The 56,689-nt window shown below is 71.0% G+C and carries 52 protein-coding genes, 2 tRNA genes and 1 other RNA gene (2 of these 55 running past the window's edge); 22 read left to right on the top strand and 33 right to left on the bottom strand.

Annotated features, from left to right (window positions below):
• The 4 genes from P0L94_01305 to P0L94_01290 all read left to right on the top strand — a co-directional run.
• A protein-coding gene (locus P0L94_01305; protein ID WES64720.1) for a transglycosylase domain-containing protein crosses the window boundary here: on the top strand, positions 1 to 2,415 show its 3' portion. Its footprint begins 237 nt before the window's first position; the window shows 2,415 of its 2,652 coding nt (coding positions 238-2,652); its start codon lies beyond the left edge, outside the window; it ends in the stop codon at positions 2,413 to 2,415.
• A complete protein-coding gene (locus P0L94_01300) occupies positions 2,415 to 3,347 on the top strand; it encodes a metallophosphoesterase (protein ID WES64719.1) in 933 nt (310 codons plus the stop codon). The genes P0L94_01305 and P0L94_01300 overlap by 1 nt, the downstream gene beginning before the upstream one ends.
• Before the next feature lie 106 nt (positions 3,348 to 3,453).
• A tRNA-Pro gene (locus tag P0L94_01295) sits at positions 3,454 to 3,530 on the top strand.
• A 70-nt stretch (positions 3,531 to 3,600) separates the two neighbouring features.
• The gene (locus P0L94_01290) at positions 3,601 to 4,365 is read left to right on the top strand and encodes an HAD-IIB family hydrolase (protein ID WES64718.1); all 765 of its coding nucleotides are present in this window, start codon (positions 3,601 to 3,603) and stop codon (positions 4,363 to 4,365) included.
• 177 nt (positions 4,366 to 4,542) lie between these two features.
• Here the strand turns inward: P0L94_01290 and P0L94_01285 are convergent, their stop codons facing one another.
• Together P0L94_01285 and P0L94_01280 are read right to left on the bottom strand one after the other, a co-directional pair.
• Entirely contained in the window at positions 4,543 to 5,823 is a 1,281-nt protein-coding gene (locus P0L94_01285) for an alpha-hydroxy acid oxidase (GenBank protein WES64717.1), read from the bottom strand.
• Between the two features lie 53 nt (positions 5,824 to 5,876).
• The gene (locus P0L94_01280) at positions 5,877 to 6,599 is read right to left on the bottom strand and encodes an FCD domain-containing protein (protein ID WES64716.1); all 723 of its coding nucleotides are present in this window, start codon (positions 6,597 to 6,599) and stop codon (positions 5,877 to 5,879) included.
• Between the two features lie 99 nt (positions 6,600 to 6,698).
• On the opposite strand from P0L94_01280, the gene P0L94_01275 reads away from it, so the two are divergent.
• Entirely contained in the window at positions 6,699 to 7,535 is an 837-nt protein-coding gene (locus tag P0L94_01275; GenBank protein ID WES64715.1) for a DUF1295 domain-containing protein, read from the top strand.
• A 6-nt stretch (positions 7,536 to 7,541) separates the two neighbouring features.
• On the opposite strand, the gene P0L94_01270 is transcribed toward P0L94_01275, so the two are convergent.
• From P0L94_01270 to P0L94_01255, 4 genes are all read right to left on the bottom strand, one after another.
• A complete protein-coding gene (locus P0L94_01270; protein WES64714.1) occupies positions 7,542 to 8,195 on the bottom strand; it encodes a thymidine kinase in 654 nt (217 codons plus the stop codon).
• 32 nt (positions 8,196 to 8,227) lie between these two features.
• Positions 8,228 to 9,703: a malate dehydrogenase (quinone) gene (mqo, locus tag P0L94_01265; GenBank protein WES64713.1), complete on the bottom strand. Its 1,476-nt coding sequence runs from the start codon at positions 9,701 to 9,703 to the stop codon at positions 8,228 to 8,230.
• An 80-nt stretch (positions 9,704 to 9,783) separates the two neighbouring features.
• On the bottom strand, positions 9,784 to 10,860 hold the full coding sequence (locus tag P0L94_01260; GenBank protein ID WES64712.1) for an aspartate-semialdehyde dehydrogenase: 1,077 nt from the start codon (positions 10,858 to 10,860) through the stop codon (positions 9,784 to 9,786).
• An 11-nt stretch (positions 10,861 to 10,871) separates the two neighbouring features.
• Positions 10,872 to 12,158 carry an aspartate kinase gene (locus P0L94_01255; protein WES64711.1) on the bottom strand — a complete coding sequence of 429 codons (1,287 nt, stop codon included), beginning with the start codon at positions 12,156 to 12,158 and terminating at the stop codon, positions 10,872 to 10,874.
• Positions 12,159 to 12,352: 194 nt separating this feature from the next.
• Between P0L94_01255 and P0L94_01250 the strand changes: the two genes are divergently transcribed.
• The gene (locus P0L94_01250; GenBank protein ID WES64710.1) at positions 12,353 to 13,798 is read left to right on the top strand and encodes a threonine/serine exporter family protein; all 1,446 of its coding nucleotides are present in this window, start codon (positions 12,353 to 12,355) and stop codon (positions 13,796 to 13,798) included.
• A 9-nt stretch (positions 13,799 to 13,807) separates the two neighbouring features.
• Here the strand turns inward: P0L94_01250 and recR are convergent, their stop codons facing one another.
• From recR to P0L94_01200, 10 genes are all read right to left on the bottom strand, one after another.
• On the bottom strand, positions 13,808 to 14,401 hold the full coding sequence (gene recR, locus P0L94_01245; protein WES64709.1) for a recombination mediator RecR: 594 nt from the start codon (positions 14,399 to 14,401) through the stop codon (positions 13,808 to 13,810).
• Positions 14,402 to 14,403: 2 nt separating this feature from the next.
• A complete protein-coding gene (locus P0L94_01240) occupies positions 14,404 to 16,548 on the bottom strand; it encodes a DNA polymerase III subunit gamma and tau (protein WES64708.1) in 2,145 nt (714 codons plus the stop codon).
• A 40-nt stretch (positions 16,549 to 16,588) separates the two neighbouring features.
• Positions 16,589 to 19,108, bottom strand: a complete 2,520-nt coding sequence (locus P0L94_01235) for a glycosyl hydrolase family 65 protein (protein ID WES64707.1) — start codon at positions 19,106 to 19,108, stop codon at positions 16,589 to 16,591.
• Positions 19,105 to 19,896 (bottom strand): HAD-IA family hydrolase, encoded by a 792-nt coding sequence (locus P0L94_01230; protein ID WES64706.1) that lies wholly within the window; start codon positions 19,894 to 19,896, stop codon positions 19,105 to 19,107. Before P0L94_01230 ends, P0L94_01235 begins: the two co-directional genes overlap by 4 nt.
• A 106-nt stretch (positions 19,897 to 20,002) precedes the next feature.
• Positions 20,003 to 21,043, bottom strand: coding sequence for a hypothetical protein (locus P0L94_01225; GenBank protein ID WES64705.1), 1,041 nt, complete (start codon positions 21,041 to 21,043; stop codon positions 20,003 to 20,005).
• A gap of 210 nt (positions 21,044 to 21,253) precedes the next feature.
• A complete protein-coding gene (locus P0L94_01220) occupies positions 21,254 to 22,486 on the bottom strand; it encodes an acetate kinase (GenBank protein WES64704.1) in 1,233 nt (410 codons plus the stop codon).
• A 73-nt stretch (positions 22,487 to 22,559) separates the two neighbouring features.
• Positions 22,560 to 24,695, bottom strand: a complete 2,136-nt coding sequence (gene pta, locus P0L94_01215) for a phosphate acetyltransferase (protein WES64703.1) — start codon at positions 24,693 to 24,695, stop codon at positions 22,560 to 22,562.
• A gap of 103 nt (positions 24,696 to 24,798) precedes the next feature.
• Positions 24,799 to 24,895: signal recognition particle sRNA small type (gene ffs, locus P0L94_01210), an RNA gene on the bottom strand.
• A 58-nt stretch (positions 24,896 to 24,953) separates the two neighbouring features.
• Positions 24,954 to 26,570 (bottom strand): DUF5671 domain-containing protein, encoded by a 1,617-nt coding sequence (locus P0L94_01205; GenBank protein ID WES64702.1) that lies wholly within the window; start codon positions 26,568 to 26,570, stop codon positions 24,954 to 24,956.
• On the bottom strand, positions 26,570 to 27,025 hold the full coding sequence (locus P0L94_01200; GenBank protein ID WES64701.1) for a hypothetical protein: 456 nt from the start codon (positions 27,023 to 27,025) through the stop codon (positions 26,570 to 26,572). Before P0L94_01200 ends, P0L94_01205 begins: the two co-directional genes overlap by 1 nt.
• 192 nt (positions 27,026 to 27,217) lie before the next feature.
• On the opposite strand from P0L94_01200, the gene P0L94_01195 reads away from it, so the two are divergent.
• Genes P0L94_01195 through P0L94_01185 form a run of 3 tightly spaced genes read left to right on the top strand, consistent with a single transcriptional unit; the run spans position 27,218 to position 31,728 of the window.
• Entirely contained in the window at positions 27,218 to 28,213 is a 996-nt protein-coding gene (locus P0L94_01195) for a MoxR family ATPase (protein ID WES64700.1), read from the top strand.
• Between the two features lies 1 nt (position 28,214).
• On the top strand, positions 28,215 to 29,459 hold the full coding sequence (locus P0L94_01190; GenBank protein ID WES64699.1) for a DUF58 domain-containing protein: 1,245 nt from the start codon (positions 28,215 to 28,217) through the stop codon (positions 29,457 to 29,459).
• The gene (locus P0L94_01185) at positions 29,446 to 31,728 is read left to right on the top strand and encodes a DUF3488 and transglutaminase-like domain-containing protein (protein WES64698.1); all 2,283 of its coding nucleotides are present in this window, start codon (positions 29,446 to 29,448) and stop codon (positions 31,726 to 31,728) included. The genes P0L94_01190 and P0L94_01185 overlap by 14 nt, the downstream gene beginning before the upstream one ends.
• A gap of 28 nt (positions 31,729 to 31,756) precedes the next feature.
• Here P0L94_01185 and P0L94_01180 read toward each other — a convergent pair whose 3' ends face one another.
• A complete protein-coding gene (locus tag P0L94_01180; protein WES64697.1) occupies positions 31,757 to 32,494 on the bottom strand; it encodes a hypothetical protein in 738 nt (245 codons plus the stop codon).
• 196 nt (positions 32,495 to 32,690) lie between these two features.
• On the opposite strand from P0L94_01180, the gene P0L94_01175 reads away from it, so the two are divergent.
• A tRNA-Ser gene (locus P0L94_01175) sits at positions 32,691 to 32,778 on the top strand.
• Positions 32,779 to 32,827: 49 nt separating this feature from the next.
• Here P0L94_01175 and P0L94_01170 read toward each other — a convergent pair.
• A complete protein-coding gene (locus P0L94_01170) occupies positions 32,828 to 34,009 on the bottom strand; it encodes an IS481 family transposase (protein ID WES64696.1) in 1,182 nt (393 codons plus the stop codon).
• A 116-nt stretch (positions 34,010 to 34,125) separates the two neighbouring features.
• The gene (locus P0L94_01165; protein WES64695.1) at positions 34,126 to 34,734 is read right to left on the bottom strand and encodes a MerR family transcriptional regulator; all 609 of its coding nucleotides are present in this window, start codon (positions 34,732 to 34,734) and stop codon (positions 34,126 to 34,128) included.
• An 83-nt stretch (positions 34,735 to 34,817) separates the two neighbouring features.
• On the opposite strand from P0L94_01165, the gene P0L94_01160 reads away from it, so the two are divergent.
• Positions 34,818 to 35,309 carry a DUF4188 domain-containing protein gene (locus P0L94_01160; protein ID WES64694.1) on the top strand — a complete coding sequence of 164 codons (492 nt, stop codon included), beginning with the start codon at positions 34,818 to 34,820 and terminating at the stop codon, positions 35,307 to 35,309.
• Between the two features lie 13 nt (positions 35,310 to 35,322).
• On the opposite strand, the gene P0L94_01155 is transcribed toward P0L94_01160, so the two are convergent.
• Entirely contained in the window at positions 35,323 to 36,021 is a 699-nt protein-coding gene (locus P0L94_01155; GenBank protein ID WES64693.1) for a TetR/AcrR family transcriptional regulator, read from the bottom strand.
• Positions 36,022 to 36,116: 95 nt separating this feature from the next.
• On the opposite strand from P0L94_01155, the gene P0L94_01150 reads away from it, so the two are divergent.
• Positions 36,117 to 36,800, top strand: coding sequence for a DUF4386 domain-containing protein (locus P0L94_01150; protein ID WES64692.1), 684 nt, complete (start codon positions 36,117 to 36,119; stop codon positions 36,798 to 36,800).
• A 136-nt stretch (positions 36,801 to 36,936) separates the two neighbouring features.
• Entirely contained in the window at positions 36,937 to 38,385 is a 1,449-nt protein-coding gene (locus P0L94_01145; protein WES64691.1) for an FAD-dependent oxidoreductase, read from the top strand.
• 25 nt (positions 38,386 to 38,410) lie between these two features.
• Here P0L94_01145 and P0L94_01140 read toward each other — a convergent pair whose 3' ends face one another.
• Positions 38,411 to 39,364, bottom strand: a complete 954-nt coding sequence (locus tag P0L94_01140; GenBank protein WES64690.1) for an aldo/keto reductase — start codon at positions 39,362 to 39,364, stop codon at positions 38,411 to 38,413.
• 113 nt (positions 39,365 to 39,477) lie between these two features.
• On the opposite strand from P0L94_01140, the gene P0L94_01135 reads away from it, so the two are divergent.
• On the top strand, positions 39,478 to 40,533 hold the full coding sequence (locus P0L94_01135) for an LLM class flavin-dependent oxidoreductase (GenBank protein ID WES64689.1): 1,056 nt from the start codon (positions 39,478 to 39,480) through the stop codon (positions 40,531 to 40,533).
• A gap of 1 nt (position 40,534) precedes the next feature.
• Here the strand turns inward: P0L94_01135 and P0L94_01130 are convergent, their stop codons facing one another.
• Positions 40,535 to 40,795, bottom strand: a complete 261-nt coding sequence (locus P0L94_01130) for a glutaredoxin domain-containing protein (protein WES64688.1) — start codon at positions 40,793 to 40,795, stop codon at positions 40,535 to 40,537.
• 49 nt (positions 40,796 to 40,844) lie between these two features.
• Positions 40,845 to 41,471: a hypothetical protein gene (locus tag P0L94_01125; protein WES64687.1), complete on the bottom strand. Its 627-nt coding sequence runs from the start codon at positions 41,469 to 41,471 to the stop codon at positions 40,845 to 40,847.
• Between the two features lie 152 nt (positions 41,472 to 41,623).
• Here P0L94_01125 and P0L94_01120 point away from each other — a divergent pair, with 152 nt between their 5' ends.
• Positions 41,624 to 42,208 carry a TetR family transcriptional regulator gene (locus P0L94_01120; protein ID WES64686.1) on the top strand — a complete coding sequence of 195 codons (585 nt, stop codon included), beginning with the start codon at positions 41,624 to 41,626 and terminating at the stop codon, positions 42,206 to 42,208.
• 17 nt (positions 42,209 to 42,225) lie between these two features.
• Here the strand turns inward: P0L94_01120 and P0L94_01115 are convergent, their stop codons facing one another.
• Positions 42,226 to 43,620: an FAD-binding oxidoreductase gene (locus P0L94_01115; GenBank protein WES64685.1), complete on the bottom strand. Its 1,395-nt coding sequence runs from the start codon at positions 43,618 to 43,620 to the stop codon at positions 42,226 to 42,228.
• Positions 43,621 to 43,793: 173 nt separating this feature from the next.
• Between P0L94_01115 and P0L94_01110 the strand changes: the two genes are divergently transcribed.
• Complete coding sequence (locus tag P0L94_01110; protein ID WES64684.1) at positions 43,794 to 44,921, top strand: helix-turn-helix transcriptional regulator; 1,128 nt, start codon at positions 43,794 to 43,796, stop codon at positions 44,919 to 44,921.
• 48 nt (positions 44,922 to 44,969) lie between these two features.
• On the opposite strand, the gene P0L94_01105 is transcribed toward P0L94_01110, so the two are convergent.
• Positions 44,970 to 45,419, bottom strand: coding sequence for a hypothetical protein (locus P0L94_01105; protein ID WES64683.1), 450 nt, complete (start codon positions 45,417 to 45,419; stop codon positions 44,970 to 44,972).
• A gap of 109 nt (positions 45,420 to 45,528) precedes the next feature.
• Between P0L94_01105 and P0L94_01100 the strand changes: the two genes are divergently transcribed.
• A complete protein-coding gene (locus P0L94_01100; GenBank protein ID WES64682.1) occupies positions 45,529 to 46,107 on the top strand; it encodes a DUF2510 domain-containing protein in 579 nt (192 codons plus the stop codon).
• Between the two features lie 229 nt (positions 46,108 to 46,336).
• The gene (locus P0L94_01095) at positions 46,337 to 47,329 is read left to right on the top strand and encodes a hypothetical protein (protein ID WES64681.1); all 993 of its coding nucleotides are present in this window, start codon (positions 46,337 to 46,339) and stop codon (positions 47,327 to 47,329) included.
• Positions 47,330 to 48,105: 776 nt separating this feature from the next.
• Here P0L94_01095 and P0L94_01090 read toward each other — a convergent pair.
• The 4 genes from P0L94_01090 to P0L94_01075 form a co-directional block, all read right to left on the bottom strand.
• Positions 48,106 to 48,252, bottom strand: coding sequence for a hypothetical protein (locus P0L94_01090; protein WES64680.1), 147 nt, complete (start codon positions 48,250 to 48,252; stop codon positions 48,106 to 48,108).
• Positions 48,253 to 48,402: 150 nt separating this feature from the next.
• On the bottom strand, positions 48,403 to 48,957 hold the full coding sequence (locus P0L94_01085) for an NYN domain-containing protein (protein WES64679.1): 555 nt from the start codon (positions 48,955 to 48,957) through the stop codon (positions 48,403 to 48,405).
• Positions 48,958 to 49,016: 59 nt separating this feature from the next.
• Positions 49,017 to 49,622 carry a GyrI-like domain-containing protein gene (locus tag P0L94_01080; protein ID WES64678.1) on the bottom strand — a complete coding sequence of 202 codons (606 nt, stop codon included), beginning with the start codon at positions 49,620 to 49,622 and terminating at the stop codon, positions 49,017 to 49,019.
• A gap of 42 nt (positions 49,623 to 49,664) precedes the next feature.
• Positions 49,665 to 50,951, bottom strand: coding sequence for a M18 family aminopeptidase (locus tag P0L94_01075; GenBank protein WES64677.1), 1,287 nt, complete (start codon positions 50,949 to 50,951; stop codon positions 49,665 to 49,667).
• An 88-nt stretch (positions 50,952 to 51,039) separates the two neighbouring features.
• Here P0L94_01075 and P0L94_01070 point away from each other — a divergent pair, with 88 nt between their 5' ends.
• Positions 51,040 to 51,465 carry a gamma-glutamylcyclotransferase gene (locus P0L94_01070; GenBank protein ID WES64676.1) on the top strand — a complete coding sequence of 142 codons (426 nt, stop codon included), beginning with the start codon at positions 51,040 to 51,042 and terminating at the stop codon, positions 51,463 to 51,465.
• A 6-nt stretch (positions 51,466 to 51,471) separates the two neighbouring features.
• Here the strand turns inward: P0L94_01070 and P0L94_01065 are convergent, their stop codons facing one another.
• Complete coding sequence (locus tag P0L94_01065) at positions 51,472 to 51,834, bottom strand: helix-turn-helix domain-containing protein (protein WES64675.1); 363 nt, start codon at positions 51,832 to 51,834, stop codon at positions 51,472 to 51,474.
• Between the two features lie 113 nt (positions 51,835 to 51,947).
• Between P0L94_01065 and P0L94_01060 the strand changes: the two genes are divergently transcribed.
• Positions 51,948 to 52,823 carry an SDR family oxidoreductase gene (locus tag P0L94_01060; protein WES64674.1) on the top strand — a complete coding sequence of 292 codons (876 nt, stop codon included), beginning with the start codon at positions 51,948 to 51,950 and terminating at the stop codon, positions 52,821 to 52,823.
• A gap of 90 nt (positions 52,824 to 52,913) precedes the next feature.
• Here P0L94_01060 and P0L94_01055 read toward each other — a convergent pair whose 3' ends face one another.
• Positions 52,914 to 53,363 carry a hypothetical protein gene (locus P0L94_01055; protein WES64673.1) on the bottom strand — a complete coding sequence of 150 codons (450 nt, stop codon included), beginning with the start codon at positions 53,361 to 53,363 and terminating at the stop codon, positions 52,914 to 52,916.
• Positions 53,364 to 53,767: 404 nt separating this feature from the next.
• The gene (locus P0L94_01050; GenBank protein WES64672.1) at positions 53,768 to 55,192 is read right to left on the bottom strand and encodes a DUF222 domain-containing protein; all 1,425 of its coding nucleotides are present in this window, start codon (positions 55,190 to 55,192) and stop codon (positions 53,768 to 53,770) included.
• A gap of 2 nt (positions 55,193 to 55,194) precedes the next feature.
• Here P0L94_01050 and P0L94_01045 point away from each other — a divergent pair, with 2 nt between their 5' ends.
• Positions 55,195 to 55,491, top strand: a complete 297-nt coding sequence (locus P0L94_01045) for a DUF503 family protein (GenBank protein ID WES64671.1) — start codon at positions 55,195 to 55,197, stop codon at positions 55,489 to 55,491.
• A 21-nt stretch (positions 55,492 to 55,512) separates the two neighbouring features.
• Here the strand turns inward: P0L94_01045 and P0L94_01040 are convergent, their stop codons facing one another.
• Positions 55,513 to 56,271, bottom strand: coding sequence for a nitroreductase family deazaflavin-dependent oxidoreductase (locus tag P0L94_01040; GenBank protein ID WES64670.1), 759 nt, complete (start codon positions 56,269 to 56,271; stop codon positions 55,513 to 55,515).
• Between the two features lie 90 nt (positions 56,272 to 56,361).
• Between P0L94_01040 and P0L94_01035 the strand changes: the two genes are divergently transcribed.
• Positions 56,362 to 56,689, top strand: the start of a protein-coding gene (locus P0L94_01035; protein ID WES64669.1) for a uracil-DNA glycosylase. Its footprint extends 431 nt past the window's final position; only the first 328 of its 759 coding nucleotides appear in the window; it begins with the start codon at positions 56,362 to 56,364; the stop codon falls past the right edge of the window.

The following is a 56,689-nucleotide window of genomic DNA, read 5'->3' as shown; positions in this document are numbered from 1 at the left end:
GAGCTCACCCAGTTCTACGACCAGAACCGCTCGCCGGTGGAGTTCGACGAGATCACGCCGGTGATGTACGACGCGATCCTCTCCAGTGAGGACCCGCGCTACTACGAGCACGGCGGCGTCGACCTCATCGGCACGACCCGCGCGGTGCTGAGCAACCTGCGCGGCGGCGGCGAGACCCAGGGTGGATCCTCGATCAGCCAGCAGTACGTCAAGAACATCCTCGTCCAGCGCTGCGAGGCCACGGCGGAGTCCGACGAGGAGCGCTACAACTGCTGGTTCGAGGCGACGCGCTCGGACGGCAGCGACGGCATCCAGCGCAAGCTCCAGGAGATGCGCTACGCGATCGCCCTCGAGCAGAAGTACTCCAAGGACGAGATCCTGCTCGGGTACCTCAACATCGCCAACTTCGGCGGCACGACCTACGGCATCGACGCGGCCGCGCAGTATTACTTCGGCGTCTCGGCCGCCGATCTGAACGTCGCCCAGGCGGCCACGCTGGCCGGCATCGTCCAGAACCCGAACACATACCGCATCGACCGTACCGGCGGCTCGATCACGGATTCCGAGGGCAACCCCGTCAACGGCGCCGAGGACGGCTACGCCCTCACCAAGCAGCGTCAGCAGTACGTGCTGGGTCGCATGCTCGACGACGGCAAGATCACCCAGGAGCAGTTCGACGAGGTCTACGAGGCCCCGATCGAGCCGAAGATCACGCAGCCCAAGACCGGCTGCGCCGAGGCCGGCGGCGCCGAGTACTTCTGCCAGTACGTGCGCTACGTCATCGAGCGCGACGACGCCTTCGGCGCGACGCCCGACGAGCGCACCGAGGCGCTGCGCCGCGGCGGCCTCAACGTCTACACGACGCTGAACTGGGAGCTGCAGAAGTCCGCGCAGGCGACGGTGTCCAACTACGCCCCCGCTTCGATCGGCGACACCCCGTTCGGCGCCGCGAGCGTCAGCGTCGAGGCCGAGACCGGCCGGATCGTGTCGATCACGCAGAACACGAAGTTCGACGAGACCGCGTCCGGCGATGCGGGCGCCTCGTCGATCGTGTACGCCGGCGACGCGGACTTCGGACAGTCCATCGGCTTCGAGGCCGGGTCGACGTTCAAGCTGTTCACCCTCATCGACTGGCTCGAGAAGGGGCACTCGGTCAACGAGGTGCTCAACGGACGACTGCACGTCTTCGAGCGGATCCCCAACTCGTGCGACGGTGACTGGGTCAACTTCGGCGGCGACCTCATCAACAACTTCGCCCGCGCGCCCGGCTACGTCGGCACGCCCATGCAGTTCACGCGCGACTCGCTGAACACCGGCTACTTCGCGATGGCGGAGCAGCTCGACCTGTGCGACATCAAGAAGGTCGCCACGAAGATGGGCGTCACGCAGGGCAACGGCGACGAGGTCGACATGAGGACCCTCTCGTCGATCATCGGAACCAACAGCGTCTCGCCCGTGTCGATGGCCGCGGCCTACGCCACCGTCGCCAACAACGGCATCTACTGCGAGCCGCGCGCGATCGAGCGGGTCACCGACTCGGAGGGCAACGAGTGGACGCTTCCCGAGCGCGACTGCACGCAGGTGCTCGACCCCGCCGTCGCGGCGACCGCCGCGTACGCGCTGCAGGGCGTCATGAACGGCGGCACCGGCGCGGCGGGCAACCCCTATGACGGCGTGCCCGTGATCGGCAAGACGGGAACGCACGAGTCGAAGCAGACGTGGCTCATGGAGGCCAGCACCAAGATCGCCACGGCGACGTGGGTCGGCAACCCCAGCGAGAACATCGACCTGTTCCAGACGTGGACGGACGCGGGACTGCGCCTGTCGGATCTGCGCTACTCCATCGGTCGCGAGGTCCAGGGCAAGGCCAACCAGATCTGGGGCGGTGACGCGTTCCCGAGCCCCGACAGCCAGCTGACGCGCCAGGTCCTCACCGACCTGCCGAACGTCGTCGGCCGCAGCATCGAGGATGCCACCGACATCCTGCAGCGCGCGGGCTTCTCGGTGACGGTCGGCGATCCGGTCGACTCGTCGGAGCGTGAGGGCGTCGTCGCCTCGCAGAATCCCGGGCCGGGCCGTGTCGCGGGCGGAACCGTCGTGACGATCCGTCCCTCCAACGGCCAGGGCGTCGAGGTGCCCGACGTCGTGGGCGAGCGCCTCGACCGCGCCATGAACCAGCTGCGCAGAGCCGGCTTCGGCAACGTGCAGCAGGGATCCTGCGTCGAGGACCCGAACGCCAACAACCAGGGCAGTGTGACCAGCACGAGTCCGGGGGCCGGCAGCGTGGTCAACCAGAACACGCAGATCACCGTCGACTACGCGCTCGTCAGCTGCGGCGGCGGCGACGGCGGCACCGGTGACGGCGGCAGCGTCGGCGGCCCCGGCAACAGCGGCGGCGGCGGCGGCAACGGCTGATGCCCACGCGCGCAGCGCGCAGCGCCCTCACCGTGCTCGGCACGGTGGGGGCGCTCGGCGCGGGAGCGGCGATCTGGGGCGTCGCGATCGAGCGCTATCTGTTCACGGTCCGCCATCACGCACTGCGGGTGCTGCCGGCCGGCAGCGAGCCGGTGAGGGTGCTGCACATCTCGGACGCACACATGGCGCCGTGGCAGCACCGCAAGCAGCGGTGGATCGCGGGCCTGGCCGGGCTGCAGCCGGACCTCGTGATCAACACCGGCGACAACCTCGGGCACGAGCGCGGGCTGGAGAGCCTGCGTGAAGCGCTCGCGCCGCTGCGCGGCATTCCGGGCGCGTTCGTGCACGGATCGAACGACCACGCTTCGCCGTCACCGCGGAACCCGTTCATGTACTTCGCGGGACCGTCGAAGCCCGTCCATTCGTCCGAACCCCTCGACACCGGCGCCCTCGACTCCTACCTCGGGGACGAGCTCGGCTGGCTGCCGCTGAACAACACGGTAGGGTCGCTGGCGGCCGGCGGTCAGCGGTTCGACCTGTTCGGCATCAGCGACGCTCATCGAGGCTGGGACCGCCTGGAGGACCTCCCCGGTCCCGTGGCGGCGATGCGGTCGGCGAGCACGGCGGCACTGACGTTCGGGGTCACACACGCTCCGTACCGGTTCGTGCTCGACGAGTTCACCGATCTCGGCGCGGACGTGATCTTCGCCGGTCACACCCACGGCGGTCAGGTGCGCATCCCGGGGTCGCGCTCGGCGCTCGTGGCCAACTGCGACATCCCGCTCGACCAGGCCCGGGGGCTGAGCGCGTGGACCCACGACGGGCGCACGGCGGTGCTCAACGTCAGCGCCGGTCTCGGCCACTCGATCTACGCGCCCGTGCGGTTCGCGTGCCGCCCCGAGGCGTCCTTGATCACGCTGCTGCCGGCATGACCCCGCAGCCCGGCTCCGGCACCCGAGGCGGCGCTCGATCCGGCGCTCGATTCGGCGCTCGATTCGGTGCACCGCCGGCGATCAGGTAGACTTTTCTGGTTGCCACCGGGGTGTGGCGCAGCTTGGTAGCGCGCTTCGTTCGGGACGAAGAGGCCGCAGGTTCAAATCCTGTCACCCCGACCACAGAGAGGCTCCGCCGGAAGGCGGAGCCTCTCGCAGATCGCCGCCGAACGCGCCGACCAGCGAGGACACCGTGACCGAAAGCACCGCGATCCGCCTGGTGGCGTTCGATCTCGACGACACCCTGGCCCCTTCCAAGAGCGCCATCCACGAGCGCATCGGCGATCTGCTGATCGCGCTCGCCGAGCGCGTCGAGGTCGCGATCATCTCGGGCGGCCAGCTCGCGCAGTTCACCGCCCAGGTCGTCGACCGCCTGCCCGAGACCTCGCCCGAGACGCTCGCGCGCATGCACCTGCTGCCGACGTGCGGGACGCAGTACTACCGGATCGCGCCCGAAGGCGTCGACACCGTCTACGCGCACTCCCTCACCGCCGAACAGCGCGATCGCGCCCTCGCCGCCGTCGAGGAGGAGGCCCGGCGCCTGGGCTACTGGGAGAGCCGGACGTGGGGCGACATCCTCGAGGACCGGGGCTCGCAGATCACGTTCTCGGCTCTCGGCCAGCGCGCACCGCTGGACGCCAAGAAGGCGTGGGACCCGACGGGTGCCAAGAAGAACGACCTGCGTGCGGCGGTGGCCGAGCGCCTGCCCGACCTCGAGGTGCGCTCCGGCGGCTCGACGTCGGTCGACATCACCCACCGGGGCATCGACAAGGCCTACGGGATGCGCCAGCTCGCCGAGCAGACCGGCATCCCCCTCGACGACATGCTCTTCGTCGGCGACCGGCTCGACCCGGACGGCAACGACTACCCCGTCCTCGCGATGGGCGTGCGCTGCCAGGCCGTGGACGGCTGGGAGGACACCGCGGTGTTCCTCGAGGGCCTGATCCCGACGCTCTGAGCCCGCGCGCCCGCGGTTGCTCGGCGACAGCCGCGCCGAGGTGGCAGCATCCGCTGCTTCCCGCGCACCGATCAGACCGGAACCGACACCTGCGCGACGGCGGCGCACACCGATGTGGCAGGAACGGTCGTCACAGAGGGTGCGACGGGACCGAACCTGCCACCTCGGCTCGGGCGCTCAGGCCTTCGCGGGGGCCTTCGTGCGCGCCGCAGGGCGGCGGGCGGGCTGGGCGACCGGCGCCAGACGCTGAAGCTGCGTCACGTGCTTCGGCTGGAGCTCCTCGATGCTCGCCACGCCCAGCAGCTTCATGGTGCGCTCGATCTCGCTGCTGAGGATCGCGATCATGCGGTCCACGCCTTCGCGTCCGCCCGCCATCAGACCGTACAGGTACGCGCGGCCGACGAGGGTGAACTTGGCCCCCAGCGCCATCGACGCGACGATGTCTGCGCCGTTCATGATGCCGGTGTCGACCATGACGGTCGCGTCCTTGCCGACTTCGCGCACGACCTTCGGCAGCAGGTGGAACGGGATCGGGGCGCGGTCGAGCTGGCGTCCGCCGTGGTTGGACAGGATGATGCCGTCGACGCCGAGGTCGACGAGCTTCTTGGAGTCCTCGACGTTCTGCACGCCCTTGACCACGATCTTGCCCGGCCAGATGTCGCGGATGACCGCGAGGTCCTCGTACGAGATCGTCGGGTCCATGGCGGCGTCCAGCAGCTCGCCCACGGTGCCGCCGGTGGTCGACAGCGACGCGAACTCGAGCTTGGGCGTGGTGAGGAAGTCGAACCACCACCACGGGCGCGGGATGGCGTTGATGATGGTGCCGAGCGTCAGCTGCGGCGGGATCGAGAACCCGTTTCGCTTGTCGCGGAGGCGCGCGCCCGCGACCGGCGTGTCGACGGTGAACATGAGGGTGTCGAAGCCGGCCTCGGCGGCGCGGCGAGCCAGGCCGTACGAGATCTCGCGATCCTTCATGACGTACAGCTGGAACCAGTTGCGCCCGTGCGGGTTCGCCGCCTTCACGTCCTCGATCGAGGTGGTGCCGAGGGTCGACAGCGTGAACGGGATGCCGGCGGCGCCGGCCGCCGAGGCGCCGGCGATCTCGCCCTCGGTCTGCATCAGCCGCGTGAAGCCGGTGGGCGCGATGCCGAACGGCAGCGCAGACGTTCCGCCGAGGATCTCGACCGACGTGTCGACCGACGGCGCGGGCTTGAGGATGCCGGGGTGGAACTCGATGTCCTCGAACGCGCGGCGCGCGCGGTCCAGCGACAGCTCGCCTTCGGCGGCGCCGTCGGTGTAGTCGAACGCCGCCTTGGGCGTCCGGCGCTTCGCGATCGTGCGGAGGTCGTAGACGGTGAGAGCGGAGTCGAGGCGGCGCTTCTTGCCGTTGAGCTCGGGCTTCTTGAACTGCATGAGCTCGAGGAGCTCGGCGGGGTTGGGGAGCTGGCGGGTGACCATGCGGTGCCTTTCGGATGGCTGTCGGTGGGTTGTCGGTGGGGTCTCGGTGCGTGTCAGTCGTGCGAGCGGGCCAGGCCCGCTTCGGCGTAGTAGCCGATGATGTGCTCGCGGATGAGCGTGGCCGCGCGGGAGGGGTCGCCGGACTCCACCGCGTCGATGATCGCGGCGTGCTCGGTCCGCAGGCGGGATGCCTCGGCGTCCCAGTCCGCGAAGCGCTCGGCGCCGGAGCGCACGTAGCCTTCGATGGCGTCGCGCAGCCCCGCCATCATGGCGGTGATGACGACGTTTCCGGAGGCCTCGGCGAGCGCGAGGTGCATCTGGGCGTCGAGGGCGAGGAACTCGTCGGGCGCCAGGTCATCGGCGTCCATGGCGTGGAGCATCGCGTGGACGTCCTCGATGGAGCGGCCGGGGTCGGCGGCGAGCGCCTCGACGACGGCCGATTCGAGCACGAGGCGCGTGCGCACCACATCCTCGAGCGGGAAGCCCTGGGCGGCGACCTGCAGGCGCAGCAGCGCGGACATCCCTCCCCCCGGCGTGGCGATGATGATGGCGCCGGCGTTCGGCCCTGAGCCGGTGGCGGTGCGGATCAGGCCCATCACCTCGAGCACACGCAGCGCTTCTCGGACGCTGGAGCGTCCGACACCGAGGGATGCGGACAGGTCGCGTTCTCCGGGCAGGCGGTCGCCCGGTGCGAGACGGCCCTCGAGCAGATCGCCCTCGATCTTCTCCAGAACCGTCTGCCAGGCGCGCGGTGCGCGGGCAGGGGATGCGGTCATTGCTCTCCTCTTTGGTCAGACCACGATTATCACATGTGGTCTGACCAGATCAACCGCGTGTGTCGCCGCGGGGCGCGAACCACCGCCTACGCTGGCGATGTGGACCCCCTTCCGATCGTGATCGGCATCGCCGTCGTCGCGAGCGGGTTCTGCTGGATCGCGTCGCTCGTGACGAAGGACACCTCGTGGGTCGATCGGCTGTGGTCGATCGTGCCGGTCGTGTACGTGTGGGTGTTCGCGATCGCGGGCATGCACGGCGGGACCGATGCCGGCCGCCTCGTGCTGATGGCGCTGCTCGTGACGGCATGGGGCGCGCGCCTGACGTTCAACTTCGCCCGCAAGGGCGGCTACTCCGGCGTCGAGGACTACCGCTGGGCGGTGCTGCGCAGCCGCATGTCGCCCGCGGCGTTCGGCGTGTTCAACCTCATCTTCATCGTCGGGTTCCAGATGACGCTGCTGGTGCTCATCACCCTCCCCGCGTGGGTCGCGTGGCGCCATCCCGCCCCGCTCACCGGATGGGATGCCGCGTTCGCCGCGCTGTTCGCGGGGTTCCTGGTCGGCGAGTCGGTCGCCGACCAGCAGCAGTGGGCCTTCCAGCAGGCCAAGAAGGCCGCGGGCGGGACCCTCGAGCCCGGGTTCGCCACGAGGGGCCTGTTCGCGTGTAGCCGGCATCCGAACTTCTTCTTCGAGCAGGCGCAGTGGTGGGCGCTCTACGCGATCGGCGCGACGGCGGCGGCCGCCTCGGGACTGGGACCGTGGGGCGGGGCGCTGAACCCCTCGATCGCCGGTGCCGTTCTGCTGTCGGCGCTCTTCGTCGGCTCGACGCGGTTCACCGAGTCGATCTCGGCGGCGAAGTACCCCGCGTACGCGCAGTACCGGCGCACGACGTCGATGCTGGTGCCGTGGCCTCCCCGGCGCGTCACCGCCCCCGCGTGACGCCGGTCAGCCGAGCCGCCCCCCGGACTCGCGCAGGTAGCACTCCGCGCACATGGACTCGTACGTGACGCGGTCCGAGCTCAGCTCGTCGATGGCGACCTGATCGCCCTCGAAGACGAACCGTCCGCCGACGAGCCGCGCGTTGAACAGCGCCTTGCTGCCACAGCGGCAGATCGTCTTGAGCTCCTCGAGGCTGTGGGCCAGTTCCAGCAGGCGACGCGAGCCCGGGAAGGCCTGCGTCTGGAAGTCGGTGCGGATGCCGTACGCGAGCACCGGAACGCCGTCGAGCACGACGATCCGCATCAGGTCGTCGACCTGCGCGCGGGTCAGGAACTGCGCCTCGTCGATCAGCAGGCACGCGACGTCGGGGGCCTCGCCCGTCGCGACCGATTCGGGGATCAGGGCGTCCTCGCCGCGCACGCGCAGACGCGCGCGGTGGTGGGCGAACAGCGCGCGCAGATCGTCCTCGGGCGCGATGAGGAAGTCCACGCGGCGCTTGACGCCCAGCCTGCTGTCGATCTGATCGGCGCCCTTGGTGTCGATCTCGGGCTTGGCCAGCAGCACGTGCTGACCGCGCTCCTCGTAGTTGTAGGCGGCCTGCAGGAGCGATGTGGACTTGCCGGAGTTCATCGCTCCGTAGCGGAAGTACAGTTTGGCCACCCGAGGAGTCTACGGAATGGCCCGGCTTCCGATCACACGCTCAGCGCCAGGGTCCCCGCCGTCTCGGTCAGCGACGCGCTCGCGACGTCGGGGCGCGAGTTGAGCGTCTCGCCGTAGCTCGGGATGAGTTCGCGCAGGCGCGGCTCCCACAGCGCGATCTGGTCGGGGAAGCACGTCTTGAGCAGGCCCAGCATGATCGACACGGCGGTCGACGCGCCCGGCGATGCGCCGAGCAGGCCCGCGATGGACCCGTCCGCGCTCGTGACGACCTCGGTGCCGAACTGGAGGACGCCGCCCTTGTCGGGGTCCTTCTTCATGACCTGAGCCCGCTGGCCGGCGTTGAGCAGCTCCCAGTCGGAGTCCTTCGCCGCTGGCATGAAGGTGCGGAGGCTGTCGACCTTCTTCTTGTGGTTCTTCAGCAGCTCGCCGACGAGGTACGAGATGAGACTCGGGTTGTCGATGGCGACCTTCATCATCGGCCAGAGGTTGCCGAAGCGCACCTGGGCGACGATGTCGGTCCACTTGCCGTTCTTGAGGAACTTCGGGCTGAATGTCGCGAAGGGGCCGAACAGCAGCGAGGCCTCGCCGTCCACGACGCGCGTGTCCAGGTGCGGCACCGACATCGGCGGGGCGCCCACGGACGCCTGCGAGTACACCTTCGCCTTGTGCTGGGCCACGATGGCGGGGTTCGAGGTCTTCAGCCACTGGCCGCCGATCGGGAACACGCCGTAGCCGTCGATCTCGGGGATGCCCGAGGCCTGCAGCAGCTTGATCGCCCAGCCGCCCGCGCCGACGAAAACGAAGCGCGCGCGGGTCGAACCGGGCGTGCGGCCGATGGTGTTTCGCCACTTCACGGTCCACGTGCCGTCGGCCTGCTTCTTCAGCCCGCGCACCTCGCGGTTGGTGACGACCTCGGCGCCCTTGGCCTGCAGGTTCGCGAACAGCTGGCGCGTGAGCGCGCCGAAGTCGACGTCGGTGCCGGCCGGGACGCGCGTCGCGGCGAACGGCTCGTCGGCCTTGCGGCGCTTGTGCATGAGAAGCGGCGCCCACTGGTTGATGACGCGGGAGTCCTCGCTGTACTCGATGCCGGCGAAGAGCGGCTCGGCCTTGAGCACCTCGTAGCGCTTCTTGAGGTAGGCCACGTCCTTCTCGCCCTTGACGAACGTCATGTGGGGCGTGGCGTTGATGAAGGTCGACGGCGCATCCAGCACACCCTCGTCGACGAGGGTCGACCACAGCTGACGGGACTGCTGGAACTGCTCGTTGATGGCGATCGCCTTGGCCGGGTCGAGCTCGCCGTCGGGGCCCGCGGGCATGTAGTTGAGCTCGCACAGGGCGGCGTGGCCGGTGCCTGCGTTGTTCCACGCGTTCGAGGACTCCATCGCCACGTCGCTCAGGCGCTCGTAGACGTGGATCTTCCAGTCGGGCTGAAGTTCGCTGATGAGGGTGCCCAGGGTGGCACTCATGATGCCACCACCGATGAGCACGACGTCGACGGGTTCGGTCACCATGTCAGTCTAGTTACCCTTCCTCGGGTGTCTTGACGTCGAGATACTTCGGATGCCGCGGGCGAGGGCATCCGATTCGATCACGCGGTCGCGGGCTGACCGAGCGACGCCGCGACGAGCTCGGCGATCTGCACGGCGTTCAGGGCCGCGCCCTTGCGGAGATTGTCGTTCGCGATGAAGAGCACGAGGCCCTTGCCCTCGGGAGCCGACTGATCGGCGCGGATGCGGCCGACGAAGCTCGGGTCCTTGCCTGCGGCCTGCAGCGGCGTCGGCACCTCGTCGAGGGTGACGCCGGGGGCCGTGGAGAGCAGTTCGCGGGCGCGCTCGGGGGTGAGCTCGCGCGCGAACTCGGCGTTGATCGACAGCGAGTGGCCGGTGAACACCGGCACGCGCACGCACGTGCCGGCCACCCGAAGGTCGGGGAGCTCGAGGATCTTGCGGCTCTCGTTGCGCAGCTTCTTCTCTTCGTCGGTCTCGTTCAGGCCGTCGTCGACGAGGTTGCCGGCGAACGGGATGACGTCGAACGCGATCGGCGCGACGTACTTCTCGGGCTCGGGGAAGTCCACCGCAGAGCCGTCGTGTACGAGGCGCAGCGTGTCGCCCTGCGCGAGGACGCCCTCGACCTGGCCGAGGAGCTCCTGGGCGCCGGCCAGACCCGAGCCCGACACCGCCTGGTACGTGCTGACGATGAGGCGCTCGAGGCCCGCCGCGGCGTCGAGCACCTTCAGCACCGGCATCGCGGCCATCGTCGTGCAGTTGGGGTTGGCGATGATGCCCTTGGGCAGGTCCTCGATCGCGTGCGGGTTGACCTCGGCGACGACCAGCGGCACGTCGGGGTCCATGCGCCAGGCGCTGGAGTTGTCGATGACGACGGCGCCGGCTTCGGCGAAGCGCGGCGCGTGCGCGCGCGACCCGGTGGCGCCGGCCGAGAACAGCGCGATGTCGATTCCGGCAGGGTCGGCGGTGGCGACGTCCTCGATGATGATCGTGGCGCCGCCGAAGTCGACGGCGCTGCCTGCCGAGCGTGCGGTGGCGAACAGGCGGAGCTCGCGGATCGGGAACGACCGCTCCGCGAGGATCTCGCGCATGACGGTGCCCACCTGGCCGGTGGCGCCGACGACGGCGACGGAGAGTCCGGAGTCGGAGATGCGGGTCATGGGTGTGAATCCTACCTTCCGGTGCCGGCGTAGACGGTCGCGTCCACGTCGCCGTCCAGGCCGTACGCGGTGTGGACGACGCGGGCGGCCTCGGCGAGGTCGTCGCCGCGCACCACGACCGAGATGCGGATCTCGGAGGTCGAGATCATCTCGATGTTGATTCCCGAGACGCTGAGCGCCTCGAACAGCGTCGCCGAGACGCCCGAGTGCGTGCGCATGCCGGCGCCGACGACCGACAGCTTGCCGATCTGGTCGTCGTGCACGAGGTTCTCGAAGCCGACGTCCGCCTGCTCCGCGGCCAGAGCCTTCAGGGCGGTCGCCGCGTCGGTCTTGGGCAGCGTGAACGAGATGTCGGTGCGGCCGGTCGCGGCGGCCGAGACGTTCTGGACGATCATGTCGACGTTGGCGCCGGACTTCGCCACGATCTTGAAGATCTCGGCCGCCTTGCCCGGCACGTCGGGCACGCCGATGATCGTGATCTTGGCCTGGCTGAGGTCGGTCGCGACGCCCGCGACGATCGGCTCTTCCATGTGCTCTCCCTCTTCGCCCTCGGGAAGGGTCATGCCGGCGCCCAGCACCCACGTGCCGACGCCGGAGCTGAATGTGGAACGCGCGTGGATCAGCACGCCGTGACGGCGCGCGTACTCCACGGCACGGATGTAGAGGACCTTCGCGCCGTTGGCGGCGAGCTCGAGCATCTCCTCGCTGGAGATGCGGTCGAGCTTGCGCGCCTTGGGGACGACGCGGGGGTCGGCGGTGAAGATGCCGTCGACGTCGCTGTAGATCTCGCACACGTCGGCGTTCAGCGCCGCGGCCAGCGCCACGGCGGTCGTGTCGGAGCCGCCGCGGCCGAGCGTGGTGATGTCGCGGGTGTCGCGGTTGAAGCCCTGGAAGCCCGCGACGATGACGATGGCCCCCTCGTCGAGGGCCTCGCGCAGCCGTATCGGGGTGACGTCGACGATGCGGGCCGAGCCGTGGTCGGCCGTCGTGATCATGCCGGCCTGGCTGCCGGTGAACGAGCGGGCCTCGAAGCCCATCGAGTGGATCGCCATCGCCAGCAGCGCCATCGCGATGCGCTCGCCGCTCGAGAGCAGCATGTCGAGCTCGCGCGGGGCGGGGATCGGCGCGACCTGCCCCGCAAGGTCGAGCAGCTCGTCGGTGGTGTCGCCCATGGCGCTGACGGCGACGACCACGTCGTGGCCCGCGCGGCGCGTGTCGACGATGCGCTTGGCGACGCGCTTGATGCTCTCGGCATCGGCGACCGAGGATCCGCCGTACTTCTGGACGATGAGCGCCACGATGAAACTCCTGAGGTGCCGCCAGGCGGCACGGTGTGCTGAGGCTCGGGCGACGATTCCGCGCCCACCGGACCATCTTACGGACCCGCCCGGAGCGGCCCGGGACATGTGACACCCGGTATCGGGTGCCCGTCGCTACCATCGAGGTGACGCGCGGCGCGCGCGGCGGCAGAGGGCGAAAGCGAGCAGGACGGATGCGGCAACGGCGTCGAGGCCTCCGAGAGGCGCTGCGCAGCCTCTTCAACTCCGAGATCGTCGTTTCGGATGCGACCGAAGCGCTCCCCGTCATCAACGACGCGCTGGCGGTTCGCGTGCTGGATCTCGCGGTCCGCATCGGCGAGACGATGCTCGTCACGGGCGCGCCCGCGAGCGAGGTGACGCTCGTGATCGTGCGCGTGGGGCGCGCCTACGGCCTGGATCCGGTGCACGTGGACGTGACCTACAACTCCATCACCGCGGCGTACCACCGCAGCGGCGCTCCGCGCCCCATCACGATCATGCGCGTCGTGCGGGCCGCGGTGCCCGATCACGAGAAGCTGCAGCGGCTGCAGGCCCTGGTCGCCGCGATCCGCCAGGGCGAGGGACTGGACGCCGCGGTCGACCGCTATCGGCAGATCCGCCGCACGCCCTTCCTGTACCGGCCCGCGGCCGTCATCGGCGCGCAGGCACTGCTGGCGGTCGGCGTCGCGGTCATGTTCGGCGTGAACTGGCTCGTGCTCGCGCTGGCCTTCGTGGCGGCGGCCCTCGCGGCGCTGACGCAGTTCGGCTTCGCACGGCTGCGCGTGCCGTTCTTCTTCAGCCAGATCGCGGGCGCGTTCGTCCTCACGCTCGTCGCGGCCCTGGCTCCCCTGCTGGCCTTCACGGGCTGGGAGGCCGTGGGATCGGCGCGTCCGTCGGTGATCGTCGCGTCGGGTGTCGTGCTGATGCTCGCCGGCCTCACCGTCGTCGGGGCCGCTCAGGACGCGATCGACGGCTTCGCGCTGACCGCCATGGGGCGCATCCTCGAGCTCGTGACCCAGACCCTGGGTGTCGTGCTCGGCATCCTGGTCGGGCTGCAGACCGCGCGCGTGCTGGGCCTGGGCGTCGACCCGCCCAGCGAGGCGCTCCCGTTCGGCCCCGTGCCCCTGCAGTTCCTGGGGGCGGCGCTCATCGCGATCTCGGTCGCGATCATCAACGGCTCGGGTCTGCGCATCGTGCTCGTCAGCGCGGGACTGAGCATCGTCGCGTGGCTCGGCTACCTCGGGGCGTCGGCCCTCGGGTTCGACGCCGCGGCCGCGAGCGGCCTCGGCGCGTTCGCCGGCAGCTTCGCCGGCATCGTCGTCGCGTACCGGCTGCACGTGCCGTCGGTCGCGATCACGATTGCGGCGATCCTGCCGATGGTCCCCGGCGTCGCGGTGTTCCGGGGCCTTCTCAGCCTCGTCGAGGCGGGCGATTCGCCGGCGATGCTCTTGACCGGCTTCGGCACGCTCGCGAGCGCGGCGACGATCGGCATCAGCCTGGCCGTCGGCGCGTCGCTCGGCATCTATCTCGGGCAGCCCGTTCGCGCCTCGCTCGGCAGCGTCGAGAGGTCGCGCGCCGCGGTGGGGCGCTGGCGCGGCGTCGGTCGCGGTCTCGGCCGGGCCGTCGTCCGTCGCGGCTGAGCGCCCGATTCAGATCGCGCGGCGCCCCTCGAAGGCGCGACCGAGGGTCACCTCGTCGGCGTACTCGAGGTCGCCGCCGACCGGAAGACCCGACGCGAGTCGCGTGACGGTGATCTCCATCGCACCGAGCAGCCGGCTGAGATACGTCGCCGTCGCCTCGCCCTCGAGGTTCGGGTTGGTGGCGAGGATAACCTCCTGCACCGTGCCGTCGGCGAGCCGCTGCATGAGCTGCGCGATGCGGAGGTCGTCGGGCCCGATGCCCGCGATCGGGCTGATCGCGCCGCCGAGCACGTGGTACAGGCCGCGGAACTCGCGCGTGCGCTCGATCGCGGCGACGTCCTTGGCGTCCTCGACGACGCAGATGAGCGTGAGGTTGCGGCGCGGATCACGGCAGATCGAGCAGCGCTCCTGCTCGGTGACGTTGCCGCAGATGTCGCAGAACCGCACTTTGTCGCGGACATCGGCGAGGAGCTCGGCCAGGCGCGAGACGTCGAAGCCCGGCGTCTGGAGGATGTGGAACGCGATGCGCTGCGCCGACTTCGGCCCGATCCCGGGAAGGCGGCCGAACTCGTCGATCAGGTCTTGGACGATGCCGTCGTACATCGTCAGCTGAACCTCGACGGCGGCTCATAGGGCTCCTCGCGCACGAAGGTCGCGCCGAGGACCTGCCGCACGACCGCTTCGCCGTAGCGCTGCACGCCGTCGGTGCGGGTCGCGGGCGTCAGCGGCGGCGCGACGACGGGAGGCACGGGCGCGTCGGCGGGAGCCGTCTCGATGTCCTCTTCGGCGTCGTCGTCGGATGCGGTCGACGGCGCCACGTCAGCCTCGCGGAGCACGCCGCCGTCGGCGGGCGCCACCGTCGCGGTGCGCACGGTCGCGGACGACGTCGCGTCCTCGGGCTCGTCGTCCACGGCGAACTGGGCGACGGGCCGCGCGACCGCCCCCGGCGCGTCGGCGGGCCCGGCGTCCGGAATCGGCGCGACGGCCCAGTCCGTCACCGGCGCGGCCTGCGACGGTGCAGTGGACCGGTGCGCCGCCGACGGGCTCGCGGCGGCACGCGGTGTGGCAGCGCCGGCGGTCGCGGACGGCGACGACGGCGCGGACGGCGCGGACTGCGACGACCCGGCGCCGCCGGACGACGCTCCCCCCGCGGGCGGCGAGGACACGTCGTCCTCATGCTTGGCGAGGTACTTCACGCGGACCCCGAGCACGCCCTGGATCGCCGTGCGCAGATCCTCGCTCGGACCGGCGCCGGCCGTGCGCTGCTTGAATCGGCCGACGTCGGCGCGACTGGGGAAGGCCAGGGTGAGCACGTCGGCATCGAAGTCGGCGACCCGTGCCGTCGCGACGATGATCCACGACGAGCGGCTGATGTCCTCGAGCCGCGACATGACGGTCCCCCATGCCTCCTGCACGCGCGCGAGCGTGACGGGGCCGGTCGGGATCTCGGGCGCCGGTTCGGGCTCGGGCGCCGGTTCGGGCTCGGGCGGCGCCGCAGCAGGCGCGGGCGCGGGTTCTGCGGGCGCAGGGGCGGAAGCCGGCTCGGGCGCCCGCGCGGGCTCGGCGGTACGCGCCGGCGCCGGAGCGGGCGCCGCGGGCCGCGCGGCCACCGGGGAAGGTGCCGGTGTCGCGGCCGGAGCCCCCTGGGCCAGGACGCGCGCGACCATCAGCTCGAGCTGGAGGCGCGGCGAGGTCGCACCCGTCATCTCGTCGAGCGCCGAGATGACGATGTCGGCGGTGCGCGACAGGCGCGCCGCGCCGAACGCCGCCGCGTGCCGCGCCATCGCCGCGAGGTCTTCGGCCGACGCGCCGCGCAGCACCGAGGACGCGGCGGCGCCCGCAGCGTCGACGACGATGAGGTCGCGCAGACGCTCGAGCAGGTCGTCGACGAAGCGGCGCGGGTCCTGCCCCGTCTGCACGACGCGGTCGACCGCGGCGAAGGCCGCCGCGGCGTCCGAGGCGGCGAAGGCCTCGACGACCTCGTCCAGGAGCTCGGCGTGCGTGTAGCCGAGGAGGGCGACGGCGCGCTCGTAGGTCACGAGGACACCCTCGTCGGTGGGCTCGGATCCGGCGATGAGCTGATCCAGCAGCGACAGCGTGTCACGCGGCGATCCGCCGCCGGCGCGCACCACCAGGGGCAGCACGCCCGGCTCGATGATCACGTGCTCGGACGCGCACAGCTCTTCGACGTACGCGAGCATCGCCGCCGGCGGCACCAGCCGGAACGGATAGTGGTGGGTGCGCGAGCGGATCGTGCCGATGACCTTCTCGGGCTCGGTGGTCGCGAAGATGAACTTGACGTGGTCGGGCGGCTCTTCGACCAGCTTCAGCAGCGCGTTGAAGCCCTGGGGCGTCACCATGTGCGCCTCGTCGAGGATGAAGATCTTGTAGCGGTCGCGGGCCGGAGCGAACACCGCGCGCTCGCGCAGGTCGCGGGCGTCGTCGACGCCGTTGTGGCTGGCGGCGTCGATCTCGACGACGTCGAGCGATCCTCCCCCGCCGCGGCCGAGCTCGACGCAGCTCTCGCACACGCCGCACGGGGTGTCGGTGGGGCCTTCGGCGCAATTCAGGCAGCGCGCGAGAATGCGCGCGGACGTCGTCTTGCCGCATCCGCGCGGTCCCGAGAACAGGTACGCATGGCCGACCCGATCGCCGCGCAGCGCCGTCATGAGCGGCTCGGTCACCTGCGACTGCCCGATCATCTCGCCGAACGTCTCGGGCCGGTAGCGGCGGTACAGAGCGGTGGTCACCGGTCCAGCCTACGGCGTGCCGACGACATCGATCCGGGGGTCACACGTCCAGTCCGTGCTCGAAGTCGGTCACGCCGTCCCCGATCACCGGGAGCGACGTCGTGACGGCGGGCACGGATGCCGACAGCAGCGATCCGTCCTCGCGGCGCACGTTCGCGAACTGGCCGAGCGTCGGGCGGTCCGGCCGCACGGGGCCCTGACCGTCGAGCGGCACGACGAGCGTCTCTCCCCCGCCGACGACGTAGCCCTTGCCCCGCACGTCGAAGGCGACGGGGTCGCCCTCGCCCGCGACGAAGGTCATCTTCGTCCGCTCGACGGTGATGTCCAGGCGCGTCCCCTGCCAGTGGAGCACGTACCGCAGCGACGGCCACGACTCGGGCAGGCGGGGGTCGAACGTGAGGTCCCCGAAGTGGTCGCGCATGCCGCCGAAGCCGCACACCAGCGCCGTCCACACGCCGCCCGCCGACGCGACGTGGACGCCGTCGGCGGCGTTGTGGTGCAGGTCGGCGAGGTCGACGAACAGGGCCTCCTCGAAGTACTTCTGCGCGAGGTCCTGGTAGCCGACCTCGGCGGCGAGGATCGCCTGGACGACCGCCGACAGCGTGGAGTCCCCGGTGGTCAGCGGATCGTAGTACTCGAAGTCGGCGAGCTTGTCCTCGTCCGAGAAGTGGTTCCCCTGCAGGAACAGCGCCAGGACCACATCCGCCTGCTTGAGCACCTGGTAGCGGTAGATCACCAGCGGGTGGAAGTGCAGCAGCAGCGGCCGCTGCTCGCGCGGCGTGTTCTCGAGGTCCCAGATCTCGCGCTCGAGGAACACCGCGTCCTGCGGGTGGATGCCGAGGTTCTCGCTGAACGGGATGTGCATCGCCTCGGCGGCGCGCTCCCAGCGGTCGGCCTCGTCGGGGCCGAGGTTCAGGCGCAGCACCATCTCGCGGTACGCGTCGGCGTCGACCTCTTCCATCTCGCGCACGACGCGCGCGGCGACGCGCAGGTTGAAGCGCGCCATGACGTTGGTGAAGAGGTTGTCGTTGACGACCGTGGTGTACTCGTCGGGCCCGGTGACGCCGTGGATGTGGAACGAGGTCTCGACGCCGTCGGCGGTGCGCCAGAAGCCGAGACTCGTCCACAGCCTCGCCGTCTCGGCGACGATGTCGATGCCCTCGCGGAACATGAAGTCCTGGTCGCCGGTGGCGCGGACGTACTTCGCCACGGCGAAGCTGACGTCGGCGTTGATGTGGTACTGCGCGGTGCCGGCGGCGTAGTACGCCGAGGCCTCCTCGCCGTTGATGGTGCGCCACGGGAACAGCGCCCCGGCCTCGTTCAGCTGGAACGCGCGGCGGCGTGCGGCGGGCAGCATCAGGTAGCGCATGCGCAGCGCGTTTCGGGCCCACTGCGGCGTCGTGTACGCCAGGAACGGCAGCACGTAGATCTCGGTGTCCCAGAAGTAGTGCCCGCTGTAGCCGGACCCCGTGACGCCCTTGGCGGGGACCCCGAACCCGTCGGCGCGCGCAGCGGCCTGCGCGAGCTGGAACAGGCACCAGCGGATCGCCTGCTGGAGATCCGGGCGTCCGCCGATCTCGACGTCCGAGCGCTCCCAGAACGCGTCGAGCCACTGGCGCTGACGCTCGTAGTGGGATGCGACGCCCTGGGCCATCGCGCGGTCGATGGTCCGGCGGCAGCGGTCGACGAGCTCGCGGGCCGGAACGCCGCGCGACGTGTGATAGCTGACGAGCTTCGTGATCGTCGTCGGCACGCCCTGGACGGCGTTGACGCGGAAGACGTTCTTGGCGATGTCCTGCTCGATGAGCGTGCGCGCGTTGTACTCGTTCTCGGTGTCGATGATGTGATCCGAGACGACCGCGATCGTCATGCCCGACTCTGCCGCGCGGAACGCCATCGCCGAGCGCAGCTTGTCCTGCCAGTACTCCTGCGGCTGGAGTACGCGTTCGCCCGAGATCTTCTCGGCCTTGCGCGGATCGAAGCCGGCCTTCTTCGGAGCGGTCGGCGTGCCGCCGTAGACGTCCTCGCCGTCCTGGCGGTTCAGCAGCTGGCAGCTGACGGTCACGGGGGCGTCCGCGTTGAGGACCGTCACGGTCAGGCGCATGATCGCGAGGTGCTTCTCCTCGAAGGACACCATGCGGTCGTACTCGAGCTGCACCTCCTTGCCCGACGGCGTCCGCCAGCGCAGCGAACGCCGCAGCAGGCCGTCGCGGAAGTCCAGCTCGCGCCGGTACTCGGGGAGGTCCGCGATGTCGAAGGAGAGCGGCTCGTCGTCGACGTAGACGCGCATGGTCTTGGCGTCGGGCGCGTTGATGATGGTCTGGCCGATCTCGGCGAAGCCGTAGGCGCGCTCGGCGTGCCGGATCGGGAACGTCTCGTGGAAGCCGTTGACGAACGTGCCGTGCTCGTGCGCGTAGCGCCCCTCGGGGTGGTTGCCGCGCAGGCCCAGGTAGCCGTTGCCGGTGGCGAACAGGGTCTCGGTGACCCCGGTGTCGTCGATCGAGAACTGCGTCTCGACGAGCTTCCACGGGTCTGCCGGAAAGCGGTCGCGATCGATCATGCGGTGGCCTCCCCGTCGGTCGCGGCGCCGTACGCGCCGCGCTCCCCCGTTCCCACGGCGGGCACGAGCTCGGCGAGATCGTCGACGACCAGGTGCGCGCCGGCGTCCTCGAGCACGTGCGCGCCGACGCCGCGGTCGACGCCGACGACGAGCGCGAAACCGCCCGCGGCCGCCGACGCGACGCCGCTGAGCGCGTCCTCGACCGCGGCCGAGCGTCCCGGATCCACGCCGAGCATGCGCGCCGCCTCGACGAAGACGTCCGGGGCGGGCTTGCTGGCGAGGCTGTCGCGCTCGGCGATGACGCCGTCCATCACGAGCGCGAAGCGGTCGCTGATGCCCGCGGACGCGAGCACCTCGAGCGCGTTCTTCGAGCTGGAGACGACCGCGACGGGCGTGCCGGCGGCGGCGAGCTTGTCGAGCAGGTCGAGCGAGCCCGGGTACGGGGCGATGCCTTCGTCGCGCAGCACGCGCTCGAAGACGGCGTTCTTGCGGTTGCCGATGCCGCACACGGTGTCCTCGGACGGCAGGTCCGACGGGTGACCCCACGGCACCTCGACGTCGCGGGACCGCAGCAGACTCGCCACGCCGTCGTACCGCTTCTTGCCGTCGAGGTAGTCGAAGTAGTCCCGTTCGGTGTACGCGGGGCTGATGTCCCACTGCGCGAACAGCTCCTCGAACATCGACTGCCACGCGTGCATGTGCACCACGGCGGTCGGGGTGAGCACACCGTCCAGATCGAACAGGACGGCGTCGAACGTGGACAGGTCGGGCATCACGTCAGCGGACACGAAACCTCCGGCGTCGGCAGAAGACGGGTACAGGACGGCTCCTCATCGTGCCGTGGTGCAAGCGTAGTGCCGCGACGGGACCGCCGGTACCGCGCGCGGCCGGACCTCACCCGGCCGAGGCGGCCCACTGCTCGAGTGCCGACCTCGTGATGCCGAAGCGCGTGTGCCCCTGTCCGAGCCCGGCGGCCTCGATGATCTGCGCGGCCGAGCAGCCGGCGGTGTCCTCGATGCTCCACCCGGAGGCCGACCCGGTGGCGTCGACGAACTCGCCGGCGTCGTCGGCCCAGAACCGGTTCTTCTTCGGCGACGGCGGCTCGTCGGCCTCGCCGAGCACCGTGCCCGGGCACAGATCGAACGCGTCGGAGACACCGTCGCCGTCGCTGTCGATCGCAGAGAGGGGCACGCCGGCGCCGGTGCCGACGATGTTCTGCCCGAACCCGTTGCCGTCCGGGAAGAACAGCCCCACACGGTTCTCGTCGTTCACCATGTCGTCCAACGACCCATACGTCACGAACACCGCCGACGCCGCCGACTCCTCCTCCGCATTGAACAGACTCCAGAACGTCGACCCGTCAGAGCCCGCACCCACGATGTTCTGCCCGAACCCGTTGCCGTCCGGGAAGAACAGCCCCACACGGTTCTCGTCGTTCACCATGTCGTCCAACGACCCATACGTCACGAACACCGCCGACGCCGCCGACTCCTCCTCCGCATTGAACAGACTCCAGAACGTCGACCCGTCAGAGCCCGCACCCACGATGTTCTGCCCGAACCCGTTGCCGTCCGGGAAGAACAGCCCCACACGGTTCTCGTCGTTCACCATGTCGTCCAACGACCCATACGTCACGAACACCGCCGACGCCGCCGACTCCTCCTCCGCATTGAACAGACTCCAGAACGTCGACCCGTCAGAGCCCGCACCCACGATGTTCTGCCCGAACCCGTTGCCGTCCGGGAAGAACAGCCCCACACGGTTCTCGTCGTTCACCATGTCGTCCAACGACACATACGTCACGAACACCGCCGACGCCGCCGACTCCTCCTCCGCATTGAACAGACTCCAATAGGCCACGTCGCCGTCGCCGTCGGCCCACGCGCTCGCCGGGTGGAGCAGGGCCGTGGCGGCGAGCAGGATCGCGCACGCCACGAGGGCGACGATCCGGCGTCGTCCGGTCCTGGTCGCAGAACCACTCGGGGCACGGACGTCCCCGGAATCGTGCAAGGTCATCATCGAACGCCTCCGATTCCCCCGTCGGGTCGGGGTTCTCCGGACGCTACGCCGATCTCGCGGGGCCCGTCAACGGGGCCGCGACAGCACGGGCGCCGGCGCTCCCTGCCCGCACCCCGGCCGCCGCGGTCAGGCCGTCGCGACCGCCAGGGTCTGGCGCGCGATCTCGAGCTCCTCGTTCGTGGGCACCACCAGCACCGTCACGGGCGAATCGTCCGCCGAGATGACGCGGATGCCGCGACCGCGCGGGGCGTTGCGCTTCGGGTCGAGCACGACGCCGGCGAACCCGAGTGTCTCGAGCGCGGCGGCGCGCACGACGTCGGAGTTCTCGCCGACGCCGGCGGTGAACGAGATGACGTCGACGCCGCCGAGCTGCGCGATGTAGGCGCCCAGGTACGTGCGGATGCGGTGGATGTAGACGTCGAAGGCCAGCATGGCGTCGGGTTCGCCGCGCTCGCAGCGCTCCTCGATGTCGCGCATGTCGGAGACGCCCGCCAACCCCAGCAGTCCGCTGTGCTTGTTGAGGAGGTTGTCGAGGTCGTCGATCGACAGTCGCGCGCGGCGCGCGAGCTGGATGAGGACGGCCGGGTCGAGGTCGCCCGAGCGGGTCCCCATCACCAGCCCCTCGAGCGGAGTGAGGCCCATGGAGGTGTCGATCGACCGCCCGCCGTCGACCGCGGTCATCGAGGCGCCGTTGCCCAGGTGCAGCACGATCTGGCGCAGGTCCTCGTTCGGCCGGCCGAGGAAGGCCGCCGCGGCCTCGCTGACGAACTTGTGGGACGTGCCGTGGAAGCCGTACTTGCGGATGCGGTGGGCTTTGGCCAGCTCCCCGTCGATCGCGTAGGTGTACGCCGCCGGCGGCAGCGTCTGGTGGAACGCCGTGTCGAAGACCGCCACGTGCGCCTGCTCGGGGAACGCCGCACGCGCGGCCCGGATGCCCTGCACGGCGCCGGGGTTGTGCAGCGGCGCCAGCCGGCTGAGGTCCTCGATGTTGATCTCGACCTGCGGCGTGACCAGCGTCGGCTCGAAGAAGCGGGCGCCGCCGTGCACGACGCGGTGCCCGACCGCGGCGGGCGGGTGCTCGTCGAGGCTCGGGCCGTTCTCGGCGAACGCCTCGAGCATGACGCGGAAGCCCGCGGCGTGGTCGCGGATCGGCAGCTCCTGGACGTACTCCGCGTCGACGGCGGCGGGCGCGTCCGGCGAGGCGGCGAGCGCCGCCGCGTGCACCTTGTGCTTGGCGCGTCCTCGGTGCTCGCCGATGCGCTCGACCAGGCCCGAGGCGAGCACCGCCTCGGCATCCATGTCGATCAGCTGGTACTTGAACGACGACGAGCCGCTGTTGACGACGAGAACGGGGGTCATGCGGATTCTCTCCCTTGGCTGGAGCCGGCGCCGGATGCGGAGTCCTCCCGCACCGGCGGGATGGCGGCGACCGTCACGCCTGCGCCTCTCCCTGCGCCTGGATCGCGGTGATGGCGATCGTGTTGACGATGTCTTCGACCAGCGCGCCGCGCGACAGGTCGTTGATCGGCTTGTTCAGGCCCTGCAGGACCGGTCCGATGGCGACAGCGCCGGCGGAGCGCTGGACGGCCTTGTACGTGTTGTTGCCGGTGTTCAGGTCGGGGAAGATGAACACCGTCGCGCGCCCGGCGACGTCGGAGCCGGGCATCTTCGCGGCCGCGACGGCGGCGTCCGTCGCCGCGTCGTACTGGATGGGCCCCTCGACGAGCAGTTCGGGCGCGCGCTCGCGGACGAAGCCGGTCGCCGCGCGGACCTTCTCGACGTCGGCGCCCGACCCCGACTCGCCGGTGGAGTACGACAGCATCGCCACGCGCGGCTCGATGCCGAACTGCTGAGCGGTCGCGGCGGACGAGATCGCGATGTCGGCCAGCTGCTCGCTCGAGGGATCGGGGATCACGGCGCAGTCGCCGTACACCAGCACGCGGTCGGCCAGCGCCATCAGGAACACGCTCGAGACGACCGAGACGCCCTGCTTGGTCTTGATGATCTCGAAGGCGGGTCGGATGGTGTGCGCCGTCGTGTGCGCGGCGCCCGAGACCATGCCGTCGGCCATGCCGAGGTGGACCATCATGGTCCCGAAGTAGGACACGTCGGTGACCGTGTCGGACGCCTTCTCGAACGTGACGCCCTTGTGCGCGCGCAGCCGCGCGTACTCCTCGGCGAACCGGTGGACGTGGGGGGCGTCGAACGGCGAGAGCACCTCGGCCGCCTGGATGTCGACGCCGAGCTCGATGGCGCGGGCGCGCACCTCGAAGGGCTCGCCGAGGATCACCAGGTCGGCGATGCCGCGCTTGAGGACCGTGGCGGCGGCGCGCAGCACGCGGTCGTCGCCGCCCTCGGGAAGCACGATGCGGCGGCGGTCCGAGCGGGCGCGCTCGATGAGCTGGTACTGGAACATCAGCGGCGTGACGACGGTCGCGCGCGCCACGCCCAGCGCGTTCAGGAGCTCCTCGGTGTCGATGTTGTTCTCGAACAGGCTCAGCGCCGTGTCGTAGCGGCGCTGCGAGTCGGCCGCGAGGCGACCGCGCGTGTTCATGATGCGCACCGCCGTCTCGTACGTGTCGAAGCCGGTGGTGATGATCGGGATGCCGGCGCTCAGGCCCTCGAGCAGGCGCGTGACCGGCTCGGGGACTTCGAAGCCGCCGTTGAGCACGATGCCCGAGATCGACGGGAAGGTGCCCGCCGCGTTCGCCATGAGCACGGCCAGGAGCACTTCGGACCGGTCGCTGGGGATCACCACGACAGCACCGTCGACCAGGCGCGGGAGGACGTTGACCCCGCGCATGCCGGCGATGACGACCTTGAGCGCTTCGCGCGTGAGCAGCGCGGGGTCTCCGGCGATCAGCTCTCCCTCGACCGATCGCGACACATCGCGCATGGACGGTGAGACCAGGAAGCGGTCCTCGGGGATGGCCCACACCGGCACCTCGGCCGATGCCCCGCGGGCGTGGTGCACGGACGTGGCGATGGCGGCGATGATCGGCCCGAGCGCGTCGCCGTCGGCGCGGTTCGCGACGACGCCGACCAGCTCGGCGCGGCCGTGGGCGATCTCGGCGAGGGCGAGATCGGCGATCTGCCCCATCTCCTCGGGTGTGCGGGGCTTGGTCGCGCCCAGCTGTTCGGGCTGTCCCTGTGCGGCGCGACCGCCGATCACGAGCAGGACCGGCGCCCCGAGGTTCGCGGCGATGCGGGCGTTGTAGGCCAGCTCCGCCGGGCTGCCGACGTCGGTGTAGTCGCTGCCGAGGATGACGACCGCGTCGCACTGGGCCTCGACCGCTTTGTAGCGCTCGACGATGGTGGCCAGGGCCGCTTCGGAGTCGCGCCGGACGTCGTCGTAGCTGACGCCGATGCAGTCGTCGTAGGCGAGGTCGACGCCGTCGTGGGCGAGGAGCATCTCGAGCACGTAGTCGCGTTCGATCGTGGACCGCGCGATCGCGCGGAACACTCCGACCCGGGGCGTCGCGTGGCCGAGCGTCGCGAGGACGCCCAGCGCCACGGAGGACTTGCCCGAGTGACCTTCTGCTGACGTGATGAAGATGCTCTGAGCCACGGGCCCCAGCCTAGACTCGGGCTCGCCCGCTGTGGGCGGGACCTTCGACCCCCTCGACGGGCCCGGGTGCATCGCCGCGCACCCGCGGGGCCATCCCCGGGAAAAGTAAGACTCTCCGCGAACCCGGCAGAGCCTGGTTACCCTTGCTACGTTTCCGTCCTGGGGGAGTTGGCCTGGATGCCGCCTCGCGGAGAGCTGTCCCCAGTCTAACCCGCATGGGCGTGAGCGCCGAACCGGAGCGTCTCGCCGCGACCTCCGTCAGTCCGCGAGCGGGACCACGGTCGGCGCCCGCGCGCCGGCGGCGACCACCAGCACACGCGGCGCGGTCAGGCCGCGCAGCTCCTCCACCACGGCGGGCATCGCCTGCGGGTCCACCGCGGTGACGTCGTCGGCGGCGCGCCACGTCGTCACGCGGACGCCGGTCTGCTCGGTCAGATACGTCGCGAGGGCGTCGGCGTCGGCGGCGCCGACGAGCACGATGCGACCGATCGTCGGTCCGGCCTCGGGCTCCACGGTGCGGGCGAGGGCGCGATCTCGGCGCCACACGGCGAAGTGGTAGGCGAAGACGATCACGGTGGCGGCGAGGAGGCCGAACGGCGCGCGGACCCGCTCGACGAAGCCCGTGAACCCCGAGGGGTCGAGGACGTACTCGAACACGCGGAAGCCGATCAGCAGCAGCGTCACGATCGCGACGACGGCGCTCGCTCCGAAGATGACGATCAGGTAGACGCGGCGTCCCGTGTCACCGGCCGTCTCCGCCGAGACGGCGCGCGTCGGGCGCCATGCGATCCACCACGCCGGGAGCCCGACGACGAGCGCGCTCAACCCGCCCAGGAGGAGCGTCCGCGGGTCGTCGTAGACGAGCGTCGAGGTGAAGGTCGCCAGCAGGGCGTTGATGACGACCCCGAAGCCGCTCGCGGCTCCGATCAGGGCGACCGCCGATGTCACCAGACGCGAGGCGTCGGACGTGCGTTCGCCACGGCGCGCGAGCACCGGGGCGTGGTACGCCCACAGGACGCCTCCCACCAGCGCCGCCGCCGTCGCGGTGTCGAGCGCGCCCAGGATCTGCGACATCGGATCGGTGTCGAACAGCACCCGCAGCACGACGAACAGGATGCTGCCGACGGCGAACAGCGTCACGGCCGCGAGGGCTCCCACGACGATCACGAGCACGACGCCGGCGAAGGCGCCCGGGGCGTCCCTCCCCCGCTCGCGGAACCAGTGCCACCACCACACCGCCGCGCCGATGACGGCGCCGGACAGCGCCTGCAGGACGACGACGATCCACGCCGAGGTGCCCGCCAGCACCGGCTCGGCGAACGACAGCGCCTCCGCGACGAGGGCCGACAGCGCGTCGACGGCGCCGAAGGCCATGATCGCGAGCCCGTAGGCGGCTCCCAGCACGACCGGCAGCGTGGGCAGGCGCGTCGGCGAGATCGTGCGGCTGCGGTGCATCAGCCAGTGCAGCACCCACACCGCGGCCCACACGATCGCCGTCGAGAGCGCCTCGGGCTCCCATTCCCCGCCGATGCCCTCGGAGACCGCCGCGGCGAGGGCGCTGGTGAACATGACCAGCGACGTCGTCAGCGCGAGGGCGACGTACAGCGACCACGTCACGGCGCCGCGCTCCTCGGCGGTCGTGAGGCGCCGCCGCTGCCACCACCACAGCACACCCGCGAGCGGCCCCGCGATGAACGTGAAAGCCAGCGCCAAGGCGAGCCCGGCCTGATCCGACGCGAGTTCGCGGCTGAAGCCGATCGCGCGCTCGAGGAGCCCGGTGAGACCGACCGCCGTCACGACGACGAGCGCGAAGAGGATCGCGTAGACGAGGATGCGCCGCACCGCGGTCTGGGCGGAGCCCGGTGCCGCCATCATCAGAACGCCACCTCCTCGCACACCGCGAACTCCCACGGAGCGCGCGTGATGAGCCACTCGCCGTCGGCCTTGTCGAGGGTGAACTCGGCTTCGTAGTCGAATTCGCTCGACCCCAGCATCCCCGAGCCGTAGCTGGCGGCGACCTGCACGTCCACGCGTGCGAAATCGTCGCCCTCGGTGGTGTCCAGCAGCGTCAGCCGCAGGCTGACGGACTGCGTCGGAATCGTGCGGCAGCGGTCGGCGACATCCTCGGGCAGGTAGCCGAGAGCGGTGTCGACATCGCCGTCGATCACGGCCTGCGCATAGCGCTGCACGACGCCTTCGGGGGTGTCCGCCGCGTACTCGACGGGCCCGCTGCGCGCGAACACGGCGATGAGGGCGATGATGACGACCAGCGCGATCCCCGCCCCCAGGGCGATCATCACGACGCGCGACCGTCCACTCTGCTCGGTCATGGCACCATCTTCCCGCGCGGCGCGCGAAGTGATCCGGGTCGAACGTCCCCCGGCGCGTCGCCGCCGCGAACACGACGGCAGCGGCCCCCGCGGGCCCGCTCGTTGTTACGATCGACGAGCGGGCATGGGCGCCTGCGGACCGGCTCCTTTCGCCCGACGGCACTCCTGGAGGTCGCCTTGGCAGACACGACGATGACAGATGCCACGGCGAGCGCGGCCGTCACGGCCGAGGGCTTCCTGAAGCGGACCGAGAGCATCCTCGACGCCGTCGGCAGAGTCATCGACGGCAAGCCCGACGCGGTGCGGGGCGCTCTGGTGTGTCTGCTCGCGGAAGGGCACCTGCTGATCGAGGACGTGCCGGGCGTGGGGAAGACGATGCTCGCGCGCGCGCTCGCGGCGTCGGTGGACGCCAGCGTCCGCCGCATCCAGTTCACGCCCGACCTGCTGCCCGGCGACGTCACGGGCGTGTCGGTGTTCAATCCGGTCGAGCGCGAGTTCGAGTTCAAGAGCGGTGCGATCTTCGCCAACATCGTCATCGCCGACGAGATCAACCGGTCGTCGCCCAAGACGCAGTCGGCGCTGCTCGAGGCCATGGAGGAGGGTCAGGTGACCGTCGACGGGCGCAGCCACGTCCTCCCCGAGCCGTTCCTCGTCGTCGCCACCCAGAACCCGCTCGAGATGGAGGGCACCTACGCCCTCCCCGAGGCCCAGCGCGACCGCTTCATGATGCGCCTGTCGATGGGATACCCCGACGCCCAGGCCGAGGCGCTCATGCTCCGTCAGCGCGAGACCTCCAATCCGCTCGACGAGCTCTCCCCGGTCGTCTCGGCGCAGGAGGTGCTGGACCTCATCGCGTGGGCGCGCCAGATCCACGTGGCGCCCGCCATCGAGGAGTACGCCGTCGCCCTCGCGCGTGCGACTCGGAAGCACCCCGACCTGCGGCTCGGCGCGAGCCCCCGCGCGACGCTTCAGCTCGTGCGCGCCGCCAAGGTCCGCGCGGCGCTGGACGGACGGGGGTTCGTCATCCCGGACGACCTCACGGACCTGATCGCCCCGGTGTTCGCGCACCGGCTGATCCCCACCCGCACCGCCGGCACCGGCCGAGGCCGCAGCGCCGGCGACCACATCGCGGCGATCCTCGAGCGCATCGTGCAGACGGTGCGCGTCCCGATCGCCCCACGGTCCTGACATGTCGGGCGTCTGGCCGTTCACTCCGCGCGGGACCGGTGCGCTGCTGCTCGCCGTGGTCGCCTTCGTCGCGGCCGGCGAGCTGGGCCTGGTGGAGCTGGTGTACTTCGGCGTGCTGCTCGTGACGGTGGTCGTCACCAGTCTCGTGGCGATCTACATCGCCCAGCGCACCGACAGCGTCGCGCGGGCGCTGCATCCGGACGTCGTCGCGGTGGGCCGCGAGGCCGACGTGACGGTGCGGGTCGGCGCGCGCAGCGCGCTGCCGACGGCGACGGGACGCTGGCACGACGCCCTTCCGCCGGGCCTGGAGGGCGAGTCCGAGGGGATCTTCCCCGCGCTCGCCTCCGGGCTTCGAGGCGCCGAGCGCACCGTCGATCTGTCGTACCGCGTGCGCGGGGTCCATCGCGGCGTGTACGCGATCGGTCCGCTGTCGGTGCGGGTCCTCGACCCCTTCGGCCTCGTGCGGCGCAACACCGTGCTCGGCGAGCGCACGCGCGTCGTCGTGGCCCCCGAGGTCGTCGAGCTCCCGTCCTTGCGGGTGATGGCCGGCGACTCCGGCGGCATGCGCCATGTCACCAACGAACGGCTCGGACAGGGGTCGGACAACCTCACGCCCCGCACCTATGTGCCGGGCGACTCGATGCGGCGCATCCACTGGCGCGCCAGCGCCCACCACGATTCGCTCATGGTCCGCCAGGAGGAGCAGGAGTCGACCCCCGAGGCGACGGTCGTCCTCGACCGGAGCGTCACGCGGTGGGAGTCCGCTGCGGAGCTCGCGCCGGGAGCCGACCCCGGCTTCGAGGTCGCCGTGTCCGCGTGTGTGTCGGCCGCCGCGCGACTCGTGCGCGACGGGTTCGCCGTCGATGTCGCCGACAGCGACGGGCGGCTGCTGGCCGAGCCCATCGAGGGCGGCGACCTCATCGAGGTCGACCACCTCGTCGCCGACTTCGCCTCGCTCGTGGCGCGCCGCGAGGACGCGCTGCCGCGCCTCGCGAGGCTGTTCGCCGGAGCGTTCACCGGCCCGGTCGTCGTGATCGTCGGACGCTTCGACCCCGCGGATGCGGATGCCATCGCCTCGGTGACCCATCACGCGTCGGCGGCCATCCTGCTCGCGGTCGATCCCCGCGGCGACGCCCTCGAGCGCGCGGCCGCCCACGGCTGGCACGCGGTGCGGATCCAGCCGGGCGAGATCGCCGACGCGTGGACGGCGGTCGCCCAGGCGGGAGCCGGTCATGTCGTCCGCTGATGCGCGCGCACCCCGCCGCGGCGACCTGACGCTCGCGATCGGCTGCCTGGTCGCGCTGCTGGTCACGGTGCTGCCGCTGCTGCGGGTCGTCGCGCCCGGGCCGTGGCTGGCGGGAACAGTGGCGCTCATGACGGCGCTGCTGGCGACCGGCTTCGTCGCGCGCCGACTGAGACTGCCGGCCATCGCGGTCAGCCTCGCCGAGGCGGCCGTCTGGATCGTCGTCATGACGACGGCGTTCCTGAGCGGGACGGCCCTGCTGGGCATCATCCCCACGGTCGCCACCGTGCAGGCGGTGCCTGGCCTCATCGACGCGGCGATGACGGAGATCTACCACGGGATCGCACCGATGGCGGCGACCGCTCCGCTGGCGTTCCTCATCGTCGGCGCGACGGGGCTTCTCACGATCGCCGTCGACCACGTCGTCATCACCGCGCGGATGCCGCTGCTGGCCGCCGTGGCCCTCGTGATGGTGTCGCTGATCCCCGCGATCGCCGTGCCCGTGGAGCCCGACATCCTCGCGTTCGTGCTGCTGGCGGCGTGCATCCTCTTCCTCGTGCGCGCCGAGACGCAGTCCCGCACGCCCGGGCCCGCACGACGCGAGCGCGGCGCCGACGCGACCCCTCCGCTGGCCGGTGTGACGGCGACGGCGGCGGGCATCGGCGTGGTCGCCGTCGTCGTCGCCCTCGTGATCACGCCGGCGCTGCCCCAGCCGGTGCTCCGCGCCGGCAGCAATCCGTTCGGCACCGGCGTGGGCCTGGACGCGTCGCTCGAGCTCGGCGACGACCTGCGTCGTCCGCGCGAGATCGAGATCATGCGCGTGCACAGCTCGGCGCCGACTCCCCCGTATCTGCGCGCCACGACGCTGTCGGACTTCGACGGCGAGGTGTGGATGCCCGACGTGTCGCGCTCCATCCCGCTGGACGCGCCGAACGAGTTCGGCGACGTGTCGGTGGATGAGGACATCCGCGTCGACGAGTATGTGACCACGGTCGAGGTCGAGAATCTGTCGTCGACGTGGCTGCCGGTGAGCTTCCCCGCCGTCCAGGTCGACGGGCTCGCCGGGCAGTGGGCGGCGGTGCCGTGGAACCGGACCGTGATCGCGCGCGCGGGCTCGAGCCAGGGCGAGACGTACCAGGTGACCACGCATGTCCCGCGCCCGACCCTCGAGCAGATCCGGCTCGCGGACGCGCGGTGGCCGGGTCTGCCGAACGACACGACCGCCGTGCCCGCCGGCGTGCCCGCTGTCGTCGGAGCGCTGGCGCGCGAGGTGACCGCGGACGCGTTCACCGACTACGACCGGCTGGAGGCGCTGCAGTCGTGGTTCCGCGGGGCGGACTTCCGCTACTCGCTGTCGGCACCGGTCGACGAAGGCTTCGACGGCTCCGGCGCCGAGGCGATCGCGCAGTTCCTCGAGGTACGCGAGGGCTACTGCATCCACTTCGCGTCGGCGTTCGCCCTCATGGCGCGCACGCTCGACATGCCCAGCCGCATCGTCGTGGGCTTCCTGCCGGGGTCGTCGACGACCGAGGTGATCGACGGCGAGACCGTCCACTCGATCACGACCAGCCGCACGCACGCATGGCCCGAGGTGTACTTCGACGGCATCGGGTGGGTGGCCTTCGAGCCCACGAACAGTCTGGGCTCTCCGACGGCCTTCTCGGCTGCGCCGACCGATCCCCTCACCGGCGACCCGGCTGTGACGCCGTCGACGCCGGCGAACGCCTCGCCGACGCCGACCGCGGGTCAGGACCCGCGGGACGTGGGTCAGGACGAAACCGGGGCGGCATCGGGTCCCCTCACCGCGACCGGCACGGGCTGGCCGCCCGCCGCCATCGTGCTGCTGATCGCTGCGCTGCTGGCTCTGCCGGCGGTCGCGCGCGAGGTGCGCCGACGCAGTCAGCTGGCGCAGGCCGGCGACGGCGATGCCGCGGCGGCGTGGACGCTCGTGCAGGATGCCGCGATCGATCTGGGCATCCCGGTGCCGCCGTCCGAGACGCCGCGCGCGCTCGGCGAGCGCCTCGTCGCGCGCCACGGCGCCCCCGCTGAGCAGATGGGACGGTTGGTCGACGCCATCGAGCGGGCAGCCTACGCTCCCTCCCGCGCGCAGTACTGGGAGGGCGACACCCTCCCCGACGCGGTGCGGACGGTGCGCGCGGCGATGATGGCGCAGGTCCCTCTCACGCAGCGGGTGCTCGCGATCCTCGCCCCGCGGTCATTGGCGATCCGGCCGGGCACGGCGTACGCCGCCGCCGCTCAGCGGCGGCGTTGAGACCGCGAGCGTGATGCGCGCGGTCGCCTCAGTGGGATGCGACCCAGTTCCGCAGGACCGTCAGGGAGATGCCGTAGCGGCTCTGCGGCTTCTTCAGCCCCAGTTCTGCAGCGATCTGCTTGGCCGAGCAGCCCGCGGTGTCCGTCACCGTGTAGCCGGACCGGGCTCCGTTGCCGTCGACGAAGACGCCGGACTTGTTCGCGTAGTACGAGCCCGCGGCCTTGCGCACGCTGTCCGGAAGCGACGTGCCGCTGCAGACGTCGGCGGAGTCGGCCACGCCGTCGCCGTCCGCGTCGCTGGGCTCGGGAGTGGTGGTCGAGCCGCCGCCGCCGCTGCCGCCCGACGAGCACGAGAACGTCCACGTCAGCGACGACGGGCGGGTGCCCGCGGCTTCGTACGACCAGCCGAAGCTGTGGTTCGCCGTGATGCCGGCGGTGTAGCTGATGCCGGACTTCGCCGGGGCTTCATAGAATCCGAACGCTGCGCCCAGGGCGACGGTCATTATGATGTCGTCGCCGGTCAGCGCGGGGCTCACGGTCACGCGGAGCGTCTCGCCGGCCTTCATGCCGACGACCTCGCTGACGCCCGAGGCCGTGACGGTGCGGCCGTCCAGCGACGAGCACGTCACCCCCGAGAGCGTGGTGGACGAGCCTCCGCCGTCACGCGGGGGCTTCGCCGCCGTGGCGGGCATGATGGCCGTCGTGACGGCCAGGGCGATTCCGGCCAGTGCGCCGATGGCGCCGATGATCTTGCCGCGAGCCTGCATTGTGTCTCCTCGGTCGACGACGTGGGGGCGTCCTCGCCCTCCCCCGAGAGCGCGAGCTATCCATGCCTATCAGATCCAACCTGGGCATTTCCACAGTGAGCGTTTTCCCTGGCAGCGCGCGTGGACGGTCGTCCGCGGTCCCGGGGCACCCCGTTCGACCGGGTAGACTGTCCTGCGGCCCGCTTCGCCGGGCTCTGGAGGATTCGCCTAGTGGCCTATGGCGCACGCTTGGAAAGCGTGTTGGGTGCAAGCCCTCAGGGGTTCGAATCCCCTATCCTCCGCCATGTGATGAGTCGCGACATAGATGACATCTGAGTCGCGACATGGGAGACATCAAGTGAGAGAGCCCGGCCATCGGCCGGGCTCTTTTTGTGTGTTGCGCCAGTAGCCGCGTGTGGGGTCGATGGTGTTGGTCGCGATGATCTCGCCGGTGTCGAGGTGGACGACGGTGATGGTGTGGTCGTCGGCGAGGGCGAGGACGCGTTTGCCGGCGTGGCTGGTTCCGATGCCGAGGTGGTGCATGCGGCCGGCGCGTCGGAAGCTGATCTTGCCGCCGTCGCCGACTTTGTCGTAGCGGAGCCGGTAGTGGACCGGGTTTCGGGAGCCGGCGGGAACGGCTTTCGGTGTGGCGTTGTAGGCGGTCGCGGGGGTGTGTCCGTCGAGGGCGCGGTGCGGCCGGTGGTGGTTGTAGTACTCGCGGAACCGGTCGAGCTGGTGCTGCAGGTCGGGGAGCGTGGTGGGGGCGGGCTGCCGGGCGAGCCAGCGTTTCAGGGTCTGGTGGAAGCGTTCGATCTTCCCCTGGGTCTGCGGGTGGTTCGGGGAGCCGTTCTTCTGCCGGACGCCGAGGACGGGGAGGACGTATTCGAACGCGTTGCGGCCGCCACCGGAGCGGGCGGTGTAGACGCGGCCGTTGTCGGTGAGGGTCGAGGCGGGGATGCCGTGGACGTCGATGGTGGTGAGGAAGGTGTGGACGACATCATCGCCGGTGACCGGGATGTGCGCGGTGCAGGACAGCAGGCAGCGGGAGTGGTCGTCGAGCCAGTTCAGGATCTCGACGTCGGTGCCGTCCGCGAGTCGCCAGTGTGTGAAGTCGGATTGCCAGGTCTCGTTCGGCTGCGCGGCTTCGAACCGGATGTAGGAGGACCGGGGGCGTTTGCGTGGTTCGGGGGTGATCAGGTTCGCGTCGGTCAGGATCCGCCGGATCGTGGAGGTCGATGGTGCCCGCAGTCCTTCCTGGGTGAGGTGCCAGGCGATGGTGACCGGTCCGGCATCCAGCCCGGATGCCGACAGGCTCAGCCGCAGCACGATGATGCGTTCCCGCACCCGGTCGGTCGTGCGATGCGGGCTGGACAGCGGGGCCCGCGACCGCGGCTCGAGCGCATCGAGCCCGCCCTCCCGGTAGCGGACGAGCAGACGGTGCAGATGCTGACGGCTCATCCCGTACTCCGCGGCCGCGGCCGAGACCGACAGCTCGCCCGAGACGACCTTCAACACCACGACCCGATGCTTCGACATGCACGTGACTGTCGCCGATGACGCGACTCACGTGTCACCCATCACCCGTCACCTATGTCATGAACCCACACACCCTATCCTCCGCCATCTGTCATCCACCCCTCATCAGGGCTTTCTCACTCCTGGTCGAACCGCTCCGCCGACGCGATCTGCTCAGCCGCACGTCGCAGCGAGAGCAGCAGCGGCTCCACGAGCACCGATCCCAGCACGACGTAGCGAACCGCCTCATCGGGCGAGGCCAGCGGCACATGTGCGATCTCTGCATCGGCGATCCGGCGCATCGCCTCGACGTACTCCGCCACGACGGCGGGCGGCATCTCGAAGCCGGCGCGCTCGATGTTCTGCAGCGACCGCGCGACCGCGGCGACCGTCGCCTCGTCGCACATTCCCGGCCGCCAGCCGAGCCCGGCGATCAGCGCCTCAGCGGCGGCGGTGTCGATCCCGGCGTCGGCGGGCGGCGTGACCGCGGCGTGCGCGGTGCCGAGAAGCTCGTGAGGGCTCTCGGGCGGATCGTCGAGCACCGCGATGACCTTGCGCGCTCCGGCGATGCTCACGCCCGAGTCCATGAGCGCGCGGATCACACCCAGGCGTCGCACGTGGGCCGGGCCGTAATCGGCCTGCGTCGGCGACGAGCGCACGCCTTCGGGCAGCAGCCCCTCGCGAAGGTAGTACTTGATCGACGCCACCGAGACCCCGGTCGTGTGCGCCAGCTCTGAGATCCGCATGATCACCCCTTGACATGGATAGTAGCGGTATCCAGTATGGATAGCGACACTACAGATAGTGGTGCTATCGAGAGGATGCCGACATGGCGAAGGTCATTCCGGGTCGCAGGACCCACCACCACGACGGGGAGCTGGTCGTCTTCCACATCGGCATGCAGATCAACCGCCCGTGGCGACCGGATCTGTGGCTGCCGGTCTTCCTGGCGATGCCCGGCATGCTGCGCGAGCTGAGCGAGGATCCCGAATCGGGAATGCTCGGCTACACCCTCCTCTTCGGCCGCGGCGGGCCCCATGTCGTCCAGTACTGGACCTCGATCGACAAGCTCTACGCCTACGCCTCCGACCCGGCCCAGCAGCACCGGCCGGCGTGGGCGGCGTTCAACCGGCTCGCACGGCGCGCACCGGGCGCCGTCGGCGTCTGGCATGAGACGTTCGCCGTCGACCGCGCCGAGTCGATGTACGTCTCCACCCCGCCGCTCGGACTGGGGGCCGCGACGAGCATCGTCGAGGTCGGGCGCGCGAACACCCACGCCCGCGACCGGCTCGCGGCGGGCGCCTCCCGCGAGGCCGCCTGACCCCTACCGCCCTTCAGGCGGGCGCCGCGACCGAGGACCACTTCTCGGCGTGCAGCCGCTCGAACGAGTCCAGCAGGATGTCGAGGGCGAACGCGAACTCGGCGTCCGCGTCGCATTCGGCGCCGGCATGGGGCGCCGTCGTGGCCATCCGCACGATCCCGGGATACGCCTCCGCGAAGCCCACGAGCGCCGCGGCGCGCTCGGCCGGATCGTCGGGCATCGACGGCGTCGGCAGCACGTCGCGCGTGAATCCCCACATGCGCGTCGACAGGGCGTGCATCGCGTGGTGGACGAGGTCGGCCGACAGTCCGCCGGCGAAGAGGATCCGCATGAGGCGGTCCATGTAGGCCAGCACGGCGGGGCTCGCCAGCGTCCGCGTCTCGATCGCCTCGACCGACCACGGATGCCGCAGCACGAGGGCGCGGGAGGCGACGATCTGCGCGCGAAGCGCGCTCTTCCAGGCCTCGGCACGGACGGCATCCGGATCGACCCCCGGCTCGATCATCTCGCCGACGATGTGGTCGACCATCGCGTCGACGAGCTCCTCGCGGTTGGCGACGTGCTTGTAGAGGGCCATCGGCGTCACGCCCAGCTCATCGGCGAGCCGGCGCATCGTGGCGCCGTCGAGGCCGAGACGGTCGGCGACGGCGACACCGGCGGCCGCGACGCGGGCCCTGCTCAGCGGCGTGCGGGCGGAGTCCGGACTTGACATGTATACACCGTATACCTAGAGTCTGATCCCGTGAGGTATACGCCGTATACTTCGTCGATCCTCGTGAGATGCCCCACCCGATCAGAACGGATGAAATGCCTCGACTCCGCTCCCTCGCCCTCGCGGCGGGCCTGCTCTACCTCGTCACCCATGTCACGTCCGTGGGCGCCGCGATCGTTTACCGTCTCGGCGCCGACGGCGGCGATGTCGCACTCGTGCAGCTCGGCATCGCCCTCGAAGTCGCGCTGGCGATCGCGTGCGTCGCCAACGGCGTCGTGCTGCTGAGCGTCCTGCGCCCGTACGGCCCCGTCGGCGCCGCCGCGTTCGCGGGGCTGCGCGGTCTCGAGGCCGCGATCATCGGCACCGGGACGCTGCCGATGATCGTGCTCGTCCAGCTGCAGACCGGTGCCATCCCGGCTTCGGTCGACCCCGCGCTCGAGCCGGCCCTGTCGTGGCTGCACGAGGCGTCGTTCCTCGTCGGCCAGGGGCTCGTCATCGCCGTCAACACCCTCCTCGTCTCGTGGCTTCTGTGGCGCTCGCGCCTCGTGTTCCCCGGCATCCCGCTCCTCGGGGCGATCGGCGGCACGCTGGTGCTGCTGAGCGACCTCGGTCAGCTCTTCGGCATCGTCGGGCAGTCGGGCGGGCTCGCGATGATCCTGGCCGTGCCGGTCTTCGGCTTCGAGCTGTGGTTCGCCGGCTACATGCTGTTCGTCGGCTTCCGCCCGGAGTCTCCCGAGCGGATGATCGAGCCCGCGCGCGACGCCGCCGTGTCGCGCTGACGAGCTCGCCCGCGAGCCCTCGACGCGCGCCGGTGATGCCCCGGCCCTTCCCGCCCCCGACACGCCGCGATACGTTGGCCGGGACCGGGAGCGGCCGGGGCGGACCGGCCGTGCGCGAGGGAGCGGGGTCGACGACATGGTGACCGAGATCGATCCGCTGGCCGTCCTGCGGGAGGGCTTGCCTTCCCGCGACGGGGAGCGCACGAGGATCATCATCGTCGGCGCCGGCATCGCCGGACTCACCGCCGGGATGCTGCTGGCGGATGCCGGTCATGACGTGACGATTCTCGAGGCTCGCAACCGCCTGGGCGGACGCATCCACACCTATCGCGGGTTCGCCGGCGGCATGTACGGCGAGTTCGGCGCGATGCGCTTTCCTCGGCAGCATCGCCTGGCGCAGCACCTCATCACCGAGCGGTTCGGGCTGCAGACGAAGCCTTTCCCGATGGACAACGGCGACACCTTCATCTTCCTCAACGGCAGGAAAGTGCGTCGCAGCGATTTCGCCCTCGACAGCTTCGAGTTCGACCTCCCCGAGCACGAGCGCGGGAAGCAGCCCGCCGACATCCTCGAGGACGCGATGCAGCCGCTGATCGAGCTCATCGACCAGCCCGGCGGATGGCAGAGGATCATCGACGACTACGACCGATACTCGCTGCTGAGCTTCCTCGTCGAACGCGGCGTCAGCAGACAGGCGCGAGCGCTGCTCGGGCCGCTGCTGAACATCGAGGGACGCTTCCATTTCTCGCTCGTGGAGTGGTTCGCCCAGTACCACGAGGACGTCTTCGGCCATCTGGACTACATCGTCGACGGAGCCGACACTCTCGCGAACGCCTTCGCGCCGCAGCTGCTGGACCGCACGCGGCTGGGCGCCGAGGTGCGCGCCGTCATGCAGGACGCCGACGGGGTGCGGGTACGATTCCGCGACGGCGTCGGCGATCAGCACATCGTCTCGGGCGACGAGTGCATCGTCACGGTTCCGCTCATCCTGCTGCGCCACCTCGATCTCCAGGGTGTCGACGTGCAGAAGCGGGCGGCGATGCGCAACAGCTACTACGGCCGGGCGCACAAGATCTTCATGCAGTTCAGCCGACGGTGGTGGGAGGACGACTACGCGATCACCCACGGGCTCACGGTGACCGACCTGCCGATCCGCAACGTCGTCTACACGCCCGCGGGCCAGAACCACGACATCGACAAGGGCGTGCTGATCGCGTCGTACGGCTGGGGGCAGGACAGCATGGCCTACAGCATGCTGACGGAGGAGGCGCGCATCTCGGATGCCCTCGACCACCTCGTCAAGATCCACCCCGAGGCGCGGGACACCTTCGAGTTCGGTGTGTCGCACGACTGGGCGCTCGATCCGTACGCGGGCGGGATCGGACCGCTGTTCCGCCCGTACGAGATGAGCGGCGAGACCTACGACGACCTGGTGCGCCCGGTCGAGCGGATGTGGTTCGCGAACGACGCGTGCGACCGCCGTGCCCGCAGGTGGATCGAGGGCGCCATCGAATCCGCGGTGAAGAACGCCTACGCGATCCACACCGGGATGCGCGGCGAGATCCCGACCGCGGTGCCGCGCTGAGGCACCCCGGCAGGGCTTCCGACGCTCAGGCGCCCGCGGGCACCCACTCCGACACGCGGTCGAGTTCGGCGACTTCGTCCGCCGCGAGCTCGACGCGCGCACCGGCGAGCAGATCGGCGACCTGCTCGGTCCTGGATGCGCTCGCGATGGGAGCGGCGACGGTGGGCTGCGCCCGCAGCCACGCCAGCGCCGTCGAGGTGATCGAGACGCCGTGAGCGTCGCCGATCCGCTCCAGCGCGTCGATGATCCGCAGACCCTGCTCGGTGGCGTACTTCGCCGCGCCGCCGGCGCGCGGTGAGCCGTCGCCGACCGCGTCGGCCGCGCGGTACTTGCCGGTGAGGAAGCCGCTCGCGAGCGCGTAGTACGGCACCGTCGACATACCGAACTCCTCCGCGACGGGGAGGATGTGCTCCTCGACGTCGTTCCGGTGGACGAGGTTGTAGTGCGGCTGCACGGCCACGGGACGCATCGCGCCCATCTCGTCCGCGATGCGGATCCACTCGCGGATGCGGTCGGCGCTGTAGTTCGACACGGCCGGATACCGCACCAGCCCGTCGCGCACGAGCCCGTCGAACGCGGCGACGGTCTCCTCGAGCGGAACCGTCTCGTCGTCGAAGTGCGCGTAGTAGAGGTCGATGGCGTCGACACCCAGGCGCGTCAGCGACGCCTCGGCCGCGGCGCGCACGTTCGTCGCCGACAGGCCTCGGAACTGCGGGTGCGCGCTCACCTTCGTCGCCACGACGACGCCCTCGGGACGGCGGGTCCGCAGCCACTCGCCGATGATCGACTCGCTCTCGCCGCCGGCGTTGCCCGGGGCCCACGCGCTGTAGGAGTCGGCGGTGTCGATGAAGTCGCCGCCGCCGGCGACGAACGAATCGAGGATCCGGAACGAGGTGTCGGCGTCGGCGGTCCAGCCGAAGACGTTGCCGCCGAGCGAGAGGGGGAGGATGTCGAGGTCACTGGTTCCGATGCGCGTCATGTCCGGACGAACACTCGTCGCCGGTGACCCTATTCCCGCGGGGCGGTCGGCAGCACGACGCCGACTGACGCATTCAGCGGAATGGACAGGGCGGACACGGCGTTTCAGAGGACATGAAGAGCTTCGGAACCCTCTCGTTCGGCCACTACGGCCCGCTGGGCGGCGGGCACCACCTGTCGGCCGGCGATTCGATGCTGCAGGCGATCGACCTCGCGCAGGGCATGGACGAGATCGGCGTGAACGGCGTGTACTTCCGCGTGCACCACTTCGCCCGCCAGCAGTCCTCACCCATGCCGCTGCTCGCCGCGATCGCGGCGCGCACCGAGCGCATCGAGGTCGGCACGGGCGTCATCGACATGCGCTACGAGAACCCGCTGTACCTCGCCGAGGAGGCCGCGTCGGTGGACCTCATCTCGGGCGGCCGGCTGGCGCTCGGCGTCAGCCGCGGGTCACCCGAGTCGGTCGTGCGCGGGTTCGAGACCTTCGGGTACACCGGCTCCGAGGACCCGCGCGGCGCCGACATCGCGCGCGAGCACTTCTCGCTGTTCCTGCGCGCGATCGAGGGCGAAGGCCTGGCCGAGCGCGACCCGCACTCGCCCTTCGGCGGCGGCACGGGCCTGCAGCGCATCGAGCCGCATTCCGAGGGGCTGCGCTCGCGCATCTGGTGGGGCGCCGGCAACCGCGACACCGCGGAGTGGGCGGGGCGCACGGGCGTGAACCTGATGTCGTCGACGCTGCTCACCGAGGCCGACGGCACGCCGTTCGACGTGCTGCAGGCCCAGCAGATCGAGGCGTTCCGCGACGCGTGGAAGGCGGCCGGCCACGCGGGCGAGCCGCGCGTGTCGGTGAGCCGGTCGATCATCCCGATCACGACGGCGCAGGAGCGCATGTACTTCGGCGGCCGCCAGGACGGCGACCAGATCGGCGTCATCGACGGCATGCGCTCGACGTTCGGCAAGACCTACGCCGCCGAGCCCGACGCGCTCGTCGAGCAGCTGCTGCAGGACGAGGCGATCCGCTCGGCCGACACGCTCATGATCACGATCCCGAGTCAGCTCGGCGTCGCGTTCAACCTGCGCCTCATGGACTCGTTCGCGCGCTACGTGGCCCCGGCCCTGGGCTGGGAATCCACGCGCGCAGCTGCGCCCGAGGCGCACCCGGTGAGCTGAGTCAGGCCGCGACGCCGTCGAGGCCGAGGCGCTCCGACATCCACTTGTCGGTCGGCTCGACCACGACGCTGCCGTCGGCGAAGCGCACGACCGGCACCTGCATCCGCCCGCTCAGGCGCACGGCCGCCTCGTGGTTCTCGGGCTCGGCCTCGACGTCGTGGAACGTGTACGCCACGTGGTGCTTCTCGAGCAGCGCCCGGGTGCGGTTGGTGTCGGGGCACTCGAGCTTGCCGTAGACGTCGATGTGGTCGTGACTGGTCATGAGGTGCGCAACGACGCCGCGTCCGCAGATAATCCCGACGACGCGAATCTCATGCCCGCGGGGCGCGCAGCAGGGCGATGGCCCACGTGATGATCCCCGCGACGTTGGCGAGCATCGCGACCATGAACAGCGGTGACGTGAACATCTGGAACACCGTGAAGCCCATGCCGATCACCTGCCCGGCCCCGGCGACTATCGCCGCCCAGCCGGCGACCTTCGACCATCGGCGGCGTCGCAGCCCCTGGACCCCCGCGGCGACGAACCACGCGCCGATGACGGTCAGTCCGACGAACTGCAGCACGATGGCGCCCGGAATCGCGAGCAGACCGAGCCCGTTCGCGACGAGCACCGCCGAGCCGACGACGAACGCCCCGGCACCGACGAGCCCCGTCGCCGTCGTCGCGCGCGCTGCCGGGTCCTGACCGAGATCGCGGCCGACGCCGAGCAGGACCGGCAGGAGCGCGAGGCCGAACAGCAGAGCTCCGCCGTCGGACAGCAGAGCCCACAGCCCGTAGACGCCCGTCGACTGCTCCGCCATGAAGCCGATGCCGACGCCGTACATCAGCACGAGCGCGATCAGGAGGAGCACCAGGTAGGTGCGTCTCAGCTCGATCGGCGATGAGGCCGCGGCGGAGTGCGCCGAAGCGGGCGTCGCATGGGAAGCGTGTGCAGTCATGGGTCCATCCCCTTGTCCCAGGCGGGCCGGCGACGCCGCCGGCGGATGCGCGGAGCGCTCCGACCCGCAATCCTCTGTCCCCCTGGTACCGATGGTATTCTTTTGATTACTGGTGTCAAGCAATATATTCGAGGATCTTCACGGAGGACGACGTGTCACCACGGGCGTACCGCATGGGCAAGCGCGCCGAATCCGTCGCGCGCACCCGCGCGGCGATCCGCGAGGCGGCGCGCGACGAATACGCCGAGACGGGCGTCGAGGGCGCCAGCATGCAGTCGATCGCGCGCCGCGCCGGGGTCGCGCCGGGAACGGTGCTCTACCAGTACCCCGACCCGGTCGAGCTCGCGCGAGAGGTCATCCAGGAGAGCGCCCGCACGATGCGGTTCCCCACCGCCGACGCCGTCGACGCGGCCGCCGGGATCGAGGCGCGCGTGCGCTGGCTCGCACGGGAGCTCTTCCGCGTGTACGCGGGGAGTGAGCGGGAGTACCGGGCGTGGTCGCGCAGTCGCAGCCACCCCGCGATCGCCGAGTCCGACGCGTGGTACGCCCGCACGTATCAGGAGGTGCTCGCGGCCGTCCTCGGCGCGGAGCACGCGGACCCGCGGGCGTTCCAGGTCGCCTCGGCGATCATCGATCCGGGCTTCCGGGCGAACCTCCTCGCCCGGGGCCTGTCGGACGAGGAGGCCGCCGACACCGCCGCCGACCTCGTGATCGGCTGGCTCGCCGGAACTTCCTGACGCACCCGCGGGCGCGGTCACCCCACCGGCTGGCCGGCGGCGAACATGTTCGTCGGGTCGTACACGCGCTTGAGCTCGCGCAGCCGCTCCCGCGCGCTGCCGAAGCCGAGCGTGCGCTCCACTCCCCCGTCGATGAAGGTGAGGGCGAGGGCGGGTGCGTGCCAGTCGGCGAGGGCCTCGACGACGCCGTGCGCGGCGGCGAGGGCGCCCTCGGCGAACTCCGGCGCCGGCACCATCGCGATCCCGGCGAGCAGGTACCCGCCCTCCACCGACCCGATGGCCCCGGCGGCATCGGGACGGCGCGCGGCGGCGCCGCCGACGTGGCGGAGCTCGGCGAGGAACAGCCCCGGCGTCGTGGTGGCCGCCGAGACGTAGGCCGCGGCGGCCTCGGCCGGGAAGTCCGACAGCATCGCTCCCGCCGTGAAGGCCGGGGTCGGCTCGGGCGGATCCATGTGCATCTCGACGACGGCCGCCGACGGGATCCGGGCGAAGGTGTCCATCTCGGGGGCGAGCGAGCGCAGCGGCTCGAGGAGTGCGCCGGCGACGGCGTCCGATTCGAGGATCACGCCGTCGATCACCACGACGCTGCGGCCCGACAGGAACGGGGGCAGTTCGGGCATCGGCGGGAAGTGCATGATGCGCATCGACGTCGACGCCGACTCGGGGGCGGATGCCGTCCACGCCGACCACGCGTGCGCGACCGCATCCGCGTGCGACGCATCCCACAGCATCATGCCGGCGAACACCTCGGCGTACGGCAGCAGGTCGATCTCGAGCGAGACGACGATGCCGAACGCCCCGGAGCCGCCTCGGACCGCCCAGAACAGCTCGCGGTTGTCGAGGTCGCTGGCGCGTGTGATGCGCCCGTCGGCGGTGACGATCTGCACCGCGCGGACGCTCCCCACCGCGAGGCCGTGCGCGCGGGCGTAGAACGACAGCCCACCGCTGAGGGTGTAGCCGACCACGCCGACGTCACCGGCGCTGCCGTGGAGTGCGGTCAGCCCCCACGGCGCCGCTTCGGCGAGGACGTCGTTCCACGTCGATCCGCCGAGCACGCGTGCGCTGTGCGCCTCGGGGTGCACCGTGACGCCCCGCAGGTTCGTCAGCGACACCAGGATCGCATCCGACAGGTCGGTGTCGGCGAGGGCGCCGGCGCCGTGCCCGGTCGACTGGGGCGCGACGCGCAGACCCGCGGCGGTGGCGGCGCGAACCACGTCGACGACCTCCTCGGCGGACTCGGGGCGTGCGACGGCGAAGGGCCGCTGGTCGATCGCGAGGTTCCACGGCACGCGGGCCGTGTCGTAGCCGTCGTCTCCGGCGAGCAGGATGCGGTCGCCGAGCAGGTCGCGCAGCGTGTCGCGGCGCTGGTCGTGGCGCTCGTCCACGACGGTGGCGGTGTTCTCAGTACTCATATGCTTCGGTCCAATCGTGATGAAGTCCACATCGATCGTGGGAAGAGCACACGTCGATGAATCTCATGCTGGGCGCGATGGCGCAAGGGGATCCATCCCAGATCCGGGGGCAATTCCGAGCCCCCAGAACTCTGGGATGGCGCGCGGGCCCGGTGCGGGAGCACACTTGTGCCATGCCCTCGGAACTGGCCATCGGCCGCGCGCGCAGCGACATCGACGTGATGTCGCGCGCGGGGCTGCCGCTGCAGCGGTTCATGGACGAGGTCACGTCCGCCATCCAGAGCGTGGTCCCGATGGACGGCGGATGCCTGTCGACGCTGGACCCTGCGACCTCGATGGTGTCGAGCACGCGCAAGTTCGGCGCGATCGCCGGCAACAATTCCGACGACATCCGGTGGGCGCACATCGAGTACGGCCTGAGCGACCCGACGGCGATGGAGGCGATGGTCGCCGCGGGCATCACGGCCCTGGGCGTGCATCTGCACCTGAGGGGCGCCATCGAGGAGTCGGTGCGCATGGCCGACTTCATGCTCCCGGTGTTCGACTTCCACGACGAGGCGCGCGTGGTCTTCCAGGACCGCCACGGAGCGTGGGGCGCGATCTCGATGTTCCGCGGATCGGACGACCCGCCCTTTTCGCGCGAGGAGCTGGACTTCCTCGCCGACATCGCTCCGGACGTCACGCGGGGCATCCGCGCGGGACTGCTCGCGCAGCTCAGCCGCGCCGATGGCCAGCGCGACGTCGGACCGGCCGTCGTGATCATCGACGCCGCCGACCGCATCACGCAGTCCAGCCCCGGGGCCACGGCCCAGCTGGCGCGCATGACGGGCGCACCCCATGCCGGCGACCCGCTCACGATCGTCCACGCCCTCGTCGCGGGAGCCCGCCGGTTCGCGCGCGGCGAGATCGGGCTCATGCCGCGCATCCGCGTGCGCACCGCCGACGGCGTGTGGCTCATCCTCTCGGCGGCTCCGCTGGGCGGAACGGCCGACCGCGCCGGCGACGTCGTCGTGACGATCGAGGAGGCGCGGCCCCAGGAGGTCATCGGCCTGGTCGCGGATGCGTTCGGTCTCACGGCCCGCGAGCGCGATGTCGTGGGCATGGTGCTGCGGGGCTCCGACACGAAGGAGATCGCGGCCGCCCTGCACGTCTCGCCCTACACGGTGCAGGACCACCTGAAGTCGATCTTCGACAAGGCCGGCGTCGCGAGCCGCCGCGAGCTGGTCGCCCGCGTGTACTTCGACCAGTACGTGCCGCGCTGGGGCGGCGCGCTGACCTCCGGCGGCGGCATCGCCCCGTAGGCCGCGGGAGGCCCCGACGGCCCAGCGCAGCGGGTGTCGTCGGCACCGTCACACGTAGTCGTCGGGCACCAGCATCCGCAGTCCCTCGTCGTGGAGCAGCAGCTGGGCGCGCAGCCGCACGTCGACGGCTCGGCACTCGGTCGCCATGCGCGCTACCCAGGCACGCGTGCCGTCGTCGAGCTCGTCCGGGCCGGGGCGCTCCCACACCAGCACGACGCGATGGGCGTCGACGACCTCGGCGATGAAGCCCAGCCGCACCGCGAGCACGCGCGCCATCGGCACGGTTCCGAGGTCGTCCGTGTCGACCTCGTCGGCGGGGTCTTCGGGGTACTCGTCTCCGGGCATGAAGGGACCGGTCAGCCGGTCCTCCTCGTCGAGGAAGATGAACCACAGCTGTTCGCGGCTGGCCCTCATCAGAAGATCCTCCAGCGCGAGTCTCAGCTGATCGTCGGTGCGCAAGGGGCCGTGGAGGTGCAGGTCGGGCTCGGTGTTCGTCATGCCGCCAGCCTCGCGATACGGGCTTCGACGCGGATCGCCCGGGCCCCGGTCGGGGACAACGGGGCGTGGAGTCGTCGCTGGGGAGGAGATGCGCGTCTACCCTCGGAGCATGGGCACGCAACCGGCCGCGGGCTGGTACGACGACGGCACCGGCAAGCAGCGCTGGTGGGACGGGTCGCGCTGGACCGAGGAGTACATCGACCTGCGCGAGGAGTCCACGCAGCTGCGGACGGATGCGGGGCACGCGGCGACCGGCACCGCCGGACCGGGCTGGTACGACGATCAGCGCGGCCGCAAGCGATGGTGGGACGGGCGGCGGTGGACGTCGGCGGTGCAGTACAGCGGTGACGAGCGCGAGCTCGCGGGCGTGGTGATCGACCGCCGGTGGATCCACTTCGGCGACGTCAGTCAGCCGGTCGCGGGCGTCGAGGCGTCCATCGAGCAGGGCGCGGCGCTCCTGGCGAAGCCGGACCTGGGCCGCGCAGCCACGCAGCGGCGGCTGTGGGGACCGACCGGCGCGATAACTCCCCGGGCCCTCAAGCGCAGCGTCGACCGGGCCGCGACCTACCTCGTCATCACCGGCGCCGAGCAGGTGTGGCTCGCCCCGATCGGCGCCCGGACCCCCGCCGAAAGCAGGGAATTCGCCACATGGGTCAATTCCTCGGCCGAGCACTACCGCTACCACTGAGCGCACCAACGCACGGGCCGGGCGGGCGCCGAGCCGCGGAATCACGGGCCTGCGCGGGCCGTATACCGCAGGAAGTATGCCCCTGACCGGGCCTTTCCCTCTCAGGAGACGTCCAGCAACCGTCGAGGAACCGTCCAGACGAGCCCGACACAGTATGGGACTTGTGCCCGCCCCGAGGGCACGGTCCCGGCGTTACGGCGGCGCGGACCCCGCTTACGGAACCGGTCACATGCGCCCCAGTCAGATCGACACCCCTGCCCGACGCACCTCCCGACGCGACATCCGACGCTCCGCACGCAACGCCGCCCGGCGTTCGACGCGCCGCACCGCCGTCGTCGCGACGGGCGTGGCTCTGGGCCTGCTGGCGACCGCGGGCGTGTCCGCCGCGACGCCGACGTCCGAGGCCGAGGCCGCCGGGGTGACCCCGAACTTCGTGCTGGCGTCGTTCACGATGTCGGCCGAAGAGGGCTCGCTGGCCGGCCGCGAGCAGCTGGCCTCCGCCGCCGATCTGGCGGCCGCCGACGCCGATGACGCGATCGCGTCGGCCGAGGAGGTCGCAGCCGCCGTGAAGAAGGCCGGGCTCGACGTCAAGGGCTCGACCTCGGTCGACACCGGCGACCTCGAGGACGCCGTCTCGAAGCTCTCGACCGCTTTCCTCCTGTCGACCTCGGATGTCGAAGACGTCACGTCGCTCGTGTCCACCGTGACCGAGGAGACCGACGACCTCAGCGTGCGCCTCGACAAGGCCGAGAAGGCCGAAGCCGCGCGCATCGCCGCCGAGAAGAAGCGCAAGGCCGAAGAGGCCGCCGCCAAGGCCGCCGCCGAGAAGGCCGCCGCCGAGGCCGCTGCGCGCGCCAATTCCGCTCCCTCGAGCTCGTATTCGTCCGCCCCGGTCGCCTCGACCGGCGACAACAGCCCCGGCGGCGCTCAGGCGACCGCCCGCTCGATGATGCAGTCGCGCTACGGCTGGGGCGCCGACCAGTTCTCGTGCCTGGTGTCGCTGTGGAACAAGGAGTCGGGCTGGAACTACCAGGCCTACAACCCGTCCAGCGGCGCGTTCGGCATCCCGCAGGCGCTACCCGGCAGCAAGATGGCCACCGCGGGCGCCGACTGGCAGACCAGCGCCGCCACGCAGGTCTCGTGGGGCCTCGGCTACATCGCCGGCCGCTACGGCACCCCGTGCGGCGCGTGGAGCCACTCGCAGTCCTACGGCTGGTACTGAGTCCCGTCCGATCGCGCGGCAGAACCGCGCGGAGTTGTCCACAGGCACCGACGCACGCCGCTCCGCCGACGCCTAGGCTCGGCCACGGCCGGTCCTGGACCGGCTGCGCTGGGGACGCGCCCGCGCGGCGCACTCGGTCCGGATGCTCCTGCTCCGCGCGCTGATGGCGTCGCGCGGGTGTCCCATCCGATCGACGGGAACCCGACCCGCCGAACCGGCGCAGACACGGGTCCGGCCGTGTCCGAACACTCGTTGTTCGGACACGGCCGGGGCTGCGGTCACGCCAGTGCGACGAACCGATCGCACTGGGCGCAGTACCCGCGAGGCGAAAGCATCACTCGGCAGGTCGGACACTCGGCTGCGCGGTACCGCAGTCCCGGTGCATCGGCATCCGAACGTCCCTCGTCAGAGTGGAGCATGTCGAGCGTGATGTGCCGGGCCGAGAGTCCGGAGACCAGGGCCATGAGGCTTCCTCCTTCGCCTGCCTCCCTCTGTGGGCGGCTTGCGTGACGTCAGCCTACGGCCGTGGTCCGACCACGAAGTAGGGACCAAAGTCCCATTGCCCGACGAGGAGTTCCGGCGGGCGTCGGGGCGCATGGCAGAGGCCCTCGACCTTCCGGGCTTCGATGGTTTCGAGGGCGTGCCGTTCAGTTCGGGGACCTGAGGTTACCCCGGGGTTCACACCGTCGTGGGTCGGGAAGCGTACCACCTTCGCGGCGATCGCGCACATGGGCCTCGTTCCGCGAGGACGGGCGCGCGGTGGCGTCGTCGCGGATTCAGGCGGTGAGCAGGAACTCGCCGCAGTGGCGGCAGTACCCCGCGCTCGCCAGCAGCACGCGGCACGTCGGGCACTCGGCGGTCGCGAAGGCGTGCGAGGGAGCGCCGAGATCGATCGGGCTCTCTCGTTCGGCGCTGTTCGCCATGGGCACCGTCCTGCGCATCCTCGACCGGTGGGGGATGTCCGGTCGCCGTCCATCCAGCCTTGCACGGAGCATGCCCCCTCACGCCGTCGCGATCACGTCAGTGGCAGGATGTCGCCACGGTGGGTCGCCGCCCATCGGCGACCGGCCGGTTCAGCCCAGGAACTCCGCGGGATCGAACTCGTCGATCGGGATGACGCGCACGCGCGGCAGCGGGGCGTCGAAGGCATCCGCGTCGTACTCCAGGTCGAAGAACTCGATGCCGGGGATCCCCGCGAACTCGGTGCTGCGGAACTCATGGAACGCCAGCACCCCGATCCGCCGCTCGCCGTCGGCGAGGCCTTCGAGGTCCTCGGCGAAGTCGCGGTCGTGGCTGACGAGCACGACGTCGTCGGCATGGTCGGCGAGGGCGCGCAGGGTGCGCTGGATGGCGATGTCGACGACCTTCTCGTCGGCGTCGCCCGACAGCGGCACCGGCTGGTAGCCGAGGGCGAGCAGCGCCTGCACGAACGACATCGGGAGGTGCGAGCTGGCGTTGAGGAAGAACAGGCCCTTCGCCGGCTGGTCCCATCGGTCGGCGATGAAGGTCAGCAGCCGGTCCCAGCGCGGCCGCTCCTCGGGCTGCGGGCGGCGTCCGAGGATGGATCCGCCGAGCGTCGCGTCGATGTTCTCGCCGTCGACCAGCACCCAGCTGCTGCGTTCCGCCACGTCCCGCTCCCCCGTCCCCGCCCGTTCCGGCCGGTCAGTCCCGACGCTAGCAGGCGGGGCTAGCGTCGCACCGGCTGCCGCAGGAGCGTGCGCAGCTTCGCCGGGTCGGTGCGGCGGAAGTCGCTGAAGTAGATCTCGTGATGCCTGCCCGTCATGCTCAGGCCCTGGCCGGGGATGAACTCGTCGTGCATGCGGGCGAGCACCGGACCTTCGTCATCGAAGGAGCCGACGTGCAGCGTCTGGACGCACGTGCCTTCGATCAGATCCTCGAGGCGCACCGACCCGATGGACGGGGCGCCCTTCTCGGCGGCCGTCGCGATCGCCCGGTCCACGAGCTCGGCGGGCATCCACTCCGGGACGAGGCTCAGGCACGTCCAGCTCCACTGCGACGTGTCGCGGTCGACGGTGAAGCTGGTCATGTCGTCGGCCCACCACAGCGCCTCGAGCGGCGGCACGACGTAGTCGCGATCGAGCTCGCGCCTGCTGAGGAACTTCAGCGGATACGCCACGCCGTAGATCGTCGTGATGGCGTCGGCGAACGCCGGCCCGGCGGGCGCGCCGTGCCCGTCGATCATGAGGTAGCGCAGCGGCGGGACCTCGACGATCTCGAAGCGGCCGCGCGGGGCCGTGTAGCTCGCGATCTCCTTCTTGAGGTCGACCTTCACAGCACCCTCCTTCGCTCAGTCCGGACTCATCCCCGGCTCACGTCACTGCCGGAAGTACGACTCGGCGACCCGCGTGAGGTCCCACAGGTCGCTGACGCCGGCGAGTTCGCGCGCCGAGTGCATCGACAGGATCGGGATGCCGACGTCGACGGTGCGGATGCCGAGGCGCGTCGCCGTGATCGGTCCGATCGTCGACCCGCACGGCACAGCGTTGTTCGAGACGAACTCCTGGCTGTTCACGCCGGCGGCATGGCACCAGCCGTTCCACGCCGCGGCTCCTTCGGCATCCGTCGCGTAGCGCTGGTTGGCGTTGATCTTGAGGATCGGACCGGAGCCGAGCAGGGGCTGGACCACGGGATCGTGCTTCTCGGCATAGTTCGGGTGCACCGAGTGCCCCACATCGCTCGAGACGCACCAGGATGCCGAGAGCGCACGCAGCTGCTGTTCGCGGTCGGCGCCGAGCGACAGCCACAGGCGCTCGAGGACATCCGACAGGAACGGGCCGGCGGCGCCGGAGCGGGTGCCCGAGCCGACCTCTTCGTGGTCGAAGACCGCGAGCATCGCGATGTGGTCGGCGTCGAAGCCGTCGGCGGCGGCCTCGAGGGCGACGACGCCGGCGTGCACGGAAGCGAGGTCGTCGAGGCGGCCCGACGCGAAGAAGACGTCGTCGCGGCCGAACACGGCGCCGCGGGCGGAGTCCGCCGTGACGATGTCGTAGCCGCGGATGCGTGCGGCATCGACGTCGGCGGAGGCCGCGAGCTCGGCGAGGATGTCGGCGGAGGCGGACTCGCCGAGACCCCACACCGGCTGGGTCTGCGACTGCTTGTCGAGAGTGAGGCCGCTGTTGGCGTCGCGGTCGAGGTGGATCGCCAGCTGCGGCAGGCGCAGCAGGGGGCCGGTCGCGGCGAGCGCCGTCGTGCCGTCGTCGAGGACGAGGCGACCCGCCAGGCGCAGCTCGCGGTCGAGCCACGAGTTCAGCAGGGGTCCGCCGTAGACCTCGACGCCCGCCTGCAGCCAGCCGAGCCTTCCGGTCGTGGGCTTGGGCTTGAGCTTGAACGCGGGCGAGTCGCTGTGCGCGCCGAAGATCCGCACACCGGTCGATGCCGTCGCGTCGCCGGGCGTCACCCACGCGATCACCGCGCCGTCGCGCACCACGAGGTGCTTGCCGCCCGGGGCGGCGGGCCACGACGCCGTCTCGTCGAGGCGCGTGAAGCCGGCCTCCTCGAGGCGTCGCGCGACCTCGGCCGCGGCGTGGAAGCTGGACGGGGACGCCTCGACGAAGGCCGCGAGGTCGGCGGCGTGGGCGAGGGTGTCGGGGGAAGCGGGCACGGACGAGCCTCCTGATGGTGCGTGAGCGGTGATTCGATCGTAGGCGGCGATGCGGCCGGGCGAGGATTCGTGCGACTAGCGTGAGGGCATGCCAGCCCCGCTCCCCGCCATCCCCCTCTTCGTCTACGGCAGCCTCCGCCCGGGCGGCGAGCTGTGGGGGGCGATCGAGCCGCATGTGATCGAGGCGCGGCCGGCGATCGTGCCGGGACGGCTGGTGTGGCACGAGGGGATGCAGTGGCCGCTGCTGCTGGCCGATGCCTCGTTCGCCGAGACGGTGCGCGGCGACCTGCTGATGCTGCGTCCGGGCGACGAGGTCAACCGCGTCATCGTCGACGAGGAGCTCCTGTACGGCTACGACGTGCGGTGGACGACCGTGCTGGCCGATCCGGGAGGCGCGTCGGCGGAGGTGCGGGCGCTCGTGTTCGTGTGGAGCCGCGACGACGAGATCGGCCCCGACATCATCAGCGGCGACTTCGCCGCGGCGTGGGCGGCACGGACCCCGACGAGTTCCTGAGGCGGGTCAGCGCTCGACCATCTCGGAGGCGTGCGCGGCGATCCACTGCATGAGCGGAAGCATGTGCTCCATCAGCTCGCGTCCACGATCGGTGAGGGCGTACTCCACGCGCGGCGGCACCTCGGGGTAGGACGTGCGGTCGACGAGGCCGTCGCCCTCGAGGGTGCGCAGGGTCGTGGCCAGCATCTTCTCGCTGATGCCCTCGACGCTGCGGCGCAGCTCGCCCCAGCGTGCCGTGCCGTCGCTCAGGGCGAGGAGCACGAGCACACCCCACTTCGACATCACGTGGTCCAGGACGACACGTGACGGGCAGGCCGGCGTGAAGGCGCCTTCGCGCTCCCCCCTGATCTGCGCATAACTTACGACCATGTGGGTACCTTACCGAGAAGTGGGTACCGCAACACTGGAATGTGCTGGGAGGCGGACCGGTTCGAACCCGTATGCGGTCGGACACGATCGCTCCGCTACGAAGGGAACCCCACATGACCATCCTCGTCACCGGCGCGTCCGGTCAGCTCGGTCGCCACGTCGTCGATTCGCTCCTGTCGCGCGGGGTCGCCGCATCCGACATCGTCGCGGGCGTCCGGACCCCATCGAAGGCCGCTCCCCTGGCCGATCTGGGCGTGCAGCTGGCCACCCTCGACTACCTCGACGCCGAGTCGGTCGCGAACGCGCTCGACGGCGTCGACACCGTGCTGCTGATCTCGGGCTCGGATGTCGGGCAGCGCTTCGCCGGTCACAAGAACGTGATCGACGCCGCCCAGAAGGCCGGCGTGACGAAGTTCGTCTACACCAGCGCACCCAAGGCCACCACGTTCGACTACGCGCTCGGCGCCGAGCACCGTGCGACCGAGGAGGCCCTCGCCGCCAGCAACCTGCCGGTGGTCGTGCTGCGCAACAACTGGTACACCGAGAACTACACGCAGGACGTGCTGGGCGCCGCCGAGTCCGGCGTCATCGCCGCCGCCGTGGGCGACGCCAAGGTCGCCAGCGCCAGCCGCAAGGACTACGCGGATGCAGCCGCGGTCGTCCTCACCGAGGACGGGCACATCGGCCGCACGTACGAGCTCGCCGGCGACGCGAGCTGGACGTACACCGAGCTCGCCGCCACCGCATCCGAGGTGCTCGGTCGCGAGGTGACGTACACGTCGCTGACGGCCGAGCAGCGCCAGGAGGCGCTCGAGGGCTTCGGCCTGCCCGCCGAGATCGCGGGCTTCGTCACCGGCATCGACACCGCCATCGCCGGCGGCGTGCTCGCCGACACCGACGGCACGCTGTCGGCGCTCATCGGCCGCCCGACCACTCCCCTCCTCGAGGGCCTCCGCACCGAGGTCGAGGCCGCGCGCGTCCAGGCCTGATCCGAGACCGGCGGCTGACGGAAGCCGACGTCGGTCACGAGACGACGCCCACTCGGCCATCGCGGCCGGGTGGGCGTCGACGTTCTGCGATCACCGCCGGCGTCTGCGACGCCGGCCCCACTCAGACCGCCACGGCCCGGTGCTCCACAGCGCCCACGCGATGAACACCGGCTGCAGGAAGAGGCGGATGAACCGTGCACGGTCGGTGCGCAGGAGCGGCGCCGACCGTCCGGTGCGCCAGTGATGGACGTTGCCCGGGAAGACCGCGACGAAGAACGCCGCGACGGCGGCGCCGATGGTCTTCCGATCACCGGGGAGCGCGACGAGCGCACCGCCCAGCATGATCTCGGCCGCGCCGGAGGCGACGACGATGGCGTCCTTGTCGAGGCCCGACGTGCGCGAGGCCCAATCGGGCACGGCGATGCGGAACCCGCGCCGCGCCCAGAAGAGGTGCGCGAGCCCCATGTACACGAGGAAGCCGCCGAGCAGGACACGGGAGCCGATCCGGAGGACCTGGACAGGTGAGACGCGCGCGGTCATCGCGCCAGTCTGGCACGGGGTGCACACACCCGAGGCGGGCCGGGCAGGCAGGCACGCATCCACGCACGCAGGCAGGCAGGCAGGCAGGCAGGCCGCAGGCACGCAGGCAGGCAGGCAGTCAGGCGGGCACGCAGGCAGGCACGCACACGCAACCAGGCAAGCACGCATCCACGCAGGCAGTCAGGCGGGCACGCAGGCAGGCACGCACACGCACCCAGGCAAGCACGCATCCACGCAGGCAGGCAGTCAGGCCGCAGGCACGCAGGCAGGCACGCAGGCACGCAGAGCAGGCACCCAGGCACCCAGGCACGCAGGCACGCACGCAGGCAGGCAGGCAGCATCCAGCCAGGCACGCAGGCACCCGCCCACGCCGAACATCGGCGCGCGATAAGAACACAACCTGGTCAGAACGGGGCGTCGCTCGCATCCGCGGGACGGAAGACCGGGACTCGGCGTTCGGGCTGTACGACGTACTCCCGACCCGATGGAGACGTCCATTCGATCGCTCCGCCGCTGTCGGGAACCTGGCGTATTCGCCAGCCGCCATGGTGCTTGATCGTGTGATGGCCCTTGCAGAGCGGCGCGAGGTTGTCGAGCGATGTCGTCCCGCCGTCGATCCACGCGAGCGTGTGGTCGACTTCGCACCGCGAGGCCGGCATGACGCATCCAGGGCCCATGCATCGGTCTGCACGCCACTTCACGAGGTCGTAGAGCATCTTCGGCGGCTGATACCGGTCGCGCCCCACCGAGAGCACCATGCCGGTCTCGGGGTGGGTGAGCACCCGCATCCAGTCCTTCGATCCGCCGCACAGCTCGCGCGCCCGGGCGTGCGGGATCGGCCCCGCACCCTCGACGACCGCCGGATCAGCACCCTCGGGGTGGTCATCCTCGAGCAGGGAGAGCGCCGGGACCGTGACGACGACCGTGGCGCGGATGCCCCGCGCCTCCGCCGGAATCGCTCTCGTGTCGCCGTCGATCAGCAGATCGCCGAGGATGTCGGCGCGCACCTGGTCGAGGGTTCGGGTCTCGCGGGGATCCTGCAAGAGCGCCTTGCCCATCGCCGTGAGGCGCCCGTGGATCGCGTGCGCCTCCACCGCGGGCCCGTACGTGTGCAGCCAGGCCATGCCGTCCTCGGCGTTCTCGACCACGACGCGGCGCCGCTTCAGGGCGTCTTGGTGACGCTCGGCGAGCGTCGGCGCCTGCTCGGCCTCGATCAGCTTGCGCAGGGCGCGCCGGAACGCACCCGGCGTGGAGGCCTCGGCCAGGTCGAGCGCGCGCGGGACGATCCGCTCTCGCACGTCGTCCTCGAGCACATCGATCAGCGAGACGAAGACATCGGCGTGGGCCTTGGTGATGTGGGCACGTCCGAGCGAGGCGAGCACTGACGGATAGCGGTGGACGAGGGCCTCGGCCATCTCCATCATCGACTGCATCTGGCTCTCGGCGACGTGCAGTGCCGCCGCCAGCTCGAGCCGCACCGAACGCACGACGACCTCGGCGATCGCGCCGCCATACCGCTCGGCATCCGCGAGCGCACGCCGGCGCGCTCCGTCGATCCGCTCGTACTGCTCGGCTGTGAAGACCGCCACCATGGTCGTGGTCTCAGTCACGAGATCGATGTGGTCGGGCACGGGAGGGACGAAATCGGGCACGTCATCCACGTCATCCACGTCATCCACATACGGCTCATCCCACGGCGCCCCCGCCGCGTCGGCACCGCCCGGGTCGTTGAACGATGAATCCTCTTCCATACCCGCGAGATTAGAACATACCTCCGACACTGCATCCCGGTCGGACCCCACCGCGAAGCGGACGTGCCAGACTCGCACCGATGTGGATCGGATGGATCGAGTTCGACGTCCTGCTCGGTGACGTGCACTCGCTGAAGGAGAAGCGCAGCATCCTGCGCCCCCTCGTCGCCGACCTGAGCCGTCGCACCGAGGCGGCCGCCGCCGAGGTCGGCGCCCACGACCTGCACCGCCGCGCCGAGATCGGACTCTCGGTCATCGGATCGGATGTCGCGCACGTGCGCGACGTGCTCGATCGCGCCGAGCGCCTGCTGGCCGACGAGCATCCCGAAGTCACGCTCCTCTCGGCCCGCCGCGGTCTGCACTCCAGCGACGACTGACCAGCTCCCCGAGCGCGCCCCTCAGTCCCGCTCGAGCAGAATCGCCCCCGGCATCCGCTTCACCACGGCGTGGAACGGCGCCTTCGCGAGCGCGGCGGCCTCGTCGGCGTCGATGATGCGCGCGGCGCTCGTGCGGTGCTCCGCGCCCTTCCAGGCGAGCGTCGCACCGCCGGCTGCGACGACGTTGCGGGCCCAGTTCGTGTCGAGCCCGTACGGCAGACCGATGAGCACGACACCCTCGTCGTAGGTCGGCACCACGGCGATCGGGGTGGCGTACTCCGCGCCGCTGCGGCGACCCCGGTGATGGATGACCGCCCACAGCGGGAACGCGCGATGCCCCGCGAGCGATCGAGCGACGGGCTCCGTGAGCCGCCGCGCCGTCTGCAGCGGCGATCCGGAGCCCCGCGACGTCATGCCGCGCGCCGTCCTGCCGCGCGCAGGCATGCCCCGCGACGTCATGCCGCGCGCCGTCAGTCCGGTCCCGCCCGACATGACACTGCCGAAGTGCGCCGCCACAACGAAGACGCTCGCGATCCCGCCGACCACGACCGCGACGGCCTCGCCCCGGGAGCGGATACCGCGCCGCAGCACGAGGAGCCCACCCACGAGGTTCATCGCGCTCCACGCGATGTTCGTCACCGGCGGCGACATGCCGACCCCCGGCGGATCGGCGAACGGAGTCGGGAAGGGCCTGCCCTGCAGGCCGCTCACTCCATGGGGAACGGCGTTGACCAGGAGCGCGCCGCCGAGCGCGCGGGAGAGGATCCGGAGCGCCTTCATGGCCTCAGGGTAGCGAGGCGGATGCCGGGACCGTCCGGCTTCCGCGCGCCGTGCCCGTCCGACACCCGGAACGGCTGTAGCTTCGGCGCCATGTTGACGGAGTACCCGAGATCCCTCAGCGACCCCGCGATCCTCGAGCAACGGCGCACGGCGGTCGATCAGTCCCGACACCTGTCCGCTCTGGTGAGGTTCCGCGCCGACCTCGCCGCCGAGCACCGGGCGACGGTGCCGCAGTTCGACCCGACGGATGCCGGCACGCGCGCCCGCATCCTGCTGCTGCTCGAAGCCCCCGGCCCGATGACGAACGCCGGCAACGCGCGCCCGGGATCCGGGTTCGTGTCGGCGGACAACGACGACCGCACCGCCGAGAACCTGTGGCGAGCGCGCACCGCCGCGGGCCTCACCGACAACGCGGTCT

The sequence above is a fragment of the Microbacter sp. GSS18 genome (assembly GCA_029319145.1).
In the GTDB taxonomy this organism is placed as follows: Bacteria; Actinomycetota; Actinomycetes; order Actinomycetales; family Microbacteriaceae; genus Microbacterium.
Note: the sequence above shows the minus strand (reverse complement) of the source record. Positions and strands in the feature narration are given on the sequence as shown.

Bases quoted from the DNA above. Each gene is read 5' to 3' on its own strand.
- P0L94_01300 (WES64719.1), top strand. From the start codon at position 2,415: ATGCCCACGCGCGCAGCGCGCAGCGCCCTCACCGTGCTCGGCACGGTG.
- P0L94_01285 (WES64717.1), bottom strand. From the start codon at position 5,823: ATGGTCACCCGCCAGCTCCCCAACCCCGCCGAGCTCCTCGAGCTCATG.
- P0L94_01280 (WES64716.1), bottom strand. From the start codon at position 6,599: ATGACCGCATCCCCTGCCCGCGCACCGCGCGCCTGGCAGACGGTTCTG.
- P0L94_01260 (WES64712.1), bottom strand. From the start codon at position 10,860: ATGACCCGCATCTCCGACTCCGGACTCTCCGTCGCCGTCGTCGGCGCC.
- P0L94_01250 (WES64710.1), top strand. From the start codon at position 12,353: ATGCGGCAACGGCGTCGAGGCCTCCGAGAGGCGCTGCGCAGCCTCTTC.
- recR (WES64709.1), bottom strand. From the start codon at position 14,401: ATGTACGACGGCATCGTCCAAGACCTGATCGACGAGTTCGGCCGCCTT.
- P0L94_01235 (WES64707.1), bottom strand. From the start codon at position 19,108: ATGATCGATCGCGACCGCTTTCCGGCAGACCCGTGGAAGCTCGTCGAG.
- P0L94_01220 (WES64704.1), bottom strand. From the start codon at position 22,486: ATGACCCCCGTTCTCGTCGTCAACAGCGGCTCGTCGTCGTTCAAGTAC.
- P0L94_01205 (WES64702.1), bottom strand. From the start codon at position 26,570: ATGATGGCGGCACCGGGCTCCGCCCAGACCGCGGTGCGGCGCATCCTC.
- P0L94_01200 (WES64701.1), bottom strand. From the start codon at position 27,025: ATGACCGAGCAGAGTGGACGGTCGCGCGTCGTGATGATCGCCCTGGGG.
- P0L94_01195 (WES64700.1), top strand. From the start codon at position 27,218: ATGACAGATGCCACGGCGAGCGCGGCCGTCACGGCCGAGGGCTTCCTG.
- P0L94_01190 (WES64699.1), top strand. From the start codon at position 28,215: ATGTCGGGCGTCTGGCCGTTCACTCCGCGCGGGACCGGTGCGCTGCTG.
- P0L94_01185 (WES64698.1), top strand. From the start codon at position 29,446: ATGTCGTCCGCTGATGCGCGCGCACCCCGCCGCGGCGACCTGACGCTC.
- P0L94_01180 (WES64697.1), bottom strand. From the start codon at position 32,494: ATGCAGGCTCGCGGCAAGATCATCGGCGCCATCGGCGCACTGGCCGGA.
- P0L94_01170 (WES64696.1), bottom strand. From the start codon at position 34,009: ATGTCGAAGCATCGGGTCGTGGTGTTGAAGGTCGTCTCGGGCGAGCTG.
- P0L94_01165 (WES64695.1), bottom strand. From the start codon at position 34,734: ATGCGGATCTCAGAGCTGGCGCACACGACCGGGGTCTCGGTGGCGTCG.
- P0L94_01160 (WES64694.1), top strand. From the start codon at position 34,818: ATGGCGAAGGTCATTCCGGGTCGCAGGACCCACCACCACGACGGGGAG.
- P0L94_01155 (WES64693.1), bottom strand. From the start codon at position 36,021: ATGTCAAGTCCGGACTCCGCCCGCACGCCGCTGAGCAGGGCCCGCGTC.
- P0L94_01150 (WES64692.1), top strand. From the start codon at position 36,117: ATGCCTCGACTCCGCTCCCTCGCCCTCGCGGCGGGCCTGCTCTACCTC.
- P0L94_01145 (WES64691.1), top strand. From the start codon at position 36,937: ATGGTGACCGAGATCGATCCGCTGGCCGTCCTGCGGGAGGGCTTGCCT.
- P0L94_01140 (WES64690.1), bottom strand. From the start codon at position 39,364: ATGACGCGCATCGGAACCAGTGACCTCGACATCCTCCCCCTCTCGCTC.
- P0L94_01135 (WES64689.1), top strand. From the start codon at position 39,478: ATGAAGAGCTTCGGAACCCTCTCGTTCGGCCACTACGGCCCGCTGGGC.
- P0L94_01130 (WES64688.1), bottom strand. From the start codon at position 40,795: ATGACCAGTCACGACCACATCGACGTCTACGGCAAGCTCGAGTGCCCC.
- P0L94_01125 (WES64687.1), bottom strand. From the start codon at position 41,471: ATGACTGCACACGCTTCCCATGCGACGCCCGCTTCGGCGCACTCCGCC.
- P0L94_01115 (WES64685.1), bottom strand. From the start codon at position 43,620: ATGAGTACTGAGAACACCGCCACCGTCGTGGACGAGCGCCACGACCAG.
- P0L94_01110 (WES64684.1), top strand. From the start codon at position 43,794: ATGCCCTCGGAACTGGCCATCGGCCGCGCGCGCAGCGACATCGACGTG.
- P0L94_01105 (WES64683.1), bottom strand. From the start codon at position 45,419: ATGACGAACACCGAGCCCGACCTGCACCTCCACGGCCCCTTGCGCACC.
- P0L94_01100 (WES64682.1), top strand. From the start codon at position 45,529: ATGGGCACGCAACCGGCCGCGGGCTGGTACGACGACGGCACCGGCAAG.
- P0L94_01095 (WES64681.1), top strand. From the start codon at position 46,337: ATGCGCCCCAGTCAGATCGACACCCCTGCCCGACGCACCTCCCGACGC.
- P0L94_01090 (WES64680.1), bottom strand. From the start codon at position 48,252: ATGGCGAACAGCGCCGAACGAGAGAGCCCGATCGATCTCGGCGCTCCC.
- P0L94_01070 (WES64676.1), top strand. From the start codon at position 51,040: ATGCCAGCCCCGCTCCCCGCCATCCCCCTCTTCGTCTACGGCAGCCTC.
- P0L94_01065 (WES64675.1), bottom strand. From the start codon at position 51,834: ATGGTCGTAAGTTATGCGCAGATCAGGGGGGAGCGCGAAGGCGCCTTC.
- P0L94_01060 (WES64674.1), top strand. From the start codon at position 51,948: ATGACCATCCTCGTCACCGGCGCGTCCGGTCAGCTCGGTCGCCACGTC.
- P0L94_01055 (WES64673.1), bottom strand. From the start codon at position 53,363: ATGACCGCGCGCGTCTCACCTGTCCAGGTCCTCCGGATCGGCTCCCGT.
- P0L94_01045 (WES64671.1), top strand. From the start codon at position 55,195: ATGTGGATCGGATGGATCGAGTTCGACGTCCTGCTCGGTGACGTGCAC.
- P0L94_01040 (WES64670.1), bottom strand. From the start codon at position 56,271: ATGAAGGCGCTCCGGATCCTCTCCCGCGCGCTCGGCGGCGCGCTCCTG.